51 protein-coding genes (2 of these 51 only partly in view) are annotated in these 55600 nt (G+C 65.4%); 28 read left to right on the top strand and 23 right to left on the bottom strand.

What is annotated here, in order from left to right; genetic code table 11:
• Positions 1-623, top strand: the 3' portion of a protein-coding gene (locus tag AC0MAZ_RS19120) for a sulfite exporter TauE/SafE family protein (RefSeq protein ID WP_186734299.1). It extends 124 nt beyond the left edge of the window; 623 of the gene's 747 nt are visible here — the last part of the coding sequence; its start codon lies beyond the left edge, outside the window; it ends in the stop codon at positions 621-623.
• Between the two features lie 269 nt (positions 624-892).
• Positions 893-1633, top strand: coding sequence for a hypothetical protein (locus AC0MAZ_RS19115; RefSeq protein ID WP_475858852.1), 741 nt, complete (start codon positions 893-895; stop codon positions 1631-1633).
• Positions 1634-1677: 44 nt separating this feature from the next.
• Here the strand turns inward: AC0MAZ_RS19115 and AC0MAZ_RS19110 are convergent, their stop codons facing one another.
• Positions 1678-3096: an aminotransferase-like domain-containing protein gene (locus tag AC0MAZ_RS19110; protein WP_028692010.1), complete on the bottom strand. Its 1419-nt coding sequence runs from the start codon at positions 3094-3096 to the stop codon at positions 1678-1680.
• Positions 3097-3509: 413 nt separating this feature from the next.
• On the opposite strand from AC0MAZ_RS19110, the gene AC0MAZ_RS19105 reads away from it, so the two are divergent.
• Positions 3510-4919: an amino acid permease gene (locus AC0MAZ_RS19105; RefSeq protein WP_232855587.1), complete on the top strand. Its 1410-nt coding sequence runs from the start codon at positions 3510-3512 to the stop codon at positions 4917-4919.
• A gap of 153 nt (positions 4920-5072) precedes the next feature.
• Positions 5073-5849: a trans-aconitate 2-methyltransferase gene (gene tam, locus AC0MAZ_RS19100; RefSeq protein WP_475858851.1), complete on the top strand. Its 777-nt coding sequence runs from the start codon at positions 5073-5075 to the stop codon at positions 5847-5849.
• Here the strand turns inward: tam and AC0MAZ_RS19095 are convergent.
• Both AC0MAZ_RS19095 and AC0MAZ_RS19090 read right to left on the bottom strand, forming a co-directional pair.
• A complete protein-coding gene (locus AC0MAZ_RS19095; RefSeq protein ID WP_232855585.1) occupies positions 5826-6200 on the bottom strand; it encodes a DUF2784 domain-containing protein in 375 nt (124 codons plus the stop codon). The genes tam and AC0MAZ_RS19095 overlap by 24 nt on opposite strands.
• Positions 6201-7155: 955 nt before the next feature.
• On the bottom strand, positions 7156-8025 hold the full coding sequence (locus tag AC0MAZ_RS19090; RefSeq protein WP_186733062.1) for a LysR substrate-binding domain-containing protein: 870 nt from the start codon (positions 8023-8025) through the stop codon (positions 7156-7158).
• A gap of 245 nt (positions 8026-8270) precedes the next feature.
• Between AC0MAZ_RS19090 and AC0MAZ_RS19085 the strand changes: the two genes are divergently transcribed.
• The 6 genes from AC0MAZ_RS19085 (at position 8271) to katG (ending at position 17003) form a co-directional block, all read left to right on the top strand.
• A complete protein-coding gene (locus tag AC0MAZ_RS19085; protein ID WP_234563100.1) occupies positions 8271-9587 on the top strand; it encodes an MFS transporter in 1317 nt (438 codons plus the stop codon).
• A gap of 14 nt (positions 9588-9601) precedes the next feature.
• On the top strand, positions 9602-10993 hold the full coding sequence (locus tag AC0MAZ_RS19080) for an FAD-dependent oxidoreductase (protein ID WP_475858850.1): 1392 nt from the start codon (positions 9602-9604) through the stop codon (positions 10991-10993).
• 108 nt (positions 10994-11101) lie between these two features.
• A complete protein-coding gene (locus AC0MAZ_RS19075) occupies positions 11102-11812 on the top strand; it encodes a YebC/PmpR family DNA-binding transcriptional regulator (RefSeq protein ID WP_232855581.1) in 711 nt (236 codons plus the stop codon).
• A gap of 86 nt (positions 11813-11898) precedes the next feature.
• Positions 11899-12843: a LysR family transcriptional regulator gene (locus AC0MAZ_RS19070; protein ID WP_203652323.1), complete on the top strand. Its 945-nt coding sequence runs from the start codon at positions 11899-11901 to the stop codon at positions 12841-12843.
• A gap of 184 nt (positions 12844-13027) precedes the next feature.
• Positions 13028-14440 (top strand): pyridoxal phosphate-dependent decarboxylase family protein, encoded by a 1413-nt coding sequence (locus AC0MAZ_RS19065; RefSeq protein WP_203652324.1) that lies wholly within the window; start codon positions 13028-13030, stop codon positions 14438-14440.
• A gap of 316 nt (positions 14441-14756) precedes the next feature.
• On the top strand, positions 14757-17003 hold the full coding sequence (katG, locus tag AC0MAZ_RS19060; RefSeq protein ID WP_475858849.1) for a catalase/peroxidase HPI: 2247 nt from the start codon (positions 14757-14759) through the stop codon (positions 17001-17003).
• Positions 17004-17133: 130 nt separating this feature from the next.
• Here the strand turns inward: katG and AC0MAZ_RS19055 are convergent, their stop codons facing one another.
• Positions 17134-18468: an MFS transporter gene (locus AC0MAZ_RS19055; RefSeq protein WP_475858848.1), complete on the bottom strand. Its 1335-nt coding sequence runs from the start codon at positions 18466-18468 to the stop codon at positions 17134-17136.
• Between the two features lie 354 nt (positions 18469-18822).
• Between AC0MAZ_RS19055 and AC0MAZ_RS19050 the strand changes: the two genes are divergently transcribed.
• Both AC0MAZ_RS19050 and AC0MAZ_RS19045 read left to right on the top strand, forming a co-directional pair.
• On the top strand, positions 18823-20154 hold the full coding sequence (locus AC0MAZ_RS19050; protein WP_475858847.1) for an McrB family protein: 1332 nt from the start codon (positions 18823-18825) through the stop codon (positions 20152-20154).
• Positions 20155-20160: 6 nt separating this feature from the next.
• A complete protein-coding gene (locus tag AC0MAZ_RS19045; protein ID WP_232855577.1) occupies positions 20161-21537 on the top strand; it encodes a hypothetical protein in 1377 nt (458 codons plus the stop codon).
• On the opposite strand, the gene AC0MAZ_RS19040 is transcribed toward AC0MAZ_RS19045, so the two are convergent.
• The 6 genes from AC0MAZ_RS19040 to ampC all read right to left on the bottom strand — a co-directional run bounded on the left by AC0MAZ_RS19040 (position 21506) and on the right by ampC (position 26580).
• On the bottom strand, positions 21506-22144 hold the full coding sequence (locus tag AC0MAZ_RS19040) for an HNH endonuclease (RefSeq protein WP_232855576.1): 639 nt from the start codon (positions 22142-22144) through the stop codon (positions 21506-21508). The genes AC0MAZ_RS19045 and AC0MAZ_RS19040 overlap by 32 nt on opposite strands.
• On the bottom strand, positions 22141-23145 hold the full coding sequence (locus tag AC0MAZ_RS19035) for an AAA family ATPase (protein ID WP_234562374.1): 1005 nt from the start codon (positions 23143-23145) through the stop codon (positions 22141-22143). The genes AC0MAZ_RS19040 and AC0MAZ_RS19035 overlap by 4 nt, the downstream gene beginning before the upstream one ends.
• 112 nt (positions 23146-23257) lie before the next feature.
• On the bottom strand, positions 23258-24037 hold the full coding sequence (locus AC0MAZ_RS19030) for a DNA/RNA non-specific endonuclease (protein WP_475858846.1): 780 nt from the start codon (positions 24035-24037) through the stop codon (positions 23258-23260).
• Between the two features lie 138 nt (positions 24038-24175).
• The gene (locus AC0MAZ_RS19025) at positions 24176-24508 is read right to left on the bottom strand and encodes a hypothetical protein (protein WP_186714050.1); all 333 of its coding nucleotides are present in this window, start codon (positions 24506-24508) and stop codon (positions 24176-24178) included.
• A gap of 307 nt (positions 24509-24815) precedes the next feature.
• Positions 24816-25439, bottom strand: a complete 624-nt coding sequence (locus AC0MAZ_RS19020) for a glutathione S-transferase family protein (protein WP_475858845.1) — start codon at positions 25437-25439, stop codon at positions 24816-24818.
• 1 nt (position 25440) lies between these two features.
• Positions 25441-26580 carry a class C beta-lactamase gene (ampC, locus tag AC0MAZ_RS19015; RefSeq protein WP_475858844.1) on the bottom strand — a complete coding sequence of 380 codons (1140 nt, stop codon included), beginning with the start codon at positions 26578-26580 and terminating at the stop codon, positions 25441-25443.
• A gap of 142 nt (positions 26581-26722) precedes the next feature.
• Here ampC and AC0MAZ_RS19010 point away from each other — a divergent pair, with 142 nt between their 5' ends.
• Complete coding sequence (locus tag AC0MAZ_RS19010) at positions 26723-27718, top strand: bile acid:sodium symporter family protein (protein ID WP_232855571.1); 996 nt, start codon at positions 26723-26725, stop codon at positions 27716-27718.
• Between the two features lie 137 nt (positions 27719-27855).
• On the opposite strand, the gene gspI is transcribed toward AC0MAZ_RS19010, so the two are convergent.
• A complete protein-coding gene (gene gspI / locus AC0MAZ_RS19005; RefSeq protein ID WP_244670987.1) occupies positions 27856-28215 on the bottom strand; it encodes a type II secretion system minor pseudopilin GspI in 360 nt (119 codons plus the stop codon).
• Between the two features lie 148 nt (positions 28216-28363).
• Between gspI and gspG the strand changes: the two genes are divergently transcribed.
• From gspG to gspF, 7 genes are read left to right on the top strand one after another with little or no spacing between them, the layout of a single operon-like run.
• A complete protein-coding gene (gene gspG, locus AC0MAZ_RS19000; RefSeq protein WP_475858843.1) occupies positions 28364-28810 on the top strand; it encodes a type II secretion system major pseudopilin GspG in 447 nt (148 codons plus the stop codon).
• 24 nt (positions 28811-28834) lie between these two features.
• Positions 28835-29767, top strand: coding sequence for a type II secretion system minor pseudopilin GspK (gene gspK, locus AC0MAZ_RS18995; protein WP_475858842.1), 933 nt, complete (start codon positions 28835-28837; stop codon positions 29765-29767).
• Positions 29764-30684 (top strand): type II secretion system protein GspL, encoded by a 921-nt coding sequence (gspL, locus tag AC0MAZ_RS18990; protein ID WP_475858841.1) that lies wholly within the window; start codon positions 29764-29766, stop codon positions 30682-30684. Before gspK ends, gspL begins: the two co-directional genes overlap by 4 nt.
• On the top strand, positions 30674-31195 hold the full coding sequence (gene gspM / locus AC0MAZ_RS18985) for a type II secretion system protein GspM (protein ID WP_475858840.1): 522 nt from the start codon (positions 30674-30676) through the stop codon (positions 31193-31195). The genes gspL and gspM overlap by 11 nt, the downstream gene beginning before the upstream one ends.
• Positions 31192-33561, top strand: a complete 2370-nt coding sequence (gene gspD / locus AC0MAZ_RS18980; RefSeq protein WP_475858839.1) for a type II secretion system secretin GspD — start codon at positions 31192-31194, stop codon at positions 33559-33561. Before gspM ends, gspD begins: the two co-directional genes overlap by 4 nt.
• Positions 33558-34979, top strand: coding sequence for a type II secretion system ATPase GspE (gspE, locus tag AC0MAZ_RS18975; RefSeq protein WP_254464145.1), 1422 nt, complete (start codon positions 33558-33560; stop codon positions 34977-34979). Before gspD ends, gspE begins: the two co-directional genes overlap by 4 nt.
• Positions 34979-36184: a type II secretion system inner membrane protein GspF gene (gene gspF / locus AC0MAZ_RS18970; RefSeq protein ID WP_203652338.1), complete on the top strand. Its 1206-nt coding sequence runs from the start codon at positions 34979-34981 to the stop codon at positions 36182-36184. Before gspE ends, gspF begins: the two co-directional genes overlap by 1 nt.
• On the opposite strand, the gene AC0MAZ_RS18965 is transcribed toward gspF, so the two are convergent.
• On the bottom strand, positions 36165-37091 hold the full coding sequence (locus tag AC0MAZ_RS18965; RefSeq protein ID WP_203652339.1) for a LysR family transcriptional regulator: 927 nt from the start codon (positions 37089-37091) through the stop codon (positions 36165-36167). The genes gspF and AC0MAZ_RS18965 overlap by 20 nt on opposite strands.
• A gap of 87 nt (positions 37092-37178) precedes the next feature.
• Here AC0MAZ_RS18965 and AC0MAZ_RS18960 point away from each other — a divergent pair, with 87 nt between their 5' ends.
• A complete protein-coding gene (locus AC0MAZ_RS18960; RefSeq protein ID WP_203652340.1) occupies positions 37179-37484 on the top strand; it encodes a putative quinol monooxygenase in 306 nt (101 codons plus the stop codon).
• A gap of 14 nt (positions 37485-37498) precedes the next feature.
• Entirely contained in the window at positions 37499-38344 is an 846-nt protein-coding gene (locus tag AC0MAZ_RS18955) for a type 1 glutamine amidotransferase domain-containing protein (RefSeq protein ID WP_475858838.1), read from the top strand.
• Between the two features lie 536 nt (positions 38345-38880).
• Here the strand turns inward: AC0MAZ_RS18955 and AC0MAZ_RS18950 are convergent.
• Together AC0MAZ_RS18950 and AC0MAZ_RS18945 are read right to left on the bottom strand one after the other, a co-directional pair.
• Complete coding sequence (locus AC0MAZ_RS18950; protein WP_203652342.1) at positions 38881-39087, bottom strand: hypothetical protein; 207 nt, start codon at positions 39085-39087, stop codon at positions 38881-38883.
• A 170-nt stretch (positions 39088-39257) separates the two neighbouring features.
• The gene (locus AC0MAZ_RS18945) at positions 39258-39746 is read right to left on the bottom strand and encodes a signal peptidase II (RefSeq protein WP_475858837.1); all 489 of its coding nucleotides are present in this window, start codon (positions 39744-39746) and stop codon (positions 39258-39260) included.
• Positions 39747-39941: 195 nt separating this feature from the next.
• Between AC0MAZ_RS18945 and AC0MAZ_RS18940 the strand changes: the two genes are divergently transcribed.
• Positions 39942-40988 (top strand): class I SAM-dependent methyltransferase, encoded by a 1047-nt coding sequence (locus AC0MAZ_RS18940; RefSeq protein WP_203652344.1) that lies wholly within the window; start codon positions 39942-39944, stop codon positions 40986-40988.
• A 131-nt stretch (positions 40989-41119) separates the two neighbouring features.
• A complete protein-coding gene (locus tag AC0MAZ_RS18935) occupies positions 41120-41980 on the top strand; it encodes an AraC family transcriptional regulator (protein ID WP_203652345.1) in 861 nt (286 codons plus the stop codon).
• A gap of 64 nt (positions 41981-42044) precedes the next feature.
• Here the strand turns inward: AC0MAZ_RS18935 and AC0MAZ_RS18930 are convergent, their stop codons facing one another.
• The 3 genes from AC0MAZ_RS18930 to AC0MAZ_RS18920 all read right to left on the bottom strand — a co-directional run bounded on the left by AC0MAZ_RS18930 (position 42045) and on the right by AC0MAZ_RS18920 (position 45909).
• Positions 42045-43610 carry a hypothetical protein gene (locus AC0MAZ_RS18930; protein ID WP_475858836.1) on the bottom strand — a complete coding sequence of 522 codons (1566 nt, stop codon included), beginning with the start codon at positions 43608-43610 and terminating at the stop codon, positions 42045-42047.
• Between the two features lie 168 nt (positions 43611-43778).
• Positions 43779-44273 carry a DUF934 domain-containing protein gene (locus AC0MAZ_RS18925; protein WP_475858835.1) on the bottom strand — a complete coding sequence of 165 codons (495 nt, stop codon included), beginning with the start codon at positions 44271-44273 and terminating at the stop codon, positions 43779-43781.
• Complete coding sequence (locus tag AC0MAZ_RS18920) at positions 44257-45909, bottom strand: nitrite/sulfite reductase (protein ID WP_186733115.1); 1653 nt, start codon at positions 45907-45909, stop codon at positions 44257-44259. The genes AC0MAZ_RS18925 and AC0MAZ_RS18920 overlap by 17 nt, the downstream gene beginning before the upstream one ends.
• Positions 45910-46126: 217 nt before the next feature.
• Between AC0MAZ_RS18920 and AC0MAZ_RS18915 the strand changes: the two genes are divergently transcribed.
• Positions 46127-47203 carry an ABC transporter substrate-binding protein gene (locus AC0MAZ_RS18915; RefSeq protein ID WP_254464141.1) on the top strand — a complete coding sequence of 359 codons (1077 nt, stop codon included), beginning with the start codon at positions 46127-46129 and terminating at the stop codon, positions 47201-47203.
• Between the two features lie 363 nt (positions 47204-47566).
• Here the strand turns inward: AC0MAZ_RS18915 and AC0MAZ_RS18910 are convergent, their stop codons facing one another.
• Positions 47567-47785, bottom strand: coding sequence for a DUF2970 domain-containing protein (locus tag AC0MAZ_RS18910; protein WP_050706106.1), 219 nt, complete (start codon positions 47783-47785; stop codon positions 47567-47569).
• Positions 47786-47830: 45 nt separating this feature from the next.
• Positions 47831-48772, bottom strand: coding sequence for a LysR family transcriptional regulator (locus AC0MAZ_RS18905; RefSeq protein ID WP_050706105.1), 942 nt, complete (start codon positions 48770-48772; stop codon positions 47831-47833).
• Between the two features lie 139 nt (positions 48773-48911).
• On the opposite strand from AC0MAZ_RS18905, the gene AC0MAZ_RS18900 reads away from it, so the two are divergent.
• Positions 48912-50141 carry an acyl-CoA dehydrogenase gene (locus AC0MAZ_RS18900; protein WP_110738959.1) on the top strand — a complete coding sequence of 410 codons (1230 nt, stop codon included), beginning with the start codon at positions 48912-48914 and terminating at the stop codon, positions 50139-50141.
• A 208-nt stretch (positions 50142-50349) separates the two neighbouring features.
• On the opposite strand, the gene AC0MAZ_RS18895 is transcribed toward AC0MAZ_RS18900, so the two are convergent.
• From AC0MAZ_RS18895 to AC0MAZ_RS18885, 3 genes are all read right to left on the bottom strand, one after another.
• Positions 50350-51702: an SPFH domain-containing protein gene (locus AC0MAZ_RS18895; RefSeq protein ID WP_254464140.1), complete on the bottom strand. Its 1353-nt coding sequence runs from the start codon at positions 51700-51702 to the stop codon at positions 50350-50352.
• A 170-nt stretch (positions 51703-51872) separates the two neighbouring features.
• On the bottom strand, positions 51873-53285 hold the full coding sequence (locus AC0MAZ_RS18890; RefSeq protein ID WP_203652352.1) for a purine-cytosine permease family protein: 1413 nt from the start codon (positions 53283-53285) through the stop codon (positions 51873-51875).
• A 411-nt stretch (positions 53286-53696) separates the two neighbouring features.
• A complete protein-coding gene (locus AC0MAZ_RS18885; protein WP_203652353.1) occupies positions 53697-54149 on the bottom strand; it encodes an Lrp/AsnC family transcriptional regulator in 453 nt (150 codons plus the stop codon).
• Positions 54150-54261: 112 nt separating this feature from the next.
• On the opposite strand from AC0MAZ_RS18885, the gene AC0MAZ_RS18880 reads away from it, so the two are divergent.
• Both AC0MAZ_RS18880 and AC0MAZ_RS18875 read left to right on the top strand, forming a co-directional pair.
• Positions 54262-54876, top strand: coding sequence for a LysE family translocator (locus AC0MAZ_RS18880; protein WP_186733125.1), 615 nt, complete (start codon positions 54262-54264; stop codon positions 54874-54876).
• Between the two features lie 60 nt (positions 54877-54936).
• Positions 54937-55404 carry an FAD/FMN-containing dehydrogenase gene (locus tag AC0MAZ_RS18875; protein ID WP_203652354.1) on the top strand — a complete coding sequence of 156 codons (468 nt, stop codon included), beginning with the start codon at positions 54937-54939 and terminating at the stop codon, positions 55402-55404.
• Positions 55405-55482: 78 nt separating this feature from the next.
• Here AC0MAZ_RS18875 and AC0MAZ_RS18870 read toward each other — a convergent pair whose 3' ends face one another.
• A protein-coding gene (locus AC0MAZ_RS18870; protein ID WP_475858834.1) for an SIR2 family NAD-dependent protein deacylase crosses the window boundary here: on the bottom strand, positions 55483-55600 show its 3' portion. Its footprint extends 632 nt past the window's final position; 118 of the gene's 750 nt are visible here — the last part of the coding sequence; the start codon falls outside the window, past its right edge; the stop codon is at positions 55483-55485.

The following is a 55600-nucleotide window of genomic DNA, read 5'->3' as shown; positions in this document are numbered from 1 at the left end:
CGGCGGTACTGACCGTGTTCGGTAGCCTTACCGGGCAGTTGATCGCCGTGTTCAGCGTGCGCCGGGGCTTCAGCTGGACGCTGCTGTGGCCCTTCGTGCTGGGCGGGCTGGCGGGGATTCCACTGGGCGTGTGGGTGCTGCCTTACCTGGACATGCTGTGGTTCAAGGCGGTGTTCGGCACGCTGCTGGTGGTGTGGTGCCCACTGATGCTGCTGGCGCCGCGCCTGCCGCGTCTGCAGGGCGGGCGCCTGGCCGATGGCGCGGTGGGCATGGTCGGCGGGGTGCTGGGCGGCATCGGTGGTTTTACCGGCACGGTGCCGACGCTCTGGTGCACCCTGCGCGGGTTCGAGCGCGACACCCAGCGGGCGGTGATCCAGAACTTCAACCTGTCGATGCTGGCGGTGACCATGCTTACCTACCTGGGCAGCGGGCTGGTGACCCCGGCGCTGCTGCCGGCGTTCGCGGTGGTGGCGTTGGCGATGGCAGTGCCGACGCTGCTGGGCACGCGGCTGTACCTGGGGATCAGTGAACTGGCGTTTCGCCGGATCGTGCTGGGGCTGCTGACCCTGTCCGGGGTGGCGATGCTGGTGGTGGCTGTGCCGGGATTGCTGGCGCGGGGCTGATGCGGCCGATCACCTCCTCTGTAGGAGCGGCCTTGTGCCGCGAAAGGGCCGCAAAGCGTCCCCGGCGATCTTTGCATCGACGCTGAAATCCAGGGGCCGCTACGCAGCCCTTTCGCGGCACAAGGCCGCTCCTACAGGGAAACGCTTACATTTCGGTCATCGCACAAGACCGCTTCATCACACGCAGCCAACCCTTGCCCGAACCCGGTGTTCTTGGCACCCTTGCCTGCCTTGCCTCTCGTCACGCCCGTAAACAAGGAACCCTCAAGGTGAATTGGGAAAAAGTCGGTAAATCCCTGGTGGGCCTGCTGGCCCTGGTCACCGTCGCCGCCGCGCTCTATGCGGTGCTGCGCGACGACGACCGCCTGCAGGCGCGCCTGACCTACGCCCATCTCACCTATCCGGGCCAGTTCAGCGAGCGTATCAGCCAGGCCAACGACCTGCTCAAGTACGAGCGGCTGCACTCGCAGATCAGCGAGATCGGCGCTGGTTCCCTCAGCCATCCGCAGATCGACAAGCTGGTCGATCTGGCCCAGGCCCCGTATCTGCAGCTGTTTGCCAGGCCGTTCGAGGCCGGATTGGTGGATCACCGCACCGGCCTGCTCATCGAGCTGTACAACCCCGCCCAGGCGCCGCTCAAGGCCGTGCACATCCGTTTGCCGGCCAAAGGCCTGGTGCAGGTGCGCGACGCCGCCGGCAATGACACGCTGGTGCCGACGCCCACCAGCAGCATCGACCTGCCGGCCATCGACGGGGTGAGCGAGAGTAAGGTCTGGGTGTACTTCGACGCCGACTATTCGCAGATCCGCCAGGGCGGCATCAGCATCCGCGATGCCGATGGCAGCGCCGATATCCAGGTGACCCGCGAAGTGGTGGGGTTCCCGGCGCTGCTGGCGCGCTACAGCCAGCTGGTGGTGGCGGTGTTTGCCGGGCTGGTGCTGGGGTTGCTGGCGTTGGCGTATGCGTGGCTGGGGCGGAGCAGGGCTGCGGGTGTTTCGCACTCTCTTTAGGTGAGTACGCCGGGCTACTTCCGCGCTTATGAGAAGTGTTGACTTCAACCTCGGCGAACGTGCTTGACCAACACCTTCTCCAGCAACTCCCACATCGCCGGATCGGTACTGAACGCCACATTGAAGCGCATCCACCCGGTGGCCTTGGCATCGACCATGAATAGTTGCCCGGGCCCGAGCATGATGCCTTTCTCCAGGGCATCATCCAGCAGCGCGGCGCTGTCGGGGATCGCCGGATGGCGGGTCCAGATGTACATCCCCTCATCCGATTCGATGAACAGCTCGAAGCCCAGCCGGTGCAGGTGCCGGCCGACTTCCTGGTGCGCCTCGGCCAGGCGCTGGCGCAGGCGCTTGAGGTGCTTGCGCCAGCGACCGTCGATGATCGCGGCGTATACCACCCGTTCCATCACCTGCGAAGTGGTCAGGCCCGAGCGCATCTTCAGGTGCAGCAGTTGCTGGGTCAGTTCGGGGTTGGCCAGCAGGTAGCCGACCCGTACGTTGGGTGAAATGCTTTTCGAGTAGCTGCCCACGTACACCACCTGCTGCAAGTGGTCGAGGCTGGCCAGGCACGGCAGCGGGTCGGCGATCATGTCGGCGTAGAGGTTGTTTTCCACCAGGCGGAAACCATGCTGGCTGGCCAGTTGCAGCAAACGGTGCAGCTGCGCCAGCGGGGTGCGCGAGCAGGTCGGGCTGTGCAGGTGTGGCTGGGTGAAGAAGGCCGTTGGGCGGTGGTGGGCCAGCAGGCGCTCTAGCTGGTCGAGGTCGTAGCCGGCCGGAGTGCGAGGCACGCCCACCAGGGTGGCGCCCTGGGTGCGCAGGATGCTCATCAGGTTGGGGTAGCCGGGGTCGTCCACCAGCACTACGTCGCCGGGGCGTACCAGGGTGCGCACGGCCAGGTCCAGGGCCTGGCTGGCGCCGTGGGTGAGCATCAGCTGCGCCGGGTTGGCGACGATCGACAGTTCCTGCTGCAGGTTCTGCGCGGTCAGCGCACGCAGCTCCGGCAGGCCCAGGGGGTCGCCGTAGCCGGACAGCTCCAGCGGGCTGCCGGCCACCTGGCGCAGGCCGCGGCGCAGGCCCTCCTCGTACATCCAGTCGTTGGGCAGCCAGCCGCAACCCGGCTTGAATGGCAACTGGCGGATCTCGAAGATCTGCTGCAGGTACCACTCGGAATTGAAGGTGGGGCGGCTGGTGTCGACTTCGACGTTGTGCTTTTCCAGCAACTCGTTCGCCGCACGATTGACGAAGAACCCTGCATTGCCCTTGCTCACCAGCAACCCTTGGGCCACCAGGCGGTCATAGGCTTCGACCACGGTGAAGGTGCTCACCGAGTAGGTCGAGGCGAACGCCCGGATCGACGGGACCTTGGCCCCGGGCTTGAGGGTCTGGTCGTCGATCAGCGCGCGCAGCCCGTCGATGATCTGGTTGACCAGCGGGGTGGAGGAGTCCGGATGGAGCTGGAGCATTCGGGTGCCTGCAGGGGGTATCGCGGGTGTATTGCATCGGCGGCCTGTACAGTGCAGTGCGATTTTCATGCCGCTGTGCATGGCCCTATGTGTTCGACATTTTTACATTACGTGTCAGATATAGCCAACACAGCACGTACCAGCGCCATGAATAATCACAACATCGCTGCTTTGCCGTCGGGGTTTGCCCCGCACCTTCCTTTCGCCTGGCCGGACGCTTCTCGTCCGTCCCCAGCATGGTTCAGTTCGTCCAGAGGGTTGCCTCTGGCCGCGTAAGCAGGCCGCCACGGATGGCCTGCGTGTGCTCCGCACACCTCCCTGCCCGCAGTAGCACTGATGTACAGGTGAGACCGATAACCATCGGGGTTTCACAGTTTTTCCTTGGATAAAAAGAAGCACGGGGTAAATAACTGATGGACGCAACATCCACATCCACCACCGCGAAGGATGGGCACGAGAGCAAGCTCAGTGCCTCGCTCAAGTCGCGCCACCTGACGATGATGTCGATCGCCGGGGTGATCGGCGGCGCCTTGTTTGTCGGTTCCGGCAGCGTGATCCACAGCGCCGGCCCGGCCGCCGTGCTGGCCTATCTCGCCGGCGGCATCCTGGTGGTGCTGATCATGCGCATGCTCGGCGAAATGGCGACCTCCTCGCCGGACACCGGCTCGTTCTCCACCTACGCCGACCGCGCCATTGGCCGTTGGGCCGGTTTCACCATCGGCTGGCTGTACTGGTGGTACTGGGTGATCCTCATGGCCTGGGAGGCCTACGTGGCGGGCAAGATCCTGCACGGTTTCTTCCCCGACGTGAGCGTCAACGTGTTCGTGCTGGCCACGACGCTGCTGCTGATCACCGTCAACTTCTTCAACGTCAAGCACTACGGCGAGTTCGAGTTCTGGTTCGCGCTGATCAAGGTGGTGGCGATCGTCTGCTTCCTGGTGGTGTGCACCGCCGCGGTGATGAACATCTGGCAGTTCGGCGAAGTGCGCGGTATCACCCATCTGACCGCCGAAGGCTTCATGCCCAACGGCATCACCACGGTGATCGGGGCCTTGCTGGGGGTGATGTTTGCCTTCCTTGGCGCCGAGATCGTCACCATCGCGGCCTCCGAGGCGAAGGATCCGGCCACCCAGATCGTCAAGGCGACCAACTCGGTGGTGTGGCGGGTATGTCTGTTCTACGTCGGCTCGATCTTCCTGATCGTCTGCCTGGTACCGTGGAACGACCCGCAGTTGGGCGTTTCCGGCTATGGCGCCTACCGCCGTACCCTGGAGCTGCTGGGTGTGCCGTATGCCGAGCTGCTGATGAACTTCGTGGTGCTGACTTCGGTGAGCAGCTGCCTGATCTCCGGCCACTACACCGCCTCGCGCATGCTGTTCTCCCTGGCCCAGCGCGGCGACGCGCCGCGCCTGTTCAAGTACACCCGCACCGGTACCGGCGTGCCGGTGAATGCGATCATCGGCTCGTGCCTGGTGGCGGTGTTCTGCGCGCTGATCAACTTCAGCGACACCCTGCGGCCGAAGGACGTGCTGGAAACCCTGATGAACACCACCGGCATGATCGCCCTGCTGGTGTACCTGGTGATCGCCTTCTCGCAGTTGCGCATGCGCCGCAAGCTGATCGCCGAGGGCAAGGAAGTGCGCCTGAAGATGTGGCTGTTCCCGTGGCTGACCTACCTGGTGATCCTGTTCATCGTGGCGGCCCTGGTGACCATGGCCTTCATGCCTGACTACCAGATCCTGGTGATTTCCACCGGCATCGCCGCGGCGATCGTGGTGGCGATGGGCGTGGTGCACCAGATCCGTACCGCCACGCGTCACTGATCGCGGCAGTGCCTCTGGCAACGGCCGGTCCCTTTTAAGGGATCGGCCGTTTTCATTTGTGGGCATCGCCTCCTTTGCCAGTCAGATCATCCTTACGTTGCTACATGCCGACATGGCTTATGCTGCACACAATTGCCCTACAAGGAGTCGCCCATGGCCTGGTCCGCCACCCAGTATTCGTTGTTCGAAGACGAACGCACCCGCGCCGTGCGCGATCTGCTGGCTGCCGTGCCGGCGCGTCCGGTGCGGCATGCCACGGACCTGGGCTGCGGCCCGGGCAACTCTACCGAGGTATTGCTGCAGCGCTGTCCGGATGCCCAGGTCCTGGCCCTGGACAGCGATCCGGACATGATCGGCAAGGCCCGGCAGCGGCCACGCCTGAGCATTCCGCGGGTGCGCTGCGAGATTGGCGAGATTGCCAGCTGGACGGCCCACGAGCCTCAGGACCTGATCCTTGCTAACGCGTCGCTACAGTGGGTGCCGGACCACGCCAAGCTTTACCCGCACTTGGTGCGGCAACTGAGCGAGGGCGCCAGCCTGGCCGTGCAGACCCCCGATAACCTCGACGAGCCGGCGCACCGCCGGTTGCGCGAGATCGCCAGCCAGGGGCCCTGGGCCGGGAAGTTCGCCGATTTCAGCCTGCCGCCGCGGCACAACGCCGGCTTCTACTACGACCTGCTCAGCCCGCTGTGTACGCGGGTGGATGTGTGGCGCACCACCTATCACCACCCGCTGGAAGGTGGTGCCGAGGCGGTGGTGGAGTGGTTCAAGGGCTCGGCGCTGCGGCCTTACCTGGCGCGGCTGGATGAGCAGGAGCAGGCGAGTTTCCTGCAGCTTTACCTGCAGGCCATGCAGCGTGACTATCCGCCGGCCAGCGATGGCAGGGTGTTGTTGCCGTTCCCGCGGTTATTCGTGGTGGCGACGCGCTAGGCGCCAGATCACGCAGGCGTAGACCCCCAGGTTGAGCAGCAGCACGACGGTGCCCAGCCACAGCTGGATCTGTGGGGTCAGGCCGGCGGGGTAGATCACTGGCCAGACGTAGTGTTCGACGAAACCGCCGTGGTAGCCGGCGTCGCCGGCGGCGGTGCGCAGGTGGTTTTCCCAGTCGGTCAGGGGGCACTCCAGGTGCAGGCCTTCCACGGCCAGGCCCCAGGCGAGGGCGGGGAGGTGGATCAGCAGGGCGCGGCGGCGCCAGAGCACCAGCAGGCCGCCGAACAGGACCAGCAGGATGAACGAGAGGTGGAACAGGACCAGGGTGTCGGCGGCCAGGCGGTAGAACATGGTGGGTGGGGCCTTGCTGTTGGAGTCGGGTTAGTTTGTCATGGTTTTTTGATTCTGGGATTCTGGGTTTCTGGGTTTCTGGGTTTCTGGGTTTCTGGGTTTCTGGGTTTCTGAGGCTGGGCGGTTATTGTTTTGATAGTTGTATGCGCATTCATTTGCGATGTCGACGCTTATTCACCTTTCCGCCCTTACGGCGGGTTACTTTGGTCTTGGCCAAAGTAACCAAAGCCGTTGCGCTCCATTCATCCGGCCCTACGCTTCGCTCCGGGTTCCCTCACTCCGGCCTTGCTCCCGGGAGGACCGCGCTGCAGGGCCCATCCTGGGCCCCAGCGCTTGACGGGCATCCATGCCCGTCACCTCCCTCCGCAAGGCCTGCGTTCGGCCTCCTGAAGTCGCGAAGTTACGGGCGGCGCCTGAACTGGCGCAGCTGTCGCTAGTTCAAACTTAATTAATCTCTCGATCGCATCGCGGGGCAAGCCCGCTCCCACGCAATAGTCGCCGTTATATAAAACCCTGTAGGAGCGGGCTTGCCCCGCGAAAGGGCAGGAACAGCCAATACCTAACTAATGGTCAAACAACTAGCTTCGCGTTTCTTGCTCTTGCTCTTGCTCTTGCTCTTGCTCTTGCTCTTGCTTCTAAGCGCGCGGTAGATCAGGCAACACCAATTGCGACTTCAGGAGGCCGAGTGGAGTTCTTGCGAAGGGAGGTGACGGGCATGGATGCCCGTCAAGCGCTGCGCCCCAGGATGGGGCGTTCAGCGCGGTCCTCCCGGGAGCAAGAACGGAGCGAGGGAACCCCGGAGCGCAGCGTAGGGGCCGGATGAACGGAGCGGAACGGTTTTGCCTACTTTTCCCTAGAGAAAAGTAGGTCGCCGTAAAGGCGAAAAGGTGACTAAATGTCGACATCGCCTACGAATATGTATGCAAAGTTCAAAACAATCACTAAAGCCCCAGCCCTAAATCCCCTCCAAAACCATCTCCAAAAACGTAGCCACCACCCGCCGCGTCCTCTGCTCACTCAAACAAACCAGCGTCTCAGTCAAATGCCGCCGACAATCCACAATCGGCAAAGCACAAACCCGCGCATCAGCCCCGAACTCCGCCGCCGAAACAACCCCCACGCCAATCCCCACCACCACCGCCTCCCGCGCCGCCTCACGCCCCTCGACCTGGATCGCCGGCCGGATCCGCAACCCGGCCCGTTGCATTTCCTCCTCCAGCGTCTGCCGCGTCACCGACCCCGGCTCACGCAGCACCAACGGCGTGTCATCCAGGTCCGCCAGGCTGATCTGCCCCCGGCTGGCCCACGGATGGTTGTGCGAAACGAACGCCACCATCGGGTCACGCCGCATCGGCACGCAGAACAACCGCTCATCATCGACATCGCGCCCGAGCAGGGCCAGGTCCGCCTGGTAGCTGAACAGCCGGGCCAGCGACTCATCGGTATTGCCGGTCTCGATCTTCACCTGGATCCCCGGATACCGCTGGCAGAACCGGGCGATCTGCGGCAGCACGTGCACCGGCGCGTCCACCGCCAGGGTCAGGCTGCCGGTGTGCAGGGCGCGGGAGTCCTGCAGCAGCTCTACGGCCTCGGCCTCACAGGCGAACAGACGCTGGGTCACGCCCAGCAAGCGCTCGCCCAGGTCGGTCAACTGCACCGAGCGCTTGTTGCGCTGGAACAGCAGCACACCGAAGCGCTCCTCGAGCTTGCGCACCTGGTCGGACACCGCCGGCTGGGTCAAAAACAGCTTCTGCGCCGCACGGGTGAAGCTGCCCTGTTCGGCGACTGCATGAAAGGCCTTGAGTTGAGCATGGGAGACCGACATCGAACACTCCGCTTACAAGCTGGGCTTATGTGTGAAATACGATAAATCGATTTTATTTATCAGTCAGCAGCTGTTTCCATGTGTTTCAACCCGGCTGCGCCGCCACGAGCGGCGCCATGTCGGCCATGGCGGCACCACCGCCATCTGACCAGGTGACGTCCCTCCGTCACGCAGTGCGCAACACAACAACAAGACAGGCGTTTCTTCACATTCTGCCGGCACACTCAAGCAAGAGGTCAGAGTCAATGAATCAATCCCTGGGCGCCATCAAACGCTGGCGCGTGCAGATCTTCGCGATCACCTGGCTGGCCTACGCCGCCTTCTATTTCACCCGCAAAGCCTTCTCGGTGGCCAAGCTCGGTATCGGCGAGGATCCGAATTTCATGCTCGACAAGGCCGCCATGGCCAACCTCGATGCGATCTACCTGGCCGCCTACGCCGTGGGCCAGTTCACCTGGGGCATGCTCGCCGACCGCTTTGGCCCCCGTGTGGTGGTGCTGGGCGGGCTGCTGATCTCGGCGGCGGCCGCGGTGGTGATGGGCAGTTACGCGACCTTCCCGATCTTCGCCACCTGCATGCTGATCCAGGGGCTGGCGCAGTCCACCGGCTGGGCGGGGCTGTGCAAGAACATCGGCAGTTTCTTCCCGGCCTCCCAGCGCGGACGGGTGCTGGGGCTGTGGAGTTCGTGCTACGCCTTCGGCGGCCTGGTGGCCTCGCCGTTCGCCGGCTGGTGGGCCTACACCCTGGTCGGCACCTGGCATGCGGCGTTCTTCTCCAGCGCCGTGGTGGTGGCCGTGGTGGCGGTGCTGTTCTTCATTTTCCAGCGCAACAAGCCCGAGGACGTCGGCCTGCCGGCGGTAGAGCCCGAGCCGCAGAGCATGGCGCCGGGGGGCAATCTGTGCAGCGTCTGGGCGCCGCTGCGCGAGATCCTGCGCAACCGCACGGTGCTGACCCTGGGCCTGGCCTACTTCATGCTCAAACCTGCGCGCTACGCCATCCTGCTGTGGGGCCCGGTGATCGTCTTCGAGCAGATGCCGTCGGTGGGCAAGGTCGGCGCGGCGATCATTCCCACGGCCTTCGAACTGGCCGGGTTGCTCGGGCCGATTCTCATCGGCCTGGCCTCGGACAAACTGTTCGGCGCCCGGCGCATGCCGGCCTGCGTGATCAGCCTGGTGCTGCTGACCCTGACCCTGGCCGGTTTCATGGCGGCGATGCACAGCGGCAGCGTGCTGCTGGTGGTGGCCCTGCTGTTTGTGATGGGCCTGACCCTGTATGGCCCGGACTCGATGATCAGCGGCGCCGCGGCCATCGACTTCGGCACGGCCAAGGCCGGCGCCACCGCGGCCGGTTTCGTCAATGGCTGCGGCTCGGTGGGTGCGGTGCTCGGCGGCCTGCTGCCCGGTTACTTCGACAGCGTCACGGTGTTTATCGTCTTCGCCGGCACGGCGCTGTTCTCCGCCCTGGTGCTGCTGCCGCACTGGAACAGCCGCCCGGCAACAGCACCCCAGGCCACCGATGTGGCACCCAACACCAGCATGGCGATCAAGCCACTGCGTACCTAAAGGAAAGCAAGTAGATGAGACCCTTCTGGCTGCAACAGGCCCTGGACCAGGAAGACCAGGCGCCGTGCCCGCCGCTTGCCGGCGACGTGCGCTGCGACGTGTGCATCGTCGGTGGTGGCTACACCGGCCTGTGGACCGCGCTGATGATCAAGGAACAGGCGCCGCAGCTGGAAGTGCTGCTGCTCGAGGCGGATATCTGCGGCGCCGGGGCCAGCGGGCGCAACGGTGGCTGCGCGCTGTCCTGGTCGGCCAAGTACTTCACCCTCGAGCGCTTGTTCGGCGTGGCCGAGGCGGTGCGCCTGGTGCGCGAGTCCGAGCGCAGCATCGGCGCCATCGGCGAGTTCTGCGCGGCCAACGGCATTCGCTGCGACTACCGCATGGACGGCACGCTCTACACCGCCACCAACCAGGCCCAGCTCGGTGGCACCGATGCGGTGATCGCCGCGCTGGAGCAGCAGGGGATCAATTCGTTTCAGCGCCTGGTACTGGAGCAGGTGCAGCGTCTGGCCGGTTCCGAACGGCATCTGGAGGGCTGGTATTCGCCGGCCGCGGCCACGGTGCAGCCGGGGCGGCTGGTGCGCGGCCTGCGCCGGGTGGCCTTGCAGCGTGGCGTGCGCATCCACGAGGGCACGGCGATGACCGGCCTGGAGCATGGCGCGCCGGTGCAGGTGCGCACCCGCGCCGGCACCGTTCGCGCCGACCGTGTGGTGCTGGGTCTCAATGCCTGGATGGCGCGGGCCTTCCCGCAGTTCGGGCGCAGCGTGGCGATCGTCTCCAGCGACATGGTGATCACCGAGCCGTGCCCCGAACTGCTGGGTCGGATCGGCCTGGACAGCGGCGTCAGTGTGCTCGACTCGCGGATCTTCGTGCACTACTACCACAACACTTCCGATGGCCGGCTGATGCTCGGCAAGGGCGGCAATACCTTCGCCTACGGCGGGCGCATGCTGCCGGTGTTCGACCAGCCGTCGCCGTACCAGCCGCTGCTGCGCGAGAGCCTGGGCGAGTTCTTCCCGGCGCTGGCCGAGGTGCCGCTGGCGGCCAGTTGGAACGGGCCGTCGGACCGCTCGGTGACCGGGCTGCCGTTCTTCGGTCGGCTCGATGGGCAGGGCAACGTGTTCTACGGCTTCGGTTACTCCGGCAGCGGGGTGGGGCCGTGCCACATGGGCGGGCAGATCCTGTCGTCGCTGGCACTGGGGCTGGACAACGCCTGGACCCGCTCGCCGCTGGTCAAGGGGCCGCTGGGGCAGTTCCCGCCGGAACCGGTGCGCTACCTGGGGTCGTTGCTGGTGCGCAATGCCATCCGCCGCAAGGAGCGCGCCGAAGACCGCGGTGTGCGGCCGCGCCGGCTGGACGTGCGCCTGGCGAAGTTCGCGGCGGCGGCGGGGAAGGCGGACAAGGGCTGAGGCTGACGCGATTTCTTGTCGAACCCGGTGCGCAGGGCGTATAAACTCTCCCCACTTTATTAAGGCCGGTCGCTTCCTGAACCGGCCGCGGAAACAAAGAGAGTCGATATGGGCGCACAGTGGAAAGCCAAACATAGAGAAACAGCGGCCAATGCCAAAGGCAAGGTCATGGGCAAGCTGGCCAAGGAGATCCAGATCGCTGCCAAGTCCGGTGCCGACCCGGACATGAACCCGCGCCTGCGCCTGGCCATCGTCCAGGCCAAGAAAGCCTCGATGACCCGTGAGACCCTGGAGCGCGCGATCAAGAAAGGCGCGGGCCTGGACGGCGAGGCCGTGCAGTACCATGCGGTCAGCTATGAAGGCTTCGCCCCGCACCAGGTGCCGCTGATCGTCGAGTGCCTGACCGACAACATCAACCGCACCGTGGCGCAGATCCGCGTGCTGTTCCGCAAGGGCCAGCTCGGCGCCAGCGGTTCGGTGGCCTGGGACTTCAACCATGTCGGCCTGATCGAGGCTACCCCGGAAGGCGACGCCGACCCGGAAATGGCGGCCATCGAAGCCGGTGCCCAGGACTTCGAGGATGGCGAGGAAGAGGGTTCGACCCTGTTCATCACCGACACCACCGACCTCGATGCCGTGCAGAAGGCCCTGCCGGAGCATGGCTTCACCGTCACCTCGGCGAAGATCGGCTACACCCCGAAGAACCCGGTGAGCGCAGCCAGCCTCAGCGCCGAAGCGCTGGCCGAGGTCGAGGCCTTCCTCGAGGCGATCGACGAGAACGAAGACGTGCAGAACGTCTATGTCGGCCTGACCGACTGATCCGCGCGTCATCCTCGCGGGGCAAGCCCACTCCCAGCACATCTGTGGGAGCGGGCTTGCCCCGCGATCATTTCCGGACCTGCGCCATGCACCCCACCTTCGCCTCCCTCAGCCTCGCCCACCTGCGCACCCTCGACTGCCTCCTGCAGCTGAAGAACCTCAGCCACGCCGCCGAACGCCTGGGCTGCAGCCAATCGGCCCTGAGCCGCCAGCTGGCCAGCCTGCGCGAGGCATTCGACGACCCGCTGCTGGTCCGCCAGGGCCGTGGCTACGTGCTCAGCGAGCACGCCGAGGCGCTGGTCGAGCCGTTGCGCCAGGTGCTGGAGGAGCTCAACGCCCTGCGCCAGCCCGCGGCGTTCGACCCGGCGCGCTGCGAGCGGCGCTTCTGCCTCGCCGCCTCCGACTACGTGGCCGAGCACATGCTGCCGCAGCTGGTCGCGGTGCTGGAGCAGGAAGCGCCGGGCGTGTCGCTGGAGTACCGCACCTGGCAGGCTGGGCAGTACGCCTTGCTTGCCAGCGGCGAGATCGACCTGGCCACCACGTTGTTCGACGAATCGCCGCCCAACCTGCACGGCCGGCTGCTGGGCGAGGACCGGGCGGTGTGCCTGATGCGCCATGACCATCCGCTGAGCACCCGCGCCGAGCTGAGCCAGGACGACTACCTGGCCTTCAAGCATGTGCGGGTGTCCGGGGGCGGCGACAAGGACAGCTTCATCGACCGTCATTTGCGCGCCCAGGGGCTGCAGCGGCGCATCAGCCTGGAGGTGCCGTTCTTCAGTGCCATGGTCCAGGTGCTCGGCAATGGCCAGGCCCTGGCTACAGTGCCCGAGCACATCGCCCGGCAACTGGCGCGGCTGCACGGCCTGAGCTGGCGGCCGATGGGCTTCATCGACCACACCCAGCGCTACTGGGTGGTGTGGCACCAGCGCCTGCAGGCCTCGGCCGAGCACCGCTGGCTGCGCAACCGGGTATTCGAGGTGTGGCGCCAGTCGCAGTTCGGCGTGCAAGGTGGGCATGCGCCTTCGCCATAGCAGCTATGCGCGAAGCGGGGTTATTCGCAAGCCGGCAGGCGCCTAGACTGCGGGCATTGTGTTGCCAGTGCCGGCCTCTTCGCGGGGCAAGCCCGCTCCTACAGGATTGCGCGGTCCCTGTAGGAGCGGGCTTGCCCCGCGAAGAGGCCGGCACACGCACCTGACAATCCACAGGAGAGCCCCCGTGACCCCCGAACAATTCCGCCAGTACGGCCACCAACTGATCGACCTGATCGCCGACTACCGCCAGACCGTCGGCGAGCGCCCGGTCATGGCCCAGGTCCAGCCGGGCTACCTCAAGGCCGCCTTGCCCGAGGGCGCGCCGCAGCAAGGCGAACCGTTCGAAGCCATCCTCGCCGACGTCGACAAGCTGGTGATGCCCGGCCTGTCCCACTGGCAGCATCCGGACTTCTACGGTTACTTCCCCTCCAACGGCACCCTGTCGTCGGTGCTCGGCGATTTCCTCAGCACCGGCCTGGGCGTGCTCGGCCTGTCGTGGCAGTCCAGCCCGGCACTGAGCGAGCTGGAGGAAACCACCCTCGACTGGCTGCGCCAGCTGCTGGGCCTGAGCGGGCAGTGGAGCGGGGTGATCCAGGACACTGCCTCGACCAGCACCCTGGTGGCATTGATCAGCGCCCGCGAACGCGCCACCGACCACGCCCAGGTGCACGGCGGCCTGCAGGCCCAGGCCAGGCCATTGATCGTCTACGTCAGCGCCCACGCCCACAGCTCGGTGGACAAGGCCGCGCTGCTGGCCGGATTCGGCCGCGACAATATCCGCCTGATCCCCACCGACGCCCGCTACGCCATGCGTCCGGAGGCGCTGCGCGAGGCCATCGAGCAGGACCTGGCCGCCGGCAACCAGCCCTGCGCCGTGGTCGCCACCACCGGCACCACCACCACCACCGCGCTGGACCCGCTGCGTCCGATCGGCGAGATCGCCCAGGCCAACCAGCTGTGGCTGCACGTGGACTCGGCCATGGCCGGCTCGGCGATGATCCTTCCGGAGTGCCGCTGGATGTGGGACGGCATCGAGCTGGCCGACTCGGTGGTGGTCAACGCCCACAAATGGCTGGGTGTGGCCTTCGACTGCTCGATCTACTACGTGCGCGATCCGCAGCACCTGATCCGGGTGATGAGCACCAACCCCAGCTACCTGCAGTCGGCGGTCGATGGCGAGGTGAAGAACCTGCGCGATTGGGGCATCCCGCTGGGGCGCCGGTTCCGCGCGCTGAAACTGTGGTTCATGCTGCGCAGCGAAGGGGTCGAGGCCCTGCAGCAACGCCTGCGTCGCGACCTGGACAACGCCCGTTGGCTGGCTGCCCAGGTCGAGGCGACGGCGCAGTGGGAAGTGCTGGCGCCGGTGCAATTGCAGACCCTGTGCATCCGTCATTGCCCGGCGGGCCTCGCGGGTGAGGCGCTGGATGCCCATACCCGTGCCTGGGCCGAACGTCTCAACAATTCGGGCGATGCCTACGTGACCCCGGCGACTCTCGACGGGCGCTGGATGGTGCGGGTGTCGGTGGGGGCGCTGCCGACCGAGCGTGCGCATGTCGAGCGGCTGTGGGCCCGGTTGCAGGCGGTAGTGGCCGAGTAACGCGGCAAACTCAAGCGCTGAACGCTGTCGCGGGGCAAGCCCGCTCCCACGTGTTTGTGGGGGCGGGCTTGCCCCGCGACACGTTTTGCAATGCTGACAGAGCAAGGCTATCACCCCCCAATAGCGCCTCTATTAGACCTCTGCCCAAGCTCGGCTAGTCTTTCTGCTGGTTCCGCGAAAAGCCGGTGCACCGCCGTGCCCGGCCACACTGATGAGGAGTGGGCGCGCTTTCGGGCGCACCCGTTCCAACACCTGGCAACGAAAATACAAGAACGCCCGGAAATCTGAATTGAACCGACCCAAAAGGTAGAAGCAGATGGCGAACGAATCGAAATGCCCGTTCCATCAGACCGCCGGTGGCGGCACCAGCAACCGTGACTGGTGGCCTGACCAGCTCAACCTGAAGATCCTCCACCAGCACTCCAGCAAGTCCGACCCCATGGACCCGGACTTCGACTACGCCAAGGCGTTCAAGAGTCTCGATTTCCAGGCCCTGAAAAATGACCTGAGCGCCTTGATGACTGACTCACAGGACTGGTGGCCGGCCGACTTCGGCCACTATGGCCCGCTGTTCATCCGCATGGCCTGGCACAGCGCCGGCACCTACCGCATCGGTGACGGCCGTGGCGGCGCCGGCTCCGGCCAGCAGCGCTTCGCCCCGCTCAACAGCTGGCCGGACAACGTCAGCCTGGACAAGGCCCGGCGCCTGCTGTGGCCGATCAAGCAGAAGTACGGCAACAAGATCTCCTGGGCCGACCTGATCGTGCTCACCGGCAACGTCGCCCTCGAATCCATGGGCTTCAAGACCTTCGGCTTCTCCGGTGGTCGCGCCGATGTGTGGGAGCCCGACGAGGACGTGTACTGGGGCTCGGAGAAGGTCTGGCTGGGTGGTGATACCCGCTACGGCAAGGACCAGGTCAAGGCCCAGCCGCCCGGCCAGGGGGACCTGGTGGCCGAGCCCGCCAAGCATGGCGAGGAGCAGAACCGCGACCTGTCGGCCGAACGCAACCTGGAAAACCCGCTGGCCGCCGTGCAGATGGGCCTGATCTACGTCAACCCGGAAGGCCCGGAAGGCGAGCCCGACCCGGTGAAATCCGGCAAGGACATCCGCGAGACCTTCGGCCGCATGGCCATGAACGATGAAGAGACCGTGGCGTTGATTGCCGGCGGCCACGCCTTCGGCAAGACCCACGGTGCCGGCCCTGCCGACAATGTCGGCGCCGAGCCGGAAGCCGCAGGTCTGGAGCTGCAGGGCCTGGGCTGGAGCAACAAGTTCGGTACCGGCAAGGGCGGCGACACTATCACCAGCGGTCTGGAAGTAATCTGGACGTCGACCCCGACGAAGTGGAGCAACGAGTACCTCAACAACCTGTTCAATTTCGAGTGGGAACTGACCAAGAGCCCCGCGGGTGCCCACCAGTGGCGGCCAAAGGACGGCAAGGGTGCGGGGACCGTGCCCGATGCCCACGACCCGGGCAAGACACATGCGCCCTCGATGCTCACCTCTGACCTGGCGCTGCGTTTCGACCCTGTCTACGAACCCATCGCCCGGCGTTTCAAGGACAATCCCGACCAGCTTGCCGACGCCTTCGCCCGTGCCTGGTACAAGCTGATCCACCGTGACATGGGCCCGTTGGCCCGCTACCTAGGGCCAGAAATGCCCAACGAGGAGTTGCTGTGGCAGGACCCGTTGCCCAAATCAGGACCGCAACCGAGCGACGCCTATATCGCCGCGCTCAAGGCCAAGGTGCTGGCTTCGGGGCTGAGTGTCCCTGAACTGGTTTCCGCCGCCTGGGCCTCGGCCTCGACCTTCCGCGGCTCCGACAAGCGCGGTGGTGCCAACGGTGCGCGGTTGCGCCTGGCTCCGCAGAACGGTTGGACGGCGAACCAGGGCCTGGACAAGGTGCTGACGGCACTGGAGAAGATCCGCAGCGAGGGCGGTAACAAGATCTCCCTGGCCGACCTGATTGTGCTGGCTGGCAGCGCGGCGGTGGAGAAAGCGGCCAAGGATGCCGGGCACAACATCAGCGTGCCGTTCCATCCGGGGCGTGTGGATGCCTCGCAGGAGCAGACTGACGTCGAGTCGTTCGCCGTGCTCGAGCCGTTGGCCGACGGTTTCCGCAATTTCAGCAAGGCGCGATACAGCGTCAAGGCCGAGAAGCTGCTGTTGGACAAGGCCCAGTTGCTGACCCTCACCGCACCGGAGGTGACCGTGCTGATCGGCGGCCTGCGGGTGCTCGGCGCCAACCATGGCGGCAGCAAGGACGGCGTGTTCACCGACAAGGTCGGCGTGCTCAGCAATGACTTCTTCCGCAACCTGCTGGACATGGGCGTGGAGTGGAAGCCGACCTCGGCGGACAACGAAGCGTTTGAAGGCCGTGATCGCAAGACCGGCCAGGTGAAATGGACCGCCAGCCGGGTCGACCTGGTGTTCGGCTCCCATGCGCAACTGCGTGCCTTGAGTGAGGTGTATGGCAGCAGCGATGCCAAGGACAAGTTCGTCAAGGACTTCGTGGCGGCGTGGGTGAAGGTCATGGAGCTGGACCGCTTCGACCTGGCCTGAGGAAAGGCCTGGGGCGTCGTTTCGTGGGAGCGGGCTTGTGGGAGCGGGCTTGCCCCGCGATGAGGCCATCAACCGTTCAGGCCATCATCGCGGGCAAGCCCGCTCCCACGAAAAGCCCCAGGGCTATCACCTACAGGTCCTGCGACACCCCAGGCTGATCGTTGCCTGGGGTGCCCTCATGCAATGAAGCCTGCGAGGTTTCCGGCAAGGCCAACCCACCCACCAATGCCAGCAACGCAATCACTACCAGGTAGAACGCCGGTGCCAGGCGGCTGCCGCTCTGTTCGATCAACCAGGTCGCCACCAGCGGCGCGGTGCCGCCGAACAGGGTGTAGGCGACGTTGTAGGTGATCGCCGAGGCGGTGTAGCGGCTGCGGGTGGGGAAGCATTCCGACAGCAGCGCGGCGGTGACCACGCCACTCATCAGCGCGCCGATGGCCAGCAGGATCACCCCCAGCAAGGCCCCCGACAGCGAACCGGAACTGGCCAGCCAGTAGGCGGGGAACACCGCGAGCATCACCCACAGGCAGGTGAAACCGATGGTCCGGCGCCGGCCGACGCGGTCGCTGAAGGCACCCGCCAGCGGGCAGCCGGCGGCGGCGAACAGCAGGGCCACGGTCGAGACCAGCAGCGCCTGGGCGCGGCTGAGGTGGCCGACCGTCTGCAGGTAGGTGGCGAAGTAGGTGGTGAACATGTAGAACGACAGCGCCGTCAGCGAGATGAACGCGCCGAGGTTGCGGATGGTGCGGCCGTGGTGGCGCAGGGTGTCGCCCAGCGGCGAGTGCGCGTGGGCCTTGCCTTCGGCCAGCGCCTGGCGAAACGCCGGGGTCTCCTCCATGCGCCAGCGCAGGTACAGGCCCACCAGGCCCAGGGGCGCGGCCACCAGGAACGGCACGCGCCAGCCCCAGGCATTCATCGCCTCGGGCGTGAGGCTGGCTTCCAGGCCGTAGGCGATGACCGCCGCGCAGGCGAAGGCGCTGAATGTCGAGACTGGCACGAAGCTGCCATAGAACGCCCGCCGGCCCCGTGGCGCGTGCTCCATCAGGTAGGCGCAGGCACCGGCATACTCGCCGCCCGCGGAAAACCCCTGCAGGCAGCGGGCGAGGGTGAGCAGTACCGGGGCCAGCACGCCGATGCTGGCGTAGGTCGGCAGCAGGCCGATCAGGGTGGTGGAGCCGGCCATCAGCAGGATGGTCAGCGACAGGATGCGCTTGCGTCCGAGCCGGTCGCCCAGCGCGCCGAACACGATACCGCCGAGCGGGCGCAGGGCGAAGGCCACGGCGAACACGGCGAAGGTCTTGAGCAGGGCGACGCCTGCGTCTTCGCTGGCGAAGAACTGGCTGGCGATCAAGGTGGCGAGAAAACCGTAGACGGCGAAGTCGAACCATTCGACGAAGTTGCCGATGGCCGAGGCGACGATCACCCGCCGCAAGGTGGCGGGCGGGACCTCATGGGGAATGGACATGGATGCTCTCCGTTGCGCTGGGCAGCCTGGGCCGGTGCGGCTCACTCGGGGCGCGCCGTCGTTGTTCTGGGGCCAGTAGACAAGCGGCAAGAGGTGGAGGCTTTGTCGTAGACGACATCGGGTTATCCGTTACGACCACACCTGGGGGCAAAGTGGCCGGAGCACTTGCATCGGTTTTCGCCCGAAAGGTCGAGGAAAGGGCCGTTAAGGGCGCGCGAGCGCTCTAGGGGGCGAATTGCGGATGCCTGATGGGTTTGGCTGGTGGCACTTTGATGGTAACTTGGGGGCAATCAATTTCTGGTCCGCCTGACAGGTTTCTGGCGGGTGGCCACCTACTCATGGAAAGAGGTCGATATGGCATCGGTTCCCCATCAATTGATTTTGTTCGGTCCGCCGGGCACCAGCAAAAGCCATCGTGCCCGCAAGTACAAGGCTCGTGAGCTGGGTGCCGTCGACCAGAACATCATCCCTGTCACCTTTCATCCTGAGTACAGCTATGGCGAGTTCGTCGCCCGGGTGCTTCCCCTGACTAACGCTGACCATCGGATCGAGTACAGGGTGCATGCCGGCCCGCTGATCCAGGCGCTGACGCGTGCGTATGCCGAGTTGGAAAAAGAAACGCCCGGTAAGGTGATATTGTTGATCGACGAGATCAACCGGGGTAACTGCGCTGAGATCTTCGGCGATATCTTCCAATTGCTGGACAGGGACGATGAGGGATGGTCGAGCTATTCGATCACCGTATCTGAGGTGATCTGCTCGGCATTGAAGGTTTCAATGGGGCCTGTCACTACCACGCAAAGCATTCTGCAGCAGAAACTGCGCGAGGGACTGGAGCACAACCGGCTCATATTGCCGCCGAACCTGCACATGATCGGGACCATGAACACCAGTGACGAGTCGATCTTCTTCATGGACTCGGCATTCAAGCGCCGCTGGCATTTCGAGTTTTGTCGGGTCCACCTGGGCGAGTCGGATGAGGAACGCATCCAGGCCGATGCCTTGATTCCGTCGGCCGAACCGGTTCGCTGGGAGGCATTTCTCGAGGCGCTGAATGACCATATCCGCAAGACCTGCACGGCGCCCCAACTGGATGACAAGCTGGTCGGGCCATGGTTCATCAAGGCGCGCCCGCCCCGCAAAGGCAAGGTACACGAACTTCAGGACGCAGATGCCTGGAACAGGCTGCGATCGCTTGCCAACAGAGTCACGGAGTCTGGGGCCGGAGGTGACAACAGCACGTCGTTCGAAAACAACGTCTTGGCATTCACCAGAAACTGCAGCAAGGCGACGCAGGACAGGATCCTGGAACTGGCTGGCTACGATATGGGCGCAACACGCAAGTTCAAGGCCATTCTTTCCGAAGGCGGCGGCGCTTATCCGTACTACCTGACCAAGGCGGACGCCGGTAGTGAAGGGCTCACCATCCTGAAGTTCCTGGATGCGCTGCAGGAGCTGGAGGCGGAAGTCGATGAGCCTTGTATTCAGCGAGCCGATATCGCCGGCAAGTTGTGCCTCTACCTTTGGGACAATGTCTACGCGCGCGACAAGACGCCTCTTGCAGAGTTGGTCGGCATGAATCGACAGACGTTGCGCACGTTCGACCAGTTCGTTGATCGTCTCGATACCTTCTTCGACAACCTGATGAAGCCTCCTTCAGCCAATGCCAAAGGCGAGGAGTCTTGAGCCAGGATGCTATGCGAAGCGCTTGAAATCGTCGAAGGCGATAAGGACATTGGCCTGTTCCTGAGCGCCGAAGGACGCACTCTGCTCAAGGTGCCTCACGGTCTCGACTGCAGCGGGTTATCACCTACCGCAGTCTTTTCGCTGCTTTACCGCATGTTTGCCGTGTTTCGCCGCACCGGACATGGCGAGCGCATCATGGCGGCCAGGGATGGCGTGGAGCGGCATGGCAAAGGTGGCGCGCAGGCAGCGGGCAAGGGGGCGGGGTTTGTCGACATGCTGGCATTCGACGAGCTGTTCGATGAGGTGGACCCTCGCAGCATAGTGTCCTTGCATGCGCATCCTGGCATGACGTCTCCTCAGGACGTCCAGCGACTCGACCGGTACCTGTCCCGTGCGCTCTTCGACGAAGGCGACATCCCGTATCTGGACCGGGTACCAGGCATGCGTCGGACAATGGGCCTGGGCAAACAGGCAATCGTGGGGCTCTATTGTTTTTTGGCACGGGACTTCTACCAGCACCTGCTGCAGGTGGACCTTCAGTGCGCCTGGGGCAGTTTCTTCCGTGATGGAATCGCCCTGGCGGAGGACTTCCAGCACCGCTACCTGGCGGCAGACGACTCGCTCTACCTGGGTGATGCCGAGCAGATCAAGCACTGCCGCGAGCGGCTTAGCCACTTGTTGTGGCGAATCGACCGCCAGGCCGCGCCAAGGGATGCCACCTACTGCCGGTTGCATGATGCCCTGGCGCGCTACCTGCAGGGTGCGAGCAGCGTGGAGCAGTCACCTGGCCTGGTTTGGGGCGTTCAAGGATTCTGGGCGGTATGGGAGTCGATGTGCCTGTGTCATGCCTTGGCCGAAAATGCCGACACCACCATCCACAATTGTGACTTCGAACATCTGCCACGCGGGGTGTGCGGTCCCAGGGACATGGCGCGCTGGCGAAAGGCGCAGCGCTTGGTGTTCTCGCGCAACCATCTGCATCGGCGCCCCGACCTGGTGGTGAACGCTGGCGAGCGGTGGCGTGTGGTCGACTTCAAGTATTACCCGCAACCCCTTTGGCAGCGGCCGAAGGAGAAAGAGGACGAGCCACCGACCAAGGAGGAACGGGACTTCACCAACCTGGAAATCTACGCTTTGCTGCTGCGCTGCCATTTATCCGCGACTGCGTCGGGCGAACCGCCCATTGCCCTGGAAATGTGGCTGCCGGGTCGCGCCTTCGAGGTGCATGCACTGGAAGCGACCCCAGCCTGGGACCCGCCATTGTCCGTGCACTTGCTGCAAACCAGGGTCTTGCTGGAACGCTACGCGAGTCTTTACCAGTCGATGGCGCTGCGCAGCGAGGCCGCTGCGTTCAACCGTAGATCTCCCGCTCAATTGCCTTGATCTGTTCGTGCAGGTCTTCGTTCACCGGGGCGGGTATGCCCTGGGCGTGGCTGATGGATTCGGCCTCGAACTCATGGAGTTCGAAAAAGTCGTACATGTATTTGCCCATGGGGGTGATCAGGTCGTAGTGAAACAAGGTGCTCCGTCCGACCAGGTGAACGTTTATGGAAAGATGCTTGTAGGCATCGGTCAGGTTCGGGTGAGCAATGCGGTAATGATCCGGGTTGAACAGTAGGCTCTTGTGCATTCTGGGGATGCGCAGCAATGCCGGGTCAATGAAGTCCAGTCGTGCGCGCTTGACCTTCCTGTTGCATTTGGCGCAGGCCACCGCCAGGTTCGGCAGGTCGAAGATGCAATGATTGAACTGGCTCTTTGGCAATACATGCTCTATATCCAGCACCATGTTGTACTCGCCGCCAATAGGTCTCTGGCAATAACAGCAGCGCTCGCCTTGTTCACGGCGTTTGTGCGCCTTGAGCCGTCGCTTGATCGGTGCTACATGGGCGGATTCCCAGATTTCTCTGGCCGAAGGGCGAGGTCTGGTGCCGACCTGTAGTGCCCTGGCGATACTCAGGTGCTCATCCATCGTGTAGGTGAATGTGGTCATGATACGAGCATCCTCGCCTTGCGAATCAGCAGCAGTTGCTTGCCGTCATGTGCGGCGGCGGCTTCCAATTCATCGAACTCACGGTGGAACAACTGTTCAGTCAGCATGCCCTGCTGCCGGCGGTGCAGCAGGGTGGTCATATGGTGGGACAGGAAAGCGCTGCGTGGCGTCAGCATCCTGAACACGTCCCATAGCACTTGCTCCATGCCTTCGTCGCCACAGTCCAGGGGGCGGGGGGCGTTGTTCTTGACGGCATAGGCCTGCCAGGGCATTTCGGCGTGGGGCGCGGTGGTGACCATGACCGGTGAGTGGGTTGCGATGACCACCCTGGGCCTGTGGTAGTGAAAGAGGTCGAACAGCCTCTTGATGTAGTCATGCTGCCAACGTGGATGAAGACTGTTTTCCGGTTCGTCGATCAGGATCGCCGCATCTTTGTCGATGTGGGAAGCAATGAAGGCCAGGGTCGTGATCAACTGGATCTCACCGGAGCTCGCCTGCTCCAGCGGGAATTGTTCGTTGCCCTTGTGCAGGAATATCGCCGGCCAGTTGCGTAGTTCGTCCTTGTACAGATTGAGTGTCCACGCCCCTTTGTCCGAATACCGCGAGAGACTCTCGGAAGACTGGCTGCTTCCTAGGTCGAACCAGTCGATTCGAGCTTTGGCGTTCTCCTGGCAGATGCCCATGCGAGGCTCATATCCCAGGCGCTCAAGTACCTTACCGATCAGAAAACGGGTATCGGAAGGTTCCTTGATCGACGCGATGACACGTTGCAGCGCGATCGAGAGGAAGGTTTGGCCATAGCGGCCACCCATGAAGAAGTAGCGTTTGCCCTTGTCACGGAACTTGTCGAACGGGCAGTTGGCAATGGCGATGACCGTGCGGTTCTTGCTGATGTAGGCCTCGGCAATATCCGCAAGGGCCTGGCTCTTGCCACTGCCGTTTTCGCCGATGAGGATCGAGAGGGGGCAATCGTAGTCGAAGTCGTGCAGTCGGGTACGCATGAAGAATCCTTTCCTGGGATCGGCAATCGGGGCCGTTCGCGAGCGGGCAGCATACGTTGAGTGATGGCTTTACGCCATTTCTTGCCTCCCTCAAGCCTGTCCATCGACCGGTTTATTGTCGATCACAGCCGGCCGGCATTGGCCAAGTCTGGACCGGGCGCTGGTCTTTCAGGGCCTCCGGCACCTCTATCGGTGCCTCGCCCGGGCCGAGCAACGCCTCGATTTCACGAACGCTGCGCAGGTATGGGTCGAGGTCGGTGCCCAGCCCGGCCTGGTGCGGGATCCACCAGGCGATGACCTGGGGCTTGCCCTGGTCATCCTCGGTCAGCAGCACCTTCCAGAACACCTCGGGCGTGGCAATGCCGTGGGACGTGACAAAGGCGTCGTTGTCCAGTGCCGCGCCGGCATGACCAAACACCACGCCACCGATCACCGTCACCGGGTGCAGGTCGCGGTAGCACTCGGTGAGCAGCTCGGTCTGGTACCAGGTGCGGCTGTTGTGTGAAGCCAGTTGCGGAACGATGTTGCTCATCAGGTTGGAGGCATCCATCGCCACGCGGTCGTCGTCGAAATGATTGTTGGCCGCCAGGTGTCCGCGGTGGTAACCCTTGGGTGTCGAGTAAGCCTTGGCCGAGAACTGACCCCTGCAGCCCTCGGGCAGACTACGGTCGATACGGAAGTTGTCGATGCGCTGCAAATGGCCCTGGTCTTTCCATAGGGTGAACGCGAAGCGGTGCGGCTCGCCGCGCTGACAGTCGTACCAGAGCCGGAAGCGGCCGTGATCGAGCAGGGTGAGGGGCGGGGCGGCGGGTTCGGGAGCCGGCGGGGAGGGCAGGCGCGGGGCGCAGGAGGTCAGGCTGAGGAGCAACAGCAGGAACAGCAAACGGCGCATGGCGCGTCTTCCTTGATCAAAGGCGCGGGATGGTACAACAGTCTGCGGATCGGTTGCCTGTGAAAGGGCTGGCCATCAGGCATGAAAAAGCCCGGCCTTTGCGGGCCGGGCTCAAGCAACGGTGGACTGCCGAGGCATTCAGTTCAGCGAGTCGATCACCTTGATTGCCTGCCGCTCGCGGGCGGCGGGCCATTCTTGTTGCAGGGTCTGCAGCACGCGACCGACAAAGGAAGTGTCGGCGGCGGCCTTCCTGCCGACGTAGCCCTGGCCACGGCGGTAGACCTTGAAGCGGGCGCGCATGCTGGGCATGTGCGATTCGAATTCGGCTTCAACCGTGTTCGGCGGCAGGCGATCCAGACGGACCTCGCCGGACTGGCTGACCCACAGCAGGTGGTCGTCGAGGCTGTCCTTGCGTGCGGCGAACAGCCGGGCCAATTGGTCGATGGTTGGATTGTTGTTCAAGTTCATCATAAAGCCCCCATTACTCTCATTCGTTGGTGAAGTTCGGCTGAAGTTCACATTCGGCGCCACACCATGTAGCGCGCTAACCAAGGCTGCTACAGCAGCATCGCAACAGGGGCTTTCTCACGCTGCCTTCTGGGCAGTTTCCCTCTCCACGGACGGCCTGCGTTACCGCGCAGGCCGTCTGGAACACCCTTGCCACCGCTCCCGATCGGGGAGACGGCCTCATCATGCACAAGGCGCGGGAAGGGCGTCAACAGGTTTGTAGTGATTATTTTTGCTCACTACATCTTGTCGGACAATCCTGCCGGTTCTGTCACGCCAGTCCGTTGTCGCCGTGCTCGAGGTAGCCGGGGCGTTGGCGCAGCCGCTCATGATAGGCCTCCAGCGCCGGCAACTCGGGGTGCTCCAGGGGCGTGCGCCGCCAGCGGTTGAGGGACAGGCCGATGGCCACGTCGGCGAGGCTGAAGGCGTCGCCGGCGACATAGGCGCCGGTGGCCTGCAGGCGTGCTTCGAGCAGGCGCATCCTGGCCGTCCACTGGGCGCTGCTGGCGGCCAGCAGCGCGGGGTCCTGGTGCGCCGGCGACTGGCGCACCAGCGACATGAACGGGTAGCGCCAGGCGTCGTTGAGGTCGGTGGCCTGCCAGTCGAGCCATTGGTCCACCGCGGCGCGGGCGCGGGGGGCGCCGGGGTAGAGCGCCTCGCCGTCGTACTGGTTGACCAGGTAGCGCAGGATGGTATTGGACTCCCACAGCACGAAGTCGCCATCGACGATCACCGGCACCATGGCGTTGGGATTCAGCGCCAGGAACTCGGGCGTGTCGGTGGCGCGAAAGCCGCTGCCCCAGTCTTCGCGCTGGAACGGCAGGTTCAGTTCGGCGCAGGTCCACAGTACCTTGCGTACGTTGATCGACGAGGCCTTGCCAAGGATCTTCAGCATGTCACGGCTCCAGGCTGGAAAGGATGCGTTGCGCGGCGCGCACGCGTTCTTCGTTGGGGTAGTTGCGGTTGGCCAGCAGCACGATGCCCATCTGCCTGGACGGCACGAACGCCACGTAGGCACCGAAGCCGCCGGTGGCGCCGGTCTTGTTGTACCAGGCGGCAGGCTCGGCGGGCAGCGCCGGGTTCAGCGCCTGGATCGGGTTTTCTCCGCGGATGATCTTGTCGCCGTTGTATTCCAACAGGGTGTCGAGGCTGACCGGGTAGGGGTAGCGCTCCCAGCCCAGACCCTGGGTCATTGCGCCGACCTGGAAGTAACCGGACTGGGTGATGGCGATGGCCTTGCGCATGACCGGGTCGAGGGTGTCCGGTTGCAGCTGCAACTGCACATAGCGCAGCAGGTCGCTGGCACTGGTCTTGATGCCATAGGCCTGCTCGGCATAGGGGCCCGGGTTGACCCGCACCGGCTTGTCGTTGGCGTCGTAGCCTTGTGCGTAGAGCCCGCGGGCACTGGCCGGCACCTCCAGATAGGTGTGCTTGAGCCCAAGGCGGGGCAGCACCTGTTGGGTCATCAGTTCGGCGAAGGGCCGCTGTTGGGCGCGGGCCGCGAGGTCGCCGAACAGGCCCAGGCTGGGGTTCGAGTAGCAGCGGTGGGTGCCGGGCGCGAAGCGGCGTTGCCAGTGCTGGAACCAGGTCAGGGTCTGGGCCGGCGTCTGCACCTCATCGGGGAACTGCAAGGGCAGGCAGTCGCCGCTGTAGGCCCCCAGTTCCAGCACGCTGGCGCTGCCGATCGAGGCTTTGGCCAGGGCCGGCTGGTAGCGGCTGGCAGGGGCCTGCAAGTCGAGCTTGCCTTCGGCGCTGGCCAGGGCGGCGAGGGTAGCGGTGTAGGTCTTGCTCACCGAACCGACCTCGAACAGCGTGTCGCGGCTCACTGCCTGGCGGCTGGCCTTGTCGGCCAGACCGTAGTTGAAGTAATGCGACTGGCCGTTGGCATACACCGCCACGGCCATGCCGGCGATGCCTCGCTCGCGCATCAGCGCCGGGATCACGTCATCGACGGTGGCTTGCAGGTCGTTGGCCAGCAGCGGCGGCGCGGCCAGCATCAGGGTGGCGGCCAGCAGCAGGCGTGGGGGGCGTTTCATGGTGGGGCGTTCCTTGTCGTGGATCAGGGGCGTGGCGAAGCGAGGTGTCCGTTGGGCGACACCGACAGGGGTTCCGGCGTTAGCGGCACAAGGGCCAAGACCTTATCGTCCAGGCTTGCACAAAGACAAGACGGAAACTGTGATGAGATATCTACGGATGCTGTTCGACAACTTTACCCTGGCCCTGCTCGGGGTGGTGTTCATCGCCACCGTGCTGCCGTGCTCCGGCGAGGGGGCGGTGCTGTTCGGCTGGCTGACCAACCTGGCCATCGGCCTGCTGTTCTTCCTGCATGGCGCCAAGCTGTCGCGCGAGGCGATCATCGCCGGTGCCGGTCACTGGCGCCTGCATTTGCTGGTGTTCTCCTGCACCTTCGTGCTGTTCCCGTTGCTGGGCCTGGCGTTCAAGCCGCTGTTCGTGCCGTTGGTGGGCAACGAGCTGTACCTGGGCGTGCTGTACCTGTGCGCCTTGCCGGCCACGGTGCAGTCGGCCATCGCCTTCACTTCGCTGGCCCGGGGTAACGTGCCGGCGGCGATCTGCAGCGCGGCGGCCTCGAGCCTGCTGGGGATCTTCCTGACGCCGCTGCTGGTGATGCTGTTGCTGGGCGCCTCGGGCGACACCGGCTCCGGGCTGGACGCGGTGCTGAAGATCACCCTGCAGTTGCTGGTGCCCTTCGTCGCCGGGCAGGTCGCCCGCCGCTGGATCGGCGCCTGGGTCAAGCGCAATGCGCGTTGGCTGAAGGTGGTGGACCAGGGTTCGATCCTGCTGGTGGTTTACACCGCCTTCAGTGAAGCGGTGGTCACCGGTCTGTGGCATACGGTGTCGCCGCAGCATCTGGCCGGGCTGTTCGCCGTGTGCGGTATCCTGCTGGCGGTGGTGCTGCTGGGCACGCGCTTGCTCGGGCGGCTGCTGGGATTCAATGTCGAGGACCGCATCACCATCCTGTTTGCTGGTTCCAAGAAGAGTCTGGCGACAGGCGTGCCCATGGCGCAGGTGTTGTTCGTGGGGGGCGGCATTGGGGCGATGATCCTGCCGTTGATGCTGTTTCATCAGATCCAGCTGATGGTCTGCGCGGTGCTGGCGCAGCGGTATGCGGCGCGGGTGGAGGAGGGGCATCCTGAGGTGCGCGCCTCGCTGTAAGGATCATCCCTGAAGGCCTGGCTGTAAGGATGCGGTGGGAGCGGGCTTGCCCCGCGATAGCGATTGCCTGGGCGAGCGCTATCGCGGGGCAAGCCCGCTCCCACGAGTTCGCTCTCACGAAGGCGTCCGATTCACATTCACTGACCCACCAACGTCTGCAATCGCGCCAGCGCCGGCCCTTCGCGCTGGCGGTCGAAGACCAGCAGCGACACTTCCAGCATCGCCCCCGGCGCACGCGACAAGCGTTGCTCACAGCGCAGGCGCAAGCGCCCCTGGTCGCATTCGAACTGTCTGACGCCTGCCTTCGCGCCGCCCTCCAGGCGCAGCTCGGCCAGGCGCCCCTGGGCCGCCAGCAGGGCCAGTCCCTTGTCGCGCAACAGCCCGTTGCCCTGGGTCATCAACCCGGTGGCACGCACGGCGGCGGCCATGGCCACGGCGACGATGGTCAGCGCCACCAGCACTTCGATCAGGGTGAAACCGTCCTCGGTGGTGCGCACGGGAACTCCATTCGCGCAGGCCAAAGCGGCACTGTAGAGCGGCGCGATGACGGTTTGACGACGCCGACTCCCGAGCTTTTTCAATATCCGTGACATACCGGCTTGCCACAATCGGCCCCCGATTCGAACTCACGCAAGGAATGCCGAGATGCAGATCGACCGCCGCAACATGCCCGCCCACCGTATCCGCCAGCAAGGCTTTACCCTGATCGAGATCATGGTGGTGGTGGTGATCCTCGGGATTCTCGCGGCGATGGTGGTGCCCAAGGTGCTTGATCGCCCCGACCAGGCCCGCGCCACTGCGGCGCGCCAGGATATCGGCGGGCTGATGCAGGCACTCAAGCTGTACCGGCTGGACAACGGCGCCTACCCCAACCAGAACCAGGGCCTGAAGGTGCTGGTAGAAAAACCGGCCCAGGCCAAGGACGGCCAATGGCGCGCCTACCTCGACCGCCTGCCCAACGACCCATGGGGGCGCCCGTACCAGTACCTGAACCCGGGCGCCAACGGCGAGATCGATGTGTTCTCCCTGGGCGCCGACGGCCAGGCCGGCGGCGATGGGGTGAATGCCGACCTCGGCTCCTGGCAGTTGTGACCGGCCATGGCGCGCCAGGAGGGCATGGCCGTGATCAGTGCGTTGCTGATCGCTGCGGTAGTGGCGGTGATTGCCGCCGGCATGATCGAGCGTCAGGGCTTGCTGACCCGTCAGGTGGAGAATCGCCAGCTGGCATTGCAAGGCCAATGGGCCCTGGAAGGCGGCTTGCAGCTTAGCCGCCAGGTGCTGTTCGAACAGCGCCTGCGCGATCCGCTGGTGCGCGGCGGCCAGCCCTGGTCACGCCCGATGCGCGATGTGCCGTCCGCCAGCGTGCGTTTCGACGGGCAACTGGAGGACGAGCAGGGCAAGTTCAACCTGCGCAACCTGGTGGTCGATGGCCAGGTAGACGCCGAGGCGTTGGCGACTTTCCAGCGTCTGTGCGCGCTGATAGGGGTCAATGAGCGACTGGCCACGGCCATTGCCGGGCAGGTGATCGATAGCTACCCACAGCGTCCGCTGGCCACTCCCGCCAATGCCGGCTTGGGCCTGGCCAGCGGCCGTGCGACTTCACCGGCCAGCGCCGACGAAGCGTTGCCGGCCAGGCGCCCGATGTTGCGCAGCGTCGAGGCCCTGGCCGGGCTCAAGGGCATGGATGGCGAAGCCCTGGCGCGCCTGCGCCAGTTCGTCACGGTGCTGCCGGCGCTGACCTGGGTCAACGGCAACACCGCCAGTGCCGAAGTGCTTGCCGCTCAGGTGCCGGGCCTGTCGTTGCAGCAGGCCGCGGCGTTGGTGGCTGAACGTGACGGCGGGCGCTGGTTCATCAATCGCGGCGATTTCGTCAATCGCCTGCGCATGCCATCCCTGGCCATGGCCAACGTCCGGGTGGGGATCAACAGCGACTGGTTCCGCCTGCATGGCCTGGCGCGCCTGGGCAGTCGCGAGCTTCCCCTGCAGGCGCTGCTGCGCCAGCGCGAGGGGCAGTTGCCGGATGTCATCTGGCGCCGGGTGGGCGCATGAGCACGGTCATGGAGGTATGGCTGGCACCGCTGGCCGAACTGGACGAGGCGTCGGTGCTGGAGTATCGCCTGGCTGATCGGCACGGGCAGGCGAGCCGTGGACAGTTGCTTCGGCAGGCCAAGGGCGCGCCCTGGCGTCTGCACCTGCACGAGCAGGATAGCCTGGCCCTGGAGATCGCCATGCCACCCCTGGCCGGCAAGCGCCTTACGTCGGCCGTGTGCTGCGCGGTGCAGGGGCTGGTACTGGGTGATGCCGGGCAGGTCCATGTCGCGCATGGGCCGCGTCGGGCCGATGGGCAGGTCGCGGTGGCCTGGCTCGGGTTGACGGAACTGGCGAGGCTGCAGGCGTGGTTGCAGGCCGATGGCATCAGGCCGGCTGGATTGTACGCCCGACAGGACGATGCCCTGTCGGCGGCGGATCTGTGCGGCGGGCTGGCCGGGCCGACGAAGCCGATGGCCTGGGGGCGCACGTTGGGCATCTGGGCGGCGGCAACGTTGGTCTGGTGCCTGGGCCTTAATCTTTACGCCGCGCACCTGATTCGAGAGGGCGAAGCATTGCGTACCCGCATGGTCACACAGGTGCGCACGGCCTTCCCGCAGTTGCCGGTGGTGCTCAACCCGTTGCAGCAGGCGCGCCAGCAACTGCAGGGCGGGCAGGGTAGCGCGGCGGCGGGGCTGACGGCATTGCTGGAGGGTGCCGGGCAGGTCATGCCGTTCCTGGCCGGTAATGTCGAGGCCATGGATTACCAGGATGGCCAGCTGCGTATTACCCCCTTGCCCGACGGCGGCAAGGTCCCGGCGGACAGCGCCTGGCAGGCTGATCTTGCCGCCCGTGGCATCGACGGCCAGGCCAGCGGGCAGGGCTGGACACTGCGAGCGGCCAATCCGTCTGGCGAGGAGCTGGCCCATGTCGATTAAGGCGCGCCTGGCTACCCTGCGTGCGCAGGGGCGGCAACGCTGGCAGGCCCTGGCCGCGCGGGAGCGCCGCGCCGTCGCCCTGGGCGGCGGTCTGCTCGGCGTGCTGTTCTGCTGGCAGGTGCTGGTCCAGCCGGCCCTGGCCCGGATCGACCACTGGCAAGCCGAGACACCCAAGCTGCGCGGCCAGGCCCAGGCGCTCGACGCACTGCTCGGCGAGCGCTTGGCGCAGCGGCCCGCAGATACCGCCCTGGCATTGCGGCAAAGCCTGGAACAGGCCGGCCTGCTGGCACAGACACAGCTCGATGCCGAGGGCGATGCCTGGCGCCTGAGCTGGCAGCGGGCCCCGGCCGAAGCGGCGATGGCCTGGCTGCAGAGCGTGCCGCCACGGCTCGGCCTGGACACCGGCCAACTGGCGCTGCGCCGCAATCCGGCTGCCGAGCCGGGCAGCCCGGTGACCTTCTCCGGAACTCTTCGCATGGATCAGGCGCATGGCGCTAAGGACCCTTCATGACGTGCCTCCGTTCACCGCGACTGCCGTTCGCGCCCTTGCTCCTGGCCTTGGCGCTCAGTGCCTGCGCCAGCGCGCCGAGCGCGCAACGCCCCCTGGCCAGCAGCGAACTGGGCCGCCCGCTGGCCGAGGCCGGCGCCTCGTCGGCCGGGCTGGATCATCGTGCGCAGCCAGAGCCGCAAACACGCCCGGCAACGCGTCAGCCTGCCCCTCGGGTCGGTCAGCGCCACAGCCGCGCCGTGGCGACGCCGCCCCAGGCCAATCCACTGGGTGACCAGCCGGTACAGCTGAACTTCGTCGACGCCGATATTCAGGCGGTGGTACGCGGCCTGTCCCGTGCCACGGGGCGTCAGTTCCTGGTCGATCCGCGGGTCAAGGGCCAGCTGACCCTGGTCTCCGAGGGCGAGGTGCCCGCCAGCAAAGCCTATGGCATGCTGTTGTCGGCCCTGCGCATGCAGGGTTTCAGCGTGGTCGACGTCGGCGGTGTGGCCCAGGTGGTACCGCAGGCCGATGCCAAGCTGCTCGGCGGCGCACTGGTGACGGGGGACCGCGACGCCGGCAACGGCATGGTCACCCGCACCTTCCGCCTGCAATACGAGAACGCCGTCAACCTGATCCCGGTGCTGCGCCCGATTGTCTCGCCCGACAACCCGATCAATGCCTACCCCGGCAACAACACCCTGGTCGTCACCGACTACGCCGAGAACCTCGAGCGGGTGGCGCAGATCCTCGACCGGGTCGACATTCCCACGGCCATCGACACCGATGTGGTGGCGATCAACAATGGGATCGCCAGCGACATCGCCGGCATGGTCAATGAACTGCTCGACAGCCAGGGCAGCGACCCGACCCAGAAGATCAGCGTGCTGGGCGACCCGCGTTCGAACAGCGTGGTGATCCGCTCCGGCAGCCCCGAGCGCACCCAGCTGGCCCGCGACCTGATCTACAAGCTCGACAACGCCCAGAACAGCGCCGGCAACCTGCATGTGGTGTACCTGCGCAATGCCCAGGCCGACAAGCTGGCGCAGAGCCTGCGCGGGCTGCTGACCGGCGAGAGTGACACTGCCGGCAACGACACCACGCGTGCGCTGCTCAGTGGAGGCGGCATGCTCACCGGCGGCAGTAGCAACGGCGCCAACGGCAATGGCAGCAGCACGCAAGGCAACAGCGCCAACAACAACGCCAGCAGCAGCCGTGGCAGCAGCCAGGGCGCCGGCACGACACCGAACGGCTATGGCAGCACCACCCAGCAGAACGACCAGGGCACCGCGTTCTCCGCCGGTGGCGCGACCATCCAGGCCGACAAGACCACCAACACCCTGCTGATTTCCGCGCCCGAGCCGCTGTACCGCAGCCTGCGCGAAGTCATCGACCAGCTCGACCAGCGCCGCGCCCAGGTGGTGGTGGAAAGCCTGATCGTCGAAGTCGGTGAAGACGACGCCAACGAGTTCGGCATCCAGTGGCAGGCCGGCAACCTTGGCAAAAATGGTGTATTCGGCGGCGCCAACCTCGGCGGCAGCGGCTTGGTCAAGGGACCCAGCAGCATCGACGTGCTGCCGAAGGGGCTGTCAGTGGGGGTGGTCGATGGCACGGTGAAAATCCCGGGCATCGGCGAGGTGCTCGACCTCAAGGTGCTGGCCCGTGCGCTGACGAGCAAGGGCGGCAGCAACGTGCTGTCCACGCCCAACCTGCTGACCCTGGACAACGAGGCGGCGAGCATCTTCGTCGGCCAGACCATCCCCTTCGTCAGCGGCCAGTACGTTACCGACGGCGGCGGCAACAGCAACAACCCGTTCCAGACCATCCAGCGCGAGGAGGTGGGGCTGCGGCTGAACGTGCGTCCGCAGATCTCCGAGGGCGGTACGGTCAAGCTGGACGTCTACCAGGAGGTCAGCAGCGTCGACCAGCGCGCCTCCAGCGCCGCCGGCACGGTGACCAACAAGCGCGCCATCGACACCAGCATCCTGCTCGACGATGGCCAGATCATGGTCCTGGGCGGCCTGCTGCAGGACGGCTACACCCAGACCAACGAGGGCATTCCGTGGCTGTCCGGGCTGCCGGGGGTCGGTGCGTTGTTTCGCAGCGAGCGCCGCGCCAGCAACAAGACCAACCTGATGGTGTTCCTGCGCCCTTACATCGTGCGCGATGCGGCGGTCGGGCGCAGCATCACCCTGAACCGCTACGACTTCATCCGCCGCGCCCAGGGCAGCCTCAAACCCGAGCATTCCTGGGCCTTGCCGGACATGGACATGCCGCTGTTGCCGCCAGTGGAGCAGGGCGTGCCCGACCAGGGCCGCGCCCAGCCGGCGGCGCTGCGCGCACCACGGGCCGCGATCCGCGCGGTGCCGGTGGACGAGGTGGCGCGTTGAGCCGCTTGCCATACGCCTGGGCCAAGGCCCAACGCCTGGTGCTGCAGGTGGATGGCGAGGCCGGTGCGGTGCTGTCGCGCTGCCCGTCGAGCCCGGCCTGGGCAGTGGCCGAAGTGCGCAGGCGCCATGGCCAGGTGCTGGTCGAGGCGCTCGACGATGCGCAGATGGACGCGCTGCTGGTCAGTGCCTACGCCGACACCGGCAGCGCGGCGGCGGTGGTGGGCGCGGCGGAGAACGAGGTGGACCTGGATCGCCTGCTGCAGGACATCCCGGAAGTCACCGACCTGCTCGAGGCCCAGGACGACGCGCCGGTGATCCGCATGATCAACGCCTTGCTCACCCAGGCCGCGCGCGACCAGGCCAGCGACATCCATATCGAGCCGTTCGAGAGCCATTGCCTGGTGCGCTACCGGGTCGACGGCACCCTGCGCGACGTGGTTTCGCCGCGCAAGGCGCTGCACGGCGCGCTGGTGTCGCGGATCAAGATCATGGCGCAGCTGGACATCGCCGAAAAGCGCTTGCCCCAGGACGGCCGCATCGCCCTGCGCGTGGCCGGGCGACCCATCGATATCCGCGTCTCCACCGTGCCCACCGGTCATGGCGAGCGGGTGGTGATGCGCCTGCTCGACAAGCAGGCCGGACGCCTGCGCCTGGAAGCACTGGGCATGGACGCAGGCCTGCTGGCGCGGCTCGACCAGCTCATCCGCCAGCCCCATGGCATCGTGCTGGTCACCGGCCCCACCGGCTCGGGCAAGACCACCAGCCTGTACGCCGCGCTGGCGCGGCTGGACGCCAGCGTCAGCAACATCCTCACCGTGGAGGATCCGGTGGAATATGACTTGCCGGGCATCAGCCAGATCCAGGTCAACGCGCGTATAGACATGAGCTTCGCCGTGGCCCTGCGCGCCATCCTGCGCCAGGACCCGGACGTGATCATGATCGGCGAGATCCGCGACCTGGAGACCGCGCAGATCGCCGTGCAGGCCTCGCTGACCGGGCACCTGGTGCTGGCCACCCTGCACACCAACGACGCGGTGTCGGCGGTCAACCGCCTGGTCGACATGGGGGTCGAGCCGTTCCTGCTGGCCTCGGCGCTGCTCGGGGTACTGGCCCAGCGCCTGGTGCGCCGATTGTGCCCGCACTGTCGCGAGCCCGACCCGGCCACGCCCGGGCAGTACCGTGCGGTGGGCTGTGCGCACTGCAACCATTGCGGCTATAGCGGTCGTACCGGCATCCACGAGCTGTTCTGCGTGGACGACGAGGTGCGCAGCCTGGTGCATCAGGGCGCGGACGAACAGGTCCTGCGCGCCGCCGCCCGGCGCAACGGCATGCGCAGCATGCGCGAGGACGGCCAGCGCTGGGTCGACAGTGGCAGCACCTGCCTGGAAGAGATCCTGCGCGTGACACGGGACGCCTGATGAATCGCTATCGCTATGAAGCCGCCGATGCCCAGGGCCGCGTAGTCAAGGGCCTGCTCGAAGCGGACAGTCCGGCGGCGGCGATGGCCCAGTTGCGTGCCCTGGGCCTGACCACCCTGGAGGTCGAGGCCCAGGCCGCGGCCGGGCAGGGCAATGGTCTGTTCGGCGCGAAGCTGTCCGACGGCGACCTGGCCTGGGCCACGCGCCAGCTGGCCAGCCTGCTGGCCGCCGGCCTGCCGTTGGAAGCGGCGCTGGGTGCGACCCTGGAGCAGGCCGAACGCAAGCATGTGGCGCAGTTGCTGGGCGCGGTGCGCGGCGATGTGCGCAGCGGCATGCGCCTGGCCGATGCCCTGGCCGAGCGGCCACGGGATTTCCCCGAGATCTACCGGGCGTTGGTGGCGGCGGGCGAGGAGTCCGGCGACCTGGCCCAGGTGATGGAGCGCCTGGCCGACTACATCGAGGACCGCAACACCCTGCGCGGCAAGATCCTCACCGCGTTCATCTACCCCGGGGTGGTGGGGCTGGTGTCGGTGGGTATCGTCATTTTCCTGCTCAGCTACGTGGTGCCACAGGTGGTCAGTGCCTTCACCCAGGCGCGCCAGGACCTGCCCGGGTTGACCCTGGCCATGCTGGCGGCCAGTGACTTCGTGCGCGAATGGGGTGTGCTGTGCTTCGCCCTGTTGGCCGGGGTGTTCTGGGGCTGGCGGGTCTACCTGCGCGCGCCGGCGGCGCGCCTGGCCTGGCATGGGCGGATCCTGCGCCTGCCATTGTTCGGACGCTTCGTGCTGGGCCTGAACACGGCGCGTTTCGCCTCCACGCTGGCGATCCTCGGCAGCGCCGGGGTGCCGCTGTTGCGGGCTTTGGAGGCGGCGCGCCAGACCCTGGGCAACGACCGCCTCGACCAGTGCGTCAACGAGGCCACGGCGCGGGTGCGCGAGGGCGCCGGGCTGGCTTCGGCGCTGGCGGTGGAGAAGGTCTTTCCGCCGCTGCTCATCCACCTGATCGCCAGTGGCGAGAAGACCGGCAACCTGCCGCCGATGCTCGACCGCGCCGCCGACAGCCTGGCCAAGGACATCGAACGCCGCGCCATGGGCATGACCGCGCTGTTGGAGCCGTTGATGATCGTGGTCATGGGCGCGGTGGTACTGCTGATCGTCATGGCCGTGCTGATGCCGATCATCGAGATCAACCAGCTGGTGCAATGACCTGTTGCGCCACCTCCCACACCTGCTGGCGGAACCAGCCACGCAAGGGATCGGCGTGGGTGCGCGCGTGCCAGATCTGCATCACCTCGACGTGCGGCAGCACCAGGGGCAGGGCATGCAGGCGCAGGCCGGGGTCGCGCTCGACTGCCTCCATGGCCAGCGAGCGCAGGCAGGTCAGCAGCAGGTCGGTGCCACGCACCAGGCGTGTGGGGGCGATGAAGCTGGACAGCCCGGCTACCACCCGACGTTGCTGGCCGAGGGCCCGCAGGGCCTGGTCGACCCGGCCGTCGAGATCGCCGGTCAAGGTCGTCAACAGGTGGTCGCAGGCCACGAATGCCTCCAGGGTCAGGCCGTCGACCAACCTCGGGTTGTCGGCGGCGGCCAGCACCACGAAGTCCTCGCTGAGCAGCCGCTGCTGGTGGAAGGTGTCCGGCAGGTCGCTGTAGAAGCCGGCGATGGCCAGGTCGCAGGTGCCTTTCTCCAATGCCTCGCGGGGCAGGTCGCCCCGGGTGTTGTGGGTGATCAGGGTCAGGTTGGGCGCTTGGTCACGAAGAATCGGCAGCAGCCCGGGCAGCAAGGTCTGCTCCAGGTAGTCGGTGCTGTACAGGTGCAACTGGACCGGGCGTTCGAGGAAGTGCTCGCCGTCGCAGCGGCTGAAGAAGTCCTGCAGGTGCCCGATCAACTGTTGCACCTCGGGTGCCAGTTCGTGGGCCCTGGGGGTGGGCGTGAGGCCGCGTGGCGCGCGCACGAACAGCGGGTCGCCAAACTGGTGGCGCAGCTTGTTGAGCTTGTGGCTCAGGGCCGGCTGGCTGAGCGCCAGGCGTTGCGCGGCACGGGAGGCGCTGCGCTCTTCGTAGAGCACCTGGAACAGGTGCAGCAGGTTGAGATCCTTGTTACCGATATTCATATATTGGATCGCAGAAATAAGTTCTTTCGAATTATCGAATCATAGCGCGATGGTTAGGATGGGCCCAACCTGTTGAGGGAGTCGCCCATGACCATCGCCATTTTCGCCATCATCCAGCCCCTTCCCGAATACCGTGACGCTACCGAGCAGGCCCTGCGCCGGATGGTCGAGCATTCCCGTGCCGAGCCAGGCAACCTGCGCTACGACTTGTTCGTGCGCGAGGGCGGGACGCTGGCGTTCGATCTGTTCGAGCTGTACGTCGACGAGGCCGCCGTCGAGGCCCATCGCCAAAGCACCCATTACCAGGCCTACCGCGCCGCCACCGCCGATTGGCTGGCCGCACCGACCCAGGTGCAGCTTGCCCGTCCGTTGGACATCGCGCCATTCAACTGAATCAGGAATCGACCATGAACAAGATTGCTCCCGTTGCGCTGGCGCTGGCCGGCGCCTTGCTGGGTGGCCACGCCGCCGCTGCCGCGAAGGGCGAAGTGCTGGTGCTGCTGTCCAGCGAGAACCAGTTGCCGCTCAAGGACGGCAAACAGTATCCCACCGGTTATTATCTCAACGAGTTCGGCGTGCCCGCCGACCGCTTGCTCAAGGCCGGCTACAAGGTGGTGCTGGTGACGCCCAGGGGCAATGCGCCGAGTGTCGACGAACGCTCGATCGACCCGATGTACTTCGGCGGCGATGCCGGCGAGATGCAGCGAATCCGCCAGGTGGTCGAAAGCCTGCCGGACATTCGCGACACGCTGTCGTTGAAGGAGGTGCTGGCGGGCGATCTGGATCGTTACGCCGGGATCTTCATCCCAGGTGGCCATGCGCCGCTGATCGACCTGGCCAACAACCCGGACGTCGGCACCTTGCTGCGTCATTTCCACCAGGCCGGCAAGCCCACGGCCGCCATCTGCCACGGCCCGATCACGCTGCTGTCGGCGCAGCAGGATCCGGTCGCCTATCGCGCCGCATTGGCCCGTGGCGAAACCCCGGCAGCCGGAGATTGGAGCTACCAGGGTTATCGCATGACCATCTTTTCCGACCCGGAGGAGCAGGTGTTCGAAGGTTCGCTCAAGGACCAGCGCCTGCAGTTCTATCCGGCCAAGGCCATGGCCGGCGCGGGAGGTGACATGAGTTATGCCGAGGCCTGGCAGCCCCATGTGGTGGTTGATCGTGAGTTGATCACCGGGCAGAACCCGTTCTCCGACAAGGCGTTGGCCGATGCGCTGCTGGAGCGGTTGGAGGCTGCAGGGCAATAGCGATTCAGGTGCTTGGCGAAACAGGTATAGCGCCTATGAGATCGAGCGCCGCCCGCGCGGCGCATCGCGACGCAAGGCCGCCCACAGGCGTGGCGCGTGGCTTGAGGGCTGCACGGTCGCTGTGGGAGCGGGCTTGCCCGCGAACACCGGCATAGCCGGTGCCAGGTACCGCGTCGCCTGCTTCGCGGGTAAACCCGCTCCCACAGGGATCGCGCCAGATTCTAAAAATTGAGCAAGACAGTTGCTCCCACATTTGTTGCAACGTGCCGAGCCTGTCAGGCCATGGTTGCCCGCCTTGGTGCATGTCTTGAGACAGGCGAGGCGGCAGTAGTGCCCACGCTGAAACCGTGCTGGACCAACAAGGCGGACAAGGTAATGGCACAGGATTGACTGGCCCGAAACAGATGTGGGAGCGGCCTTGCGTCGCGATGCGCCGCGCGGGCGGCGCTCGATCTCATAGGCGCTGCAAGGGTTACGGCAGGCACCTGGCGGCCCAAACGCGATCAATAGCTTCGCGACACCAGGGCTCACATTTCTCAGGTGTTTGAGAGCCTGCGTGGCTTGCGCGGCCTGCCAGCATAGGCTGAGCTTTCGACATTTTTGAAGGCATCAATGACTTCATCTGTAAGGAAACTGCCGTACTGCTTCGATGCTAGAAGTCGGGACAACTTCTCGACGGCAATAGCCTCGAAGTAGGCGACGTCTGAATTGACCTCATGCTGATCTTTTATCTCTTCGTCCATGCGCTGCCCTCGAATGCAGGAAAACTGAGGTAGCGTGAAATTAACTCGAGTTGCTCTCGGACTGGGCCTTGAGAGTTGAAGGAAGTTTCCTGGGCTTGTGTGGCCAGTATCTGGCCAAGCGATTTTGGAGGTCGGACGCCCCTGGGTGCGCGACCTCCTGGCAAGAGGGATCAGACCCTGGCCGGTTTCTTCCAGGCACCCAACGCCAGCACCAGCGCACCCGCCATGATGCCGATGTCGGCAAGGTTGAACACGCCGGTATGCAGCGGCCCAAGGTTGAGCACGAGGTAGTCGACCACATGCCCGTCGCGCAGCACCCGGTCGATCAGGTTGGCCAGTCCGCCCATGGCGATGAAGTAGGCCGCGCCGGCCTTCACCGGGGTTGCCTGCCAGTGCCTGAGCGCCCAGGTCACGGCCCAGCAGCAGGCCACGCCTACCGCGGCGACGAAGATCAGTTGCTTGAGGCCCGGCGACAGACTGGCGCCGAGGCTGAGGAACGCGCCCGGGTTCAGGCTCAGGACCAGGTCGAGCCAGACGAACTGGTTGCCGACCACATAGCTGTGGTTGTTCAGGGCGACCAGGGCGATCAGTTTCACCCACTGGTCGAGCATGATGAAGGCGACGCCGAGGATCAGGACGAGGGTACGGCTGGAGAGCATGCAGGCAATTCCTTCGCTGCGCGGGCGCGGCCGTCCGGTATTGGCGGGGCTGCCGGCAGCGCGGCGAAGATAGCGCAGGCGGGTCTAGACTTAAAGTCCGGGTCGGTTGCAGACGCGGCCCGATCATCCATCCGACCACCGCCTCCCGGACCGGACGTCGCCGACGGTGGCCTTCTGGCAAGAGGAGGGCAGGTCATGGACGAGGCACGGCTTCAGGAATTCATGGGCAAGCTGGTGGGCGACATGGGCGCGGCGGCGACGCTGGCCAATGTCATTCTAGGGGATGAACTCGGGCTGTACCGGGCCATGGCCGACAGCCTGCCGGTCACCCCCGAGGCGCTGGCCGAACGCACCGGCTGCCAGCCAAGGCTGGTGCGCGAGTGGCTAAATGGCCAGGCCGCGGCGGGTTACCTGGTGCATCACGACGGGCAGTTCACCCTGCCGCAGGAGCAGGCCATGACACTGGCCCTGGAGGACTCCCCGGTCTACATGGCCGGTGGTGCCTCGGTGCTGGCGGCGCTGTTCCATGACAAGGACAAGCTGGTCGCGGCCATGCGCGGCGACGGCGCGCTCGCCTGGGGCGATCATCATCCATGCATGTTCAGCGGTACCGAGCGCTTCTTCAGGCCGGGCTATCGGACCTTCCTGGTGGCCGACTGGCTACCGGCACTGGAAGGCGTGGTGGCCAAGCTGCAGGCTGGCGCCCAGGTGGCCGATGTCGGTTGTGGCCACGGTGCCTCGACCATCGTCATGGCCGAGGCATTCCCGGCCTCGCGCTTTATCGGCTACGACTACCATGCACCGTCGGTGCAAACTGCCAGCGAGCGGGCCCGCGATGCGGGAGTGGGTGACCGGGTCAGCTTCCAGCAGGCCTCGGCCAAGGACTACCCCGGCCGCGACCTGGACCTGGTGTGCTTCTTCGATTGCCTGCATGACATGGGCGATCCGGTGGGGGCGGCGCGGCATGCCTATCGGGCGCTCAAGGACGACGGCACGGTGATGCTGGTCGAGCCGTTCGCCGAGGATACGCTGGATGCCAACATCAACCCGGTCGGCAGGCTGTTCTATGCGGCGTCCACCTTCATCTGCACGCCCAACTCGCTGTCCCAGGAAGTGGGACTGGGGCTGGGGGCCCAGGCGGGCGAGGCGCGCCTGCGGGCGGTGTTCGAAGAGGCTGGGTTCCGCCAGTTCCGCAGGGCGACGCAGACACCGTTCAACTTGATTCTGGAGGCCAGGAAGTAGAGATTCGTCGGTACTGTTCTCGGTGCGGGGCAAGCCCGACTACCAAGGGATGTTTGAGCAAATACGGCTAGGCGGGCCCAGGGGCGGATCGGCGAACCTGTGGCCTGCCGTGATTCCAGGAGCAACCGAGCTTGTCCGTCAATGCCCATTACAAGACCCGCTTCGACACTGTGCTCGCCTACATCCAGGACAACCTGGAAGGCGATCTGTCGGTGGAGGCCCTGAGTGTGGTGGCGCACTTTTCGGTGTTCCATTTCCATCGTCAGTTCAGCGCTTACGTGGGCGTGCCGGTGGCCCGCTATGTGCAGCTGATGCGTTTGCGTCGTGCGGCGCATCGGCTGGTCGGCCAGCCCGGGCACTCGGTGCTGGAGGCCGCGCTGGAGGCGGGCTTTGAAAGCCCGGAAGCCTTCAGCCGGGCGTTCCGGCGGGCATTCGGGCACGCGCCCAGCGCGTTCCGCCGCCGGCCCGACTGGCAGGTATGGAACACGGTGTTTGCCATCCCTCATTTTTCCAGGAGCATCACCATGCAGGTACGAATCGTCGATTTCGCCGCCGTGCGCCTTGCGGCGCTGGAGCATCGCGGGCCGGCCAGCCAGGTCAGCGAGACCGTGCGCCGCTTCATCGACTGGCGCATGAGCAGCGGGCAATCGCCTGTGGCCAGCAGCCGCAGTTTCGGCATCCCGTTCAACAACCCGGATACCACGGCACCGGAGGACTTCCGCTTCGCCATCTGTGGGGAAATCCACGAGGCGGTGGCGCCCAACGCCCAGGGCGTGCTGGAGTCGGGCCTGCCCGGTGGGCGTTGCGCCGTGGTGCGGCATGTCGGCTCGCCAGATCATATCGGCGAGACGATCTACCCGATCTACCGCGATTGGCTACCGGCCAGTGGCGAAGAGCTGCGCGATCATCCGCTGTTTTTCCATTATCTGAGCATCTACCCGCAGACGCCGCTCGAGCAGTGGCAGACGGATATCTACGTGCCGTTGCGCTGAGCGCAGACAAGCCCGCCCCTGCAGTCCTTGCGGGGGCGGGCTTGTCTGTGCGGCGGCGTCTCGGTCAGTCGTGGATCTTCGCCGGGTCGGTTTGCAACTGCCACAGCCCGGCATGGGCCGCCAGCTGTGCGTCGAGGTCGTACGGGCTGCCGTTGCGCCGGGCCTTCTCATCGGTCTTGAACAGATCGTCGAGCAGGTTCAGCAGGTTGCGCGAGCGGCTCACCGATTCGGGCGTGCTGACATCCGACTCGAGCTTGCCACCCTCGTAGGTGAGCACGCGCTTGGTGCTGGTGGCCTCCTGGGTGGCCTTGGCTTCCTTGAGCACGTTGTCGACGAACGCCAGTTCGGTGGTGCTGCTCGCCGTTTCGCTGAGCGTGTGGTAGCGATAGTTCTTCTCGTCGAACGGATCCGCTTCGGTCAGCTTGGCCGCGGACGACAGGCTCGAATGCCAGGCGGCGTCCAGCTTGGCCTCCTGGCGTTGCTGACGGGCGATGGTGGTGCCCTGGCCACTGGTCGAGGTCGATTGCGACACCTGGTAGGCGAAGCGGTCTTCCTCGTCCAGGCGCCGCGCATTCAGGCGGCTGGACGGTTGCACGATCGAGGCCTTGAAGTCGGCCAGGCCGCTGAGCAGCGCGCGGCTGTAGGTGTTCACCGCGTCGTTGTGGCCCGCCGGGCGCGGGCTGTTGTCGTCGATGCTGTTCAGTTGGCTGAAGGCATCCTTGAGCAGCGAGGTCAGTTGTGCATCGCCCTTGCCGCGTTTCTGCGCATCGTCGAACTGGGTCAGGTAGTTGTCCAGGGCGGCCTGGCGCTGGGCCTTGCCGCCCAGCAGCGCACCACCCTGGCTATCGAGGTCCAGCTGCACCTGGCCGCTCGGGCCATCGAGTTTCAGGCTGCGGGTGGAGCCGTCCAGGCGCAGGTCGAAGGTCTGTTGCCCACCGCTGGGCAAATCCAGCTTGGCGTTCATCTGCAGGCCGCTGAACAGGCTCGGGTCGAGCTTGACCAGCGCGCCGAGCTGCAGGCTCGGCGGTTGCCGGGTCAGGCCATTGATCGCCGACTGGAAACCGTCGGCCAGGGCGGCCAGGCCCTTGAGCTCGTTGGCGTTCAGCTCGCCGCCCTGGACTTCGGCGTCGACCGCCAGGCCCCGTTCACCGTTGTACAAGCCCAGTTTTACCGTGGCGCCGGAGGCAGTGGTGAGGCTGAGGGTGACGGTATTGCTGGCGAACTCGCGCAGGCGTGCCTGCTGCAGGCTCAGCGCGGTGGTGTCGGTCTCGTTGAGCTGCAAGGCTGATTGGGAGACGCGCTGGCCGCCGTTGGCCGCCAGTTGTTCCACCAGGGCGCTGCCCAGGCCCTGGAAGCGGGCGGCGGTGGTGGACGACTTGACCGCGCTGAACATGTACATGCTCAGCTTGTCCAGTCCGTCCTGTTCCCAGGTGTAGCTGGGCTGCGCGCTGTCCAGCGTGCCTCGCGAGGTGTAGGTCTCGCTGTCGGGAATGCGGGTGTCCTGCCCCAGGCTGACCTGGGTGCCAGGGGCGCTGGTGACGCTCGCGGGCTGGCGAACGATCAGGTTCTGCGCGGGAGCAGGAGGGGGTTGGATCGGCGTCAGTCGCAGTGCCGAAGTGATCGGGCTCATCGTCGCTGTCCTTGCGGTGTGAAAAGGATATGCCCTGATATCGGCATGCCATCAGAAAACCTGAGCGAGCGTTCGGATTTTTCCCCGGCCTATCCGGACGGGTCGTCTTGCAGGCGCAGAAATGAATCGGCCCGCCAGAAGGCGGGCCGAGCGTACGGCAAGCGACGATCAGCGGCGGCGGAACAGCGGCAGCGGTTCGTCGGCGGCGCCCTGGTAGGTCACCGAAAAGTCCTTCAGGCTCTGCAGCGCGTCTTCCGGGTCCTTGTCGGCACGGATGGCGAACGCGTCGAAGCCGCAGCGGGCCATGTAGAACAGCTGGTCGCGCAGCACGTCGCCGATGGCGCGCAGCTCGCCCTTGAACTTGTAGCGGTCACGCAGCAGGCGCGCGTTGGAGTAGTTGCGCCCGTCGGTAAAGGCCGGGAAGTTCAGGGCGATGACCTGGAAGTGCTCGACGTCTTCGCCGATTTCCTCGGCTTCCTCGTCGCTGTCCAGCCAGATGCCCAGGCCGCCATCGCGGGCCTTGAGCAGGCTCGGATGATCGCGCCACAGCTGCAGCGGCACGATGTAGTCGTCGCAGTTGGTCAGCTCGTCGATCGAGACGTCCTTGGGCAGCAGGTGCCAGGTTTCGTCGACGATCTGGTTGTTCTTAATGATTCGCTGCATAGACGCGTTCCTTGAAGGGGTCGATGCCGATCCGCTGGTAGGTGTCGATGAAGCGCTCGTCTTCGGTGCGCTGCTCGACGTATACATTGATCAGCTTCTCGATCACGTCGGCCATGTCGTCCTGGGCGAAGGAGGGCCCGAGGATCTTGCCCAGGCTGGCGTCGCGGGCAGCGTTGCCGCCCAGCGAGACCTGGTAGAACTCTTCGCCCTTCTTGTCCACGCCAAGGATGCCGATGTGGCCGACGTGGTGGTGGCCGCAGGCGTTCATGCAGCCGGAGATGTTCAGGTCGAGCTCGCCGATGTCGAACAGGTAGTCCAGGTCGTCGAAGCGGCGCTGGATGGATTCGGCGATCGGGATCGACTTGGCGTTGGCCAGCGAGCAGAAGTCACCGCCCGGGCAGCAGATGATGTCGGTCAGCAGGCCGATGTTCGGGGTGGCGAAGCCTTGCTCGCGCAGTTCCAGCCAGAGGGCGTGCAGCTGGCGCTGCTCGACGTCGGCGAGGATGATGTTCTGCTCGTGGGAGGTACGCAGGTAACCGAAGCTGTAGCGTTCGGCGAAGTCCGCGACGGCGTCGAGCTGCTTGTCGGTCAGGTCGCCCGGGGCGACGCCGGTGGGCTTGAGCGACAGGGTCACGGCAACATAGCCCGGCTTCTTGTGCGCGCGGGTGTTGCGCGAACGCCAGCGGGCGAAGCCTGGGTGCTCGGCGTCCAGGGGGGCGTAGTCGACATTGTCGAGGGCCAGGTACTCGGGGTCGACGAAGTGACGGGCAACGCGCTGCACCTCGTCCTCGGTCAGGGTGGTGCTGCCGCCGCGCAGGTGGGCCATCTCGGCCTCGACCTTCTCGGCGAACACTTCCGGGGTGAGGGCCTTGACCAGGATCTTGATCCGCGCCTTGTACTTGTTGTCACGGCGGCCGTAACGGTTGTACACGCGCAGGATGGCGTCCAGGTAGCTGAGCAGGTCCTGCCAGGGCAGGAACTCGTTGATGAACGAGCCGATCACCGGAGTACGGCCCAGGCCGCCGCCGACCAGTACGCGGAAGCCCAGCTCGCCGGCGGCGTTGCGCACCGGCTCCAGGCCGATGTCGTGCACTTCGATGGCGGCGCGGTCGTCGCTGGAGCCGTTGACGGCGATCTTGAACTTGCGCGGCAGGTAGGCGAATTCCGGGTGGAAGGTGGTCCACTGGCGGACGATCTCGCACCACGGGCGCGGGTCCACCAGCTCGTCGGCGGCGACACCGGCGAACTGGTCGGTGGTGACGTTGCGCAGGCAGTTGCCGCTGGTCTGGATCGCGTGCATCTGCACGGTGGCCAGCTCGGCGAGGATCTCCGGGATGTCTTCCAGCGCCGGCCAGTTGTACTGCACGTTCTGGCGGGTGCTGATGTGCGCGTAGCCCTTGTCGTAGTCGCGGGCGATCTTCGCCAGCATGCGGGTCTGACGGGCGTTCAGCTGGCCATAGGGCACGGCGACACGCAGCATCGGCGCGAAACGTTGGATATACAGGCCGTTCTGCAGGCGCAGAGGGCGGAATTCTTCTTCGCTCAGCTCACCGGCCAGGTAGCGGCGGGTCTGATCACGGAACTGCTTGACGCGGTCCTCGATGATCCGCTGATCGTACTCGTCGTATACGTACATATAAGTCCTGTCTCAGGCTAGCATGCAGCTAATCGCGCGCACGGCCGCGCACTCCGGGTCGGAGCCGAGGCACGATAGCAGAGTGGGTTTATGCGCTAAAGTGATGTTTTTGCATATGAAAAGAACCATTTGGACTAAGTGAGACTGACTGGCATTTGTCCGCGCCGGTACATCGCGGCGCTATAATCCGGGGTTTGCTCCGCAGGGAAGTAACAGCATGCTCAAGGCCTTGTGCCAGAGCCTGTGCCTGAGCCTGCCGCTGGCAGCGAGCGCACAGGCCGCGTCCGTGGTGTTCCTCAACCCGGGCTATTCCAACGAGACGTTCTGGGTCGATTACTCGCGCTTCATGCAGGCCGCCGCCAACGACCTGGGCATGGCCTTGCGCGTGCAGTACAGCGAGCGCCGCGCCGACCTCGCGCTGACCCAGGCCCGCGAGGTGCTGCAAGGACCGCAGCGCCCGGACTACCTGGTGCTGGTCAACGAGCAGTATGTCGCGCCGGAGATCATCCGCCTGTCGCGGGGTACCGGGGTCAAGCTGTTCCTGGTCAACAACGGCCTTACCGACAGCCAGGCGCACAGCATCCAGGCGCAGCCGGACAAATACCCCGAAGTGCTCGGTACCCTGGTCAGCAACGACGAGGAGGCCGGCTACCAGATGCTCAAGGTGATGGCGGCGCAGCTGCCGGCCGAGTCGCAGGCGGTTGAGCTGCTGGCCTTCGCCGGGGTCAAGACCACGCCGGCCTCGCAGTTGCGCGTGCAGGGCATGCGCCGGGCGTTGGCGGAGTTCCCCCAGGTGCGCCTGCGCCAGGTCGTGTACGGCGGCTGGAGCCGCCAGCGCGCCTTCGAGCAGGCGCAGATGCTGCTGGAGCGCTATCCCGACACGCGCCTGGTGTGGTCGGCCAACGACCAGATGGCGTTCGGTGCCATGCAGGCATTCGAGGCGCTGGGCAAGCTGCCCGGCCGCGATGCCCTGTTCAGTGCGGTCAACAGCTCGCCCGAGGCCCTGCGTGCGCGGATCGACGGACGCCTGAGCGTGCTGATGGGCGGGCATTTCACCCTGGGCGGCTGGGCCATGGTCATGCTGCACGATGACGCCCAGGGGCTGGCGGTGGATCGCGACGGCCAGCGTGAACATAGCGTGCCGGCCTTGCAGCTGATCGACCCGGACAAGGCCCGACGCTGGCTCAAGCTGCTGGAGCAGGACAACCACGGCATCGACTTCCACCGTTTCAGTGCCGAGGGCAGGCCGACGGACTTTCGTTACCCCTTTCTCACGTCACCCGTCGACTATTGAAAGACCCTGCTTGAGGGAAGGGCATTGCTGGACTTAACTGCTGCTTGTGAAGTGCATTCCCATAACCACTACAAGAGGCAATGCAATGGGAAACTCTACCAAGGTCCGCAAAGCTGACAGCAGTGTCGATGCCTGGGCGATCCTGTGTCTGATCGTGCTGGTGGTGGTCACTGCGGTGTACTGGGTCAGCCATCAGTAGCGGATAACTGCTCAAGACCGTGAGTAACACCTGAACCGCCCGCGGAAGGGAAATCCGCGGGCGGGTTGCGTTTGGGTCGGCCCCGGCGATCTTTGCCCAAAACGCCGACATCCTGGGGCCGTTGCACGGCCCTTTCGCGGCACAAGGCCGCTCCTACAGGGGCTTTAGCGCGCCGTCAGGTGCATCGCCAGCTGCACCAGGCCGATGAGCACGAAGATGAAGATCAGCGTGAACAGCGTCCCCATCACGATGAAATGGCTGGCCTTGCCGTAGGTGAAGTCGCGGGCGCGGTTCTTGCCGCTCTGCACGCCGAAGGCGGCGGCGAGGATGCTCTGCAGCATCTGCCAGAAGGTCGGTGGCTTGCCGTGTTGGTGATCGTCCATGAGTGGCTCCCTGATTCAGAGGCAATCACCGACAGTGTAGGCGACTCAGGCCGATGCCATGGCCGGATCCGCCTGTTCCTGCTCATCCTGGGCCACCACCCGTTCGCACAGCTCGATGATCTGCTCGCGCATCCAGCGGTTGGCCGGGTCCTGATCGGTGCTTTCGTGCCAGTACAGGTGGGTCTCCAGCGCCGGCACCTCCACCGGCAGCGGCTGGTGGCGCAGTTGGTGGCGACGGGCGAAACGCTCGGGCACGGTCATGACCATGTCGGTCTGCTGCAGCACCTGCGAGGCCATCAGGTAGTGCTGCGAGCGCAGCGCGACACGCCGCTGCACGCCCATCTTGCCCAGGGCCAGGTCCACATAGCCCAGGCCGTTGCGGCGGCTGGAGATATGGATGTGGGTCATGGCCAGGTAGCTGTCCAGGGTCAGCTTGCCGTCGGCCTGCGGGTGGCCGGGGCGCATGGCGCAGACGTAGCGGTCCTGCATGAGCTTGACGTGGCGCACCTGCGGGTCGGTGTTCAGCGGCGCGTCGACGGCGAAGTCCAGGCGCCCGGCAGCCAGTTCCTTGGTGGTCTCGCGGCGCTTGCACAGGAAGCTCTCGATCACCAGTGCCGGGGCCAGCCGACGCAGGCGCTGGAACAGCGGCGGCAATATCACTGCCTCGGTGAGGTCGGTCATGCTGATGCGGAAGGTCTTGCTGGCCTGCAGCGGGGTGAAGATGCGGCTTTCCTGCACCGAGGTGCGCAGCAGCGACAGTGCGTTGCGCACCGGGCCGATGATGTTCTGCGCCATGGGCGTGGGCACCATGCCCTGGGCGGTGCGCACGAACAGCGGGTCATTGAAGGTCTCGCGCAGGCGCGACAGGGCGTTGGACACCGCCGGCTGGGTGATGCCGACGATCTGCCCGGCGCGGGTCAGGTTGGCTTCGGTGTAGATGGCGTCGAAGACGATGAACAGGTTGAGGTCGACCTTGCTGAGGTTCATGGCGCCGCTCTTTGTTGGAGTTATCGGGGGATCATATATTGGTTATGAATGTTTATACACGTAGAAAATAGACTAGGTGGATGAAGGGTGGCTGTTCTAGGCTCAGGTCCATGTTCTTCATTGACTGAAGGTAGCCCCGATGGATTTCGCCTATTCGCCCAAGGTCCAGGCACTGCGCGAGCGCGTCAGCGCATTCATGGATGCATACGTCTACCCGGCCGAGCCGGTGTTCGAGCGCCAGGTCGCCGAGGGCGACCGCTGGCAGCCCACCGCGATCGTCGAGGAACTCAAGGCCAAGGCCCGCGCCGAGGGGCTGTGGAACCTGTTCCTGCCGGAGTCGGAGTACGGCGCGGGGCTGACCAACCTCGAATACGCGCCACTGGCCGAGATCATGGGTCGTTCGCTGTTGGGGCCCGAGCCGTTCAACTGCTCGGCGCCGGACACCGGCAACATGGAAGTGCTGGTGCGCTACGCCAGCGAGGCGCAGAAGCGCCAGTGGCTCGAGCCGCTGCTGCGCGGCGAGATCCGCTCGGCGTTCGCCATGACCGAGCCGGACGTGGCCTCCTCGGACGCCACCAACATGGCCGCCACCGCCGTGCGCGACGGTGACGAGTGGGTGATCAACGGCCGCAAGTGGTGGACTTCCGGCGCCTGCGATCCGCGCTGCAAGGTGATGATCTTCATGGGCCTGTCCAATCCGGACGGCCAGCGCCACCAGCAGCACTCGATGATCCTGGTGCCCACCGACGCACCCGGGGTGAAGATCGTCCGCCCGCTGCCGGTGTTCGGCTACGACGACGCGCCCCACGGCCACGCCGAAGTGCTGTTCGAGAACGTCCGCGTGCCTTATGAAAACGTGCTCTTGGGCGAGGGCCGCGGCTTCGAGATCGCCCAGGGCCGCCTTGGCCCGGGCCGAATTCACCACTGCATGCGCTCGATCGGTATGGCCGAACGCGCCCTGGAGCTGATGTGCAAGCGCTCGGTCGAGCGCACCGCCTTCGGCCGGCCCTTGGCGCGGTTGGGGGGCAACGTCGACAAGATCGCCGACTCGCGGATGGAGATCGACATGGCCCGCCTGCTGACCCTGAAGGCCGCCTACATGATGGACACCGTCGGCAACAAGGTGGCGCGCAGCGAGATCGCCCAGATCAAGGTGGTGGCGCCCAACGTTGCGCTGAAGGTGATCGACCGGGCCATCCAGATCCATGGCGGGGCGGGGGTGAGCGGTGATTTCCCGCTGGCGTACATGTATGCGATGCAGCGCACCCTGCGCCTGGCCGACGGGCCGGATGAAGTGCACCGGGCGGCGATCGGCAAGTATGAGATTGGCAAGTATGTGCCGAAGGAGATGTTGCGCAGCGGGCATTGATGCAACGAAAGGAAACCTTCCCTGACCTCTCTATGGGGAGGTTTCCCGCTTTGCTGTAGGGCGTTTCCCAAGCTGGGTCCTGTTGCCCTCGACAGGAGAGAAGTGCCGCTAGTTTCCTGCTCTTTGCACAGCATGTCGGTCCGATAATCGCGCCCCGCATTGGTAGAGTTTCAGCTACCAATGCGGGGCCCGGCGACCAGGCGTTTGCTCAAGGCGTCTTGAGGTCCAGCGCCAGATCCTTCGCCGCCTTGGTCGCGAGCACGCTCATCAGTTTGCCCATCTCGTCCTGACGACCAAGCCCCGCGTCGGAGCCTCCCATCATCACGCCGGGCACCGGCGCCTGGGCTGCTGCGTTGGCCCAGGCGCGGTTGATCTGTACCAGGGCGTCGAGCTTGGTCTGCAGGGCGCCGTCGGCCTTGAGCGAGGCTTCACGTGCATAGGCTTCCGCGTCGGCCGTGATCTTGGTGGCCTCGGCGTTGACCTTGGCCTTGTCTCGGAGCAGCTCGGCGGTTTGCTTGTCGATCTCGGCCCGGCGTTTTTCCCGTTCGGCGTTGATCAGGGTGAGCTGTTTCTCGGTCTCGGCTTCCGTGGTGCGTTCGATCTGCTGGCGCAGGCTTTCCTGGCGCTTGGCCTCGACGTCCTTGGCGCCGCGGGCGGAGACCAGCTCCTTCTCTTCTTCTTCCTTGAGTCGGTTTTGCCGGGCCACGGCGAGCTCGGCCAGGGCCTGCTGCACCCTCACCATGCGTTCCTGGTACTGGGGGTTGGGGTCGATGTGCGTCACCCGGGCATCGACGACCTCGACGCCGAACAGGCGGAACTGTTGTTGCTTGCGCAGTTCCTGGCCGTCCTTGTCGAGCTTCTTCTCGATGACGAAGCGGGTCGCGGAGTTATCGCCGAAGCTGCCCTGGTCGGTGCCCGACTGGAGTATCGCGGTCTGTGCCGGCAGGTTGTCGCGCTGCACGCGAATCTCCTTGCGGCTGGTCAGGTACAGGCCGTTGCGCAACTGGTTCTCGAACTCGGCGCCGAAGTGGCTGCGGTTGCCGGCGTAATAGTCATCGGCGCTCATCAGCGAGGCGGTGGCCTGCAGGGTTTCCTTGACGGCGGGCAGCAGGGCGCGCTGCAGGAAGTTGTCGGGGGTGCGGTACTCCTGGGCAATCTTCAGGAAGGCATCGCCCGAGGGCAGGCGGAACTGGGTGCTGAATTCGGCCTTGGCGTCGACGTTGCCGAGGAACACGATCGGCAGGTTTTCCAGGATCACCGACGGTTGTCCGCTGCGGTTGTCCTCCTGGTTGTCCACCCGCAGGGCGGACTGGACGCCAATGGTGCGTCGCCAGACCGTGCTACGACCGAACCACTTGGTCGCGTAGCCGACATCCTCGACCACTTTCTCTTCGCCGAAGATCGTGCGCACGTGAGTCATCTGGCCCGCTTCGTTGTAGAAGAACACTTGGTTGAACACGGCGGCGATGGCGCCGAGGGCAAGCACCGGCAGGGTGATGGCGGCAATCAGCTTGCGCTTCTTGCGCAGGATCGTGAAGTCGGGGGCTGGCAATTTTTGCATGGGACACTCCTTGTGCGGGAAGTGCGTATGCTCGCCAAGGTGTTTTGCCTGAAGTAGTCAGCTGGGTCCGCTTGCTATGTAGGACGTTTCTGGGTGAGCGGTGGGCATGCCAGGCAATGGCAGAAGACCCGCCGCGGCGGGTCTTCCTGCCGATCATCAGCCCGGCGGATTCAGACCCCCGCCGCCAGCTTTGCACTCACTTGCCGACGACGATATTCACTGTCCCGGCTGGCCAGCCACCAGTACAGCGGCGAGGTGATCGCCAGCCCCACCAGCCACGACAGGTCGGCGCCATTGATGTGTACGGACACCGGCCCGACATACAGCGGTGTGTTCATGAACGGGATCTGCACCGCGATCCCCACCGCGTAGGCAATCAGCGCCTGGGGGTTGTAGCGGCCGTAGATGCCGCCGTCGACCTTGAAGATCGAGTCGATGTCGTAGTCGCCCTTGTGGATGACATAGAAGTCGATCAGGTTGATCGCGGTCCACGGCACCAGCACCACCAGCAGCACCAGCACCATGTCGACGAAGTGGCCGATGAAGTCCGCCGAGGCGAACACCGCCACCACGCAGCAGGCGGCCAGGACGATCAGCGACAGCACGGCGCGGCTCTTGGCGGTGGGGATCCAGCGGTAGGCGAAGGTCTGCACCAGGGTGATGATCGACAGCACCGCGCCGTACAGGTTGAGGGCGTTGTGGCTGATCACGCTGAGCAGGAACAGCACCAGCATCAGCGGGCCGAGGGTGCCGGTGGCGAGCTTGACCGCGTCCATGGTGTCCATCCCGGCCGGGATCGCCAGCACCGCGACCGCGCCGAAGATGAACGACAGGCTCGAGCCCAGGGCCGAGCCCAGGTAGGTGGTCCAGAAGGTCGAGGACACCTTGACGTCGGCCGGCAGGTAGCGCGAATAGTCCGATACGTAGGGGGCGAAGGCGATCTGCCACAGCGCCGCCAGCGACACGGTGGCCAGCCAGCCGGCCAGGTTGAAGCCGCCGCGGGTGAGGAAGTCGTCGCTCTGCACATGGCTGAAGATGTAGCCGAAGCCGACCACTATGCCGATGCCCAGCACCCAAGTGCCGATGCGGTTGAGCACGTGGATGAAGCGGTAGCCGATGATGCCGATGATGCCCGAGCCCAGGGCGCCGATGACGATGCCTACCGGCACCGGCACGCTGTCGACCACGCCGTGCAGCGACTTGCCGGCCAGGACGATGTTGGAGGCGAAGAAGCCGATGTACATGACCCCGGCGATCACCACCACCAGCAGGGCGCCGAGCGAGCCGAACTGGGCGCGGCTCTGGATCATCTGCGGGATGCCCATCTGCGGGCCCTGGGCCGAGTGCAACGCCATGAGCACGCCGCCGACCAGGTGGCCGACGAGGATCGCGACGATGCCCCAGACCAGGTTGAGGTGGAACAGCTGCACGCCCAGCGCGCCGGTGACGATGGGCAACGGCGCGATGTTGCCGCCGAACCACAGTGTGAACAGATCCCTTACCTTTCCATGGCGGTCTTGCGGCGGCACGTAGCCGATCGTGTGTTTCTCGATGAGGGGTGCCGAATTGGCTGCACTGGTCATGACTGACTCCAAGGCAAGGTGGGGCATCGGGGGAGGCCCGGGTGCGTGCCGGCAAGGGGCGACGCGTTCTTGTTGGAGCGATGATGCGGGGCGGGCGGGTATCGAGAAATTAGTAAATTTGTGCTCATGAACCTTAAAAAACCTAAGGCTGGCAAAAGGTTAAGCGGGGGACGGGAGCAAGGAAGGTGCCAGGTGGCGGGAGCGCCTGAGGTAGGTGGGTTGCCGGGGCTGCGGGTGGCTTCGGGTGCGCGGTGGTGGTGCAGAATGGGCATTGCTGGTGCACGGGTACAGGTTGACCAGACCGGCCCATTCGCGGGTAAACCCGCTCCCACAGGTTCATCAATAGCCTGCGGAACCTGTGGGTTTACCCGCGAATGGGCCGGTGCAGGCAATACCTATCGATCAGGCTACCTACATCGGCAACAACCGATCCTGGATCACCTCCTTCATCACCAGCGTCGAGCTCAGGCGTTTGACATTGGGAATGCTGGTCAGCTGTTCGTCGTACAGTTTCTGGAACGCCGGCAGGTCCCTGGTCACCACGTGCAGCAGGTAGTCCGGATCGCCGAACAGGCGCTGGGCCTCGACGATCTGTGGAATGTCCGCGAGCGCCGCCTCGAAATCCGCCACTGGCTGGCGGGTCACTTCGCGCAAGGTCACGAACACCAGCGCGGCGAAGTTCAGGCCCAGGGCCGCCGGGGCCAGGCGGGCGTGGTAGCCGAGGATGGCGCCGGATTCCTCCAAGGCCTTGAGGCGGCGGTGGCAGGGCGACAGGCTCAGGCCCACGCGCTCGGCCAGCTCGGTGACCGACAGGCGCCCGTCTTTTTGCAGCTCGGCAAGGATCTTTCGATCAGTTCGATCCATGGGGGAGAATCTTCCATCGATTGGCTTGGTAGAGGGAATATACGAAAGAAAATCCCCGGGCGATATCCGTAGTCTTTCTTTCACCGAAACCTGCGTGAAAGGAAGGATCGAAATGACCATGAGTGTATTGGCGGCGTTCTGGGCCGTTTCCCTGCTGTTCGTGATCACCCCCGGTGCCGACTGGGCCTATGCCATCTCGGCCGGCATGCGCGGACGCTGGGTGGTGCCGGCGGTGGCGGGCATGTTGTCCGGGCATTTCCTCGTCACCCTGGTGGTGGCGGCCGGGGTCGGCAGCCTGCTCGCCGGCCATCCGCTGGCGCTGACCCTGCTCACCCTGGCCGGCTGCCTCTACCTGCTGTGGCTGGGCGGCAACCTGCTGTTGAGCCCGTCGGTGCCCGAGGCGGGCGAGGGCGGCGAGCGTGATTCGGGGTCGCGCTGGGCGTTCAAGGGCTTGTGCGTCAGCGGGCTCAACCCCAAGGTCTTCCTGCTGTTCCTGGCGTTGCTGCCACAGTTCACCGACCCGCAGTCGAGCTGGCCGCTGCCGTTGCAGATCCTGCTGCTGGGGCTGGTGCACCTGGGCAGCTCGCTGGTGATCTACCTGATGGTCGGCTACGGCGCCAAGGCCGTACTGCGCACCCGGCCCGCGGCGGCGCGGGTGGTGGGGCGGTTGTCCGGCGGCGTGATGATCCTGATCGCCGTGGGGCTGATTGCCGGGCAATTGCGCTGAACCTGTCAACGGCGGCGGCTTGGGCTATGCTGACGGCCCTTACGAACCGGACCGACAACCATGAAATACGCCGCCGCACTCCTGCTCAGCCTGCTTCCGTTCCTGGCTCACGCTGCGCAGACCGGGGAAACCCTCGCGCCCTGGACCCTGCTTGACCAGTACGACCAGCCCTACAGCCTGGGCAGCGACACCCGCATCCTGCTGGTCGCCCGCGACATGGACGGTGCCAAGCTGATGAAGGCGGCCCTGGCCGAGCAGCCCAAGGGCTACCTGGAGGCGCGCAATGCGGTGTTCGTCGCGGATATCCAGCGCATGCCGGCGCTGATCAGCAAGCTGTTCGCCATCCCGGCCATGCGCGACTACAGCTACCGGGTGCTGCTGGACCGGGAAGGCCAGGTCGCCAGTCGTTATGCCGGGGAGGAGGGCAAGGTGCTGTGGCTCTCGCTGGACAAGGGCGTACTGGTCGGGCAGAAGACCTATACCGCTGCCGATGACCTGAAAGCGGCGCTGGAGCAGGCCGGCCACTGAACCGATGGCCCTGTGCAGGCGAGCCTCGTGGGAGCGGGCTTGCCCCGCGAAAGGGCCACCAGCGACAGCGCGGCAGATTCAGGAAAACGCCTGGCGCATCAACTCAGGCAGCACTTCGCCCGCCTTGCCGGCCAGCGCGAACTCTCGCGGATGCCCCTCGCTCTCAGGCTGCGGATTGACATGCACCACCGTCGCC

Source organism: Pseudomonas sp. A, from assembly GCF_056270345.1.
Note: the sequence above shows the minus strand (reverse complement) of the source record. Positions and strands in the feature narration are given on the sequence as shown.

Excerpts from the sequence above, each read along its gene's own strand:
- tam (WP_475858851.1), top strand. The coding sequence starts at position 5,073 with ATGGCCTGGTCCGCCACCCAGTATTCGTTGTTCGAAGACGAACGCACC.
- AC0MAZ_RS18885 (WP_203652353.1), bottom strand. The coding sequence starts at position 54,149 with ATGGATCGAACTGATCGAAAGATCCTTGCCGAGCTGCAAAAAGACGGG.
- katG (WP_475858849.1), top strand. The coding sequence starts at position 14,757 with ATGGCGAACGAATCGAAATGCCCGTTCCATCAGACCGCCGGTGGCGGC.
- AC0MAZ_RS18955 (WP_475858838.1), top strand. The coding sequence starts at position 37,499 with ATGAACAAGATTGCTCCCGTTGCGCTGGCGCTGGCCGGCGCCTTGCTG.
- AC0MAZ_RS18915 (WP_254464141.1), top strand. The coding sequence starts at position 46,127 with ATGCTCAAGGCCTTGTGCCAGAGCCTGTGCCTGAGCCTGCCGCTGGCA.
- AC0MAZ_RS19095 (WP_232855585.1), bottom strand. The coding sequence starts at position 6,200 with ATGTTCTACCGCCTGGCCGCCGACACCCTGGTCCTGTTCCACCTCTCG.
- AC0MAZ_RS19075 (WP_232855581.1), top strand. The coding sequence starts at position 11,102 with ATGGGCGCACAGTGGAAAGCCAAACATAGAGAAACAGCGGCCAATGCC.
- AC0MAZ_RS19045 (WP_232855577.1), top strand. The coding sequence starts at position 20,161 with ATGCTATGCGAAGCGCTTGAAATCGTCGAAGGCGATAAGGACATTGGC.
- AC0MAZ_RS19080 (WP_475858850.1), top strand. The coding sequence starts at position 9,602 with ATGAGACCCTTCTGGCTGCAACAGGCCCTGGACCAGGAAGACCAGGCG.
- AC0MAZ_RS18905 (WP_050706105.1), bottom strand. The coding sequence starts at position 48,772 with ATGAACCTCAGCAAGGTCGACCTCAACCTGTTCATCGTCTTCGACGCC.
- AC0MAZ_RS18950 (WP_203652342.1), bottom strand. The coding sequence starts at position 39,087 with ATGGACGAAGAGATAAAAGATCAGCATGAGGTCAATTCAGACGTCGCC.
- AC0MAZ_RS18965 (WP_203652339.1), bottom strand. The coding sequence starts at position 37,091 with ATGAATATCGGTAACAAGGATCTCAACCTGCTGCACCTGTTCCAGGTG.
- AC0MAZ_RS19070 (WP_203652323.1), top strand. The coding sequence starts at position 11,899 with ATGCACCCCACCTTCGCCTCCCTCAGCCTCGCCCACCTGCGCACCCTC.
- AC0MAZ_RS19090 (WP_186733062.1), bottom strand. The coding sequence starts at position 8,025 with ATGTCGGTCTCCCATGCTCAACTCAAGGCCTTTCATGCAGTCGCCGAA.
- gspG (WP_475858843.1), top strand. The coding sequence starts at position 28,364 with ATGCAGATCGACCGCCGCAACATGCCCGCCCACCGTATCCGCCAGCAA.
- AC0MAZ_RS18930 (WP_475858836.1), bottom strand. The coding sequence starts at position 43,610 with ATGAGCCCGATCACTTCGGCACTGCGACTGACGCCGATCCAACCCCCT.
- gspK (WP_475858842.1), top strand. The coding sequence starts at position 28,835 with ATGGCCGTGATCAGTGCGTTGCTGATCGCTGCGGTAGTGGCGGTGATT.
- AC0MAZ_RS19105 (WP_232855587.1), top strand. The coding sequence starts at position 3,510 with ATGGACGCAACATCCACATCCACCACCGCGAAGGATGGGCACGAGAGC.
- AC0MAZ_RS18920 (WP_186733115.1), bottom strand. The coding sequence starts at position 45,909 with ATGTACGTATACGACGAGTACGATCAGCGGATCATCGAGGACCGCGTC.
- gspM (WP_475858840.1), top strand. The coding sequence starts at position 30,674 with ATGTCGATTAAGGCGCGCCTGGCTACCCTGCGTGCGCAGGGGCGGCAA.
- AC0MAZ_RS19085 (WP_234563100.1), top strand. The coding sequence starts at position 8,271 with ATGAATCAATCCCTGGGCGCCATCAAACGCTGGCGCGTGCAGATCTTC.
- AC0MAZ_RS18945 (WP_475858837.1), bottom strand. The coding sequence starts at position 39,746 with ATGCTCTCCAGCCGTACCCTCGTCCTGATCCTCGGCGTCGCCTTCATC.
- AC0MAZ_RS19030 (WP_475858846.1), bottom strand. The coding sequence starts at position 24,037 with ATGCGCCGTTTGCTGTTCCTGCTGTTGCTCCTCAGCCTGACCTCCTGC.
- gspD (WP_475858839.1), top strand. The coding sequence starts at position 31,192 with ATGACGTGCCTCCGTTCACCGCGACTGCCGTTCGCGCCCTTGCTCCTG.
- AC0MAZ_RS19110 (WP_028692010.1), bottom strand. The coding sequence starts at position 3,096 with ATGCTCCAGCTCCATCCGGACTCCTCCACCCCGCTGGTCAACCAGATC.
- AC0MAZ_RS18925 (WP_475858835.1), bottom strand. The coding sequence starts at position 44,273 with ATGCAGCGAATCATTAAGAACAACCAGATCGTCGACGAAACCTGGCAC.
- AC0MAZ_RS19055 (WP_475858848.1), bottom strand. The coding sequence starts at position 18,468 with ATGTCCATTCCCCATGAGGTCCCGCCCGCCACCTTGCGGCGGGTGATC.
- AC0MAZ_RS18960 (WP_203652340.1), top strand. The coding sequence starts at position 37,179 with ATGACCATCGCCATTTTCGCCATCATCCAGCCCCTTCCCGAATACCGT.
- AC0MAZ_RS19035 (WP_234562374.1), bottom strand. The coding sequence starts at position 23,145 with ATGCGTACCCGACTGCACGACTTCGACTACGATTGCCCCCTCTCGATC.
- gspF (WP_203652338.1), top strand. The coding sequence starts at position 34,979 with ATGAATCGCTATCGCTATGAAGCCGCCGATGCCCAGGGCCGCGTAGTC.
- AC0MAZ_RS19040 (WP_232855576.1), bottom strand. The coding sequence starts at position 22,144 with ATGACCACATTCACCTACACGATGGATGAGCACCTGAGTATCGCCAGG.
- AC0MAZ_RS18900 (WP_110738959.1), top strand. The coding sequence starts at position 48,912 with ATGGATTTCGCCTATTCGCCCAAGGTCCAGGCACTGCGCGAGCGCGTC.
- AC0MAZ_RS18940 (WP_203652344.1), top strand. The coding sequence starts at position 39,942 with ATGGACGAGGCACGGCTTCAGGAATTCATGGGCAAGCTGGTGGGCGAC.
- AC0MAZ_RS19050 (WP_475858847.1), top strand. The coding sequence starts at position 18,823 with ATGGCATCGGTTCCCCATCAATTGATTTTGTTCGGTCCGCCGGGCACC.
- gspL (WP_475858841.1), top strand. The coding sequence starts at position 29,764 with ATGAGCACGGTCATGGAGGTATGGCTGGCACCGCTGGCCGAACTGGAC.
- AC0MAZ_RS18875 (WP_203652354.1), top strand. The coding sequence starts at position 54,937 with ATGAAATACGCCGCCGCACTCCTGCTCAGCCTGCTTCCGTTCCTGGCT.
- AC0MAZ_RS18880 (WP_186733125.1), top strand. The coding sequence starts at position 54,262 with ATGACCATGAGTGTATTGGCGGCGTTCTGGGCCGTTTCCCTGCTGTTC.
- AC0MAZ_RS18910 (WP_050706106.1), bottom strand. The coding sequence starts at position 47,785 with ATGGACGATCACCAACACGGCAAGCCACCGACCTTCTGGCAGATGCTG.
- AC0MAZ_RS19025 (WP_186714050.1), bottom strand. The coding sequence starts at position 24,508 with ATGATGAACTTGAACAACAATCCAACCATCGACCAATTGGCCCGGCTG.
- AC0MAZ_RS19010 (WP_232855571.1), top strand. The coding sequence starts at position 26,723 with ATGAGATATCTACGGATGCTGTTCGACAACTTTACCCTGGCCCTGCTC.
- AC0MAZ_RS18890 (WP_203652352.1), bottom strand. The coding sequence starts at position 53,285 with ATGACCAGTGCAGCCAATTCGGCACCCCTCATCGAGAAACACACGATC.
- AC0MAZ_RS18895 (WP_254464140.1), bottom strand. The coding sequence starts at position 51,702 with ATGCAAAAATTGCCAGCCCCCGACTTCACGATCCTGCGCAAGAAGCGC.
- AC0MAZ_RS19020 (WP_475858845.1), bottom strand. The coding sequence starts at position 25,439 with ATGCTGAAGATCCTTGGCAAGGCCTCGTCGATCAACGTACGCAAGGTA.
- ampC (WP_475858844.1), bottom strand. The coding sequence starts at position 26,580 with ATGAAACGCCCCCCACGCCTGCTGCTGGCCGCCACCCTGATGCTGGCC.